This window comes from Acinetobacter sp. N1-1, from assembly GCF_056711485.1.
This window is the reverse complement of the sequence record NZ_JBWXUO010000012.1, coordinates 1,844,636-1,902,306: the sequence shown is the minus strand read 5'-3', so window position 1 is coordinate 1,902,306 and position 57,671 is coordinate 1,844,636. Positions and strand designations below refer to the sequence as shown.

Below are 57,671 nucleotides of genomic sequence, written 5' to 3'. Positions count from 1 at the left end.
GAACAGGCTGTCTAATAGTTTTTTGTACTGTGAGTGTAGGTGGCGACTCAATAGTTTGAGGTGTTAACTGTGTAGTTAGAGTCGATGTAATTGTAGGAATTTTTTTTGGTGTAGCAGTCTTAACTATCTGTTCAGAGCTACAGCCATTCAGGAGTAAAAAGCTTAAAAAAATACTAAAAGAGCCTAAAGATATAAATTTCATTGGACAATCGAGTCGATATATTTATCAATAATATGTTGGTTATACTATAACAATTTTTCAAATGTCGTTTATTTATGTTTAATTAAGTGATTATACGTTGCATTTTAACAGATGAAATTTTATATGAGTATATTTACGTAAGCCTTACCTTTGCAAAAGTATTTATTCTTTGGTCTCTAAGATTTTACTGTTGTCTAAAGAATATATAGTCAAACAATCTAATTACTCATACAGACATGAAAAAACATCTGAAAGAGTCGATCAATACAATCCTCTTGCCATTCTTTTCTCTTTTTCTTAATCCATGCCCATGTCTTTTCAATGGAATTCAAATCAGGACTATAAGGCGGTAACCATAAAATATGATGCCCATGATGTTCTAGTAACTCCTGTGTGTCTGCTCGTTTGTGAAACGTCGCATTATCCATCACAATGATGCTGTGTCTAGGTAATTCAGGAATAAGAAAATGCTCTACCCAGAAATGGAATACATCTGAATTAATTTTACAATTGAATAGCCCAACGCTAAACAACTTATTTTCATACAATGCACCAATGGCATTGGTCTGATTATTTAATTGCCAATTAAATAATCCATAACATGGTGCTCCTTTAGGAGAGTAACCATGAGGTCGATAATCGTGTGATTTAAACCCACTTTCATCAAGATAAACAATGGGATGCTTTTTTTGAAGATGATCTAAAGCTTTGGTGAATGCGGATCTGAGGGATTCTTTTGCTTGTGGATGGCGTAAGGTCTTTTTTTCACTGTGATTCCTAAACGTTTTAATGCATAACCAATAGATGCAGCTGAGCAGGAAAAGCGTACAGCACGCTCATATTGATAATCATCTGGATATTTCTCAACATCAGCACGTAGTGCATCATCCTCAATTTTAAAAGGTTTCCGTGGGCGAGTTCTTTTAACCTCAATTCTTTTTTTCCAACTCAAAATTGTATTTTTATCAATCTCAAATTGTGTCGATACCGCTCGTATGGAATGTCCTTCCTCAAGCTTCGCTATAACTTTTCGTCTAAAATGTTCTGAATAACTCATTTCCATATTGTCTTATATTTTTGATTGTTTGACTATAGTATAATTATTAAAAATAAAAAGATTTTTTAATTCATTGTCTTATATGTATTTTTCTACTTTCATTATTACCCAATCGACTGGAAATAGGTTAATTAATTTATGCCACCATCTAAAACCTTGAATACTAAATTTTTATATAAAACACATATACAGCGTCGTGCAACACGGCTTAGTTTTTTTAATCTAGGTTTTGCTATGGCATCGTGGGCACCGCTTATACCATTTGTGAAGCAACGTTTGGGGCTAGATCATGAAGATTTAGGTATGCTCATTCTATGTATTGGTATTGGTTCTATGCTTGCAATGCCTTTGGCGGGTATGCTTATTCAGCGAGTTGGGTGTCGTTTTATTATTTCGCTTGCATCAATTATTTTTGTATTGGCTTTGCCTTTAATTGGTAGTCTAAATAGTACTATTGCTATGGCTATTGTGCTTACAATGTTTGGTATGGCTTCTGGTGCAACGGGGGTGGCTATTAATTTACAAGCCGTGCTTGTCGAAAAGAAAAGTGTTAAACCTTTAATGTCGAACTTTCATGGTATGTGCAGTTTAGGTGGTTTGATTTCTGCGTTAATAATGACAGGTTTACTCTCAATTCATTTGAGTGCCTTGCATAGTGCTTATGTGCTTAGTGTACTTGTTGCAGTGATTGCATTATGTTCTGCACCTGCAGGCTTAACTCAAGTTGCAGACTCCAATACTCAAACAGATGAAACAACAGCCCCTAAGAAAAAAAAGATGGGATTTCCACATCCTATTATTTTAGTGTTAGGTATGATGTGTTTCATTACTTTTCTAACGGAAGGTGCAGCACTCGATTGGAGTGGCGTGTATTTAACAACAAATTATCAAGTACCGCTTTCAATAGCAGGCTTAGCATATGGTTTCTTTGCTACAACAATGACGCTAGGGCGTTTCTCAGGTCATTATATGATGAGAATTTTGGGCGAAAAAAATCTGATCTTATTTAGTTCAATTTGTGCTGCTGTAGGTATGGCAATGGTTGTGATTGCTCCTGTGTGGTATTTAGTATTACTTGGCTATGCTTTAGTTGGATTAGGTTCTTCAAATGTTGTACCTGTGCTGTTTTCTAGAGTGGGTCGTCAAAATTTTACCCCGAAAGCACAAGCATTATCATGTGTTTCTAGTATTGCCTATTCGGGGGTATTGTGTGGCCCTGCATTAATTGGTTTTGTAGGACAGCATGTTGGGCTTACAGTGGTCTTTACAGGTATAGCTGTATGTTTATTGCTTATTGCCATTTGTAATAAGTTTACAATGGTGGGAGAGGGCGAGCCTCATTAATAATGAAATATTTCTTGAATTAAAGTGTGTAGTATTTTGTTTTTATTACACAATCTGATAATTCTATGATTTTAGAGGAAGAATCGTTAAACTATGCGCAATAAATAATGTCTGTGCATGGTTTTCCATCACATTTTGATTTGAGATTGGTACATAATGAAAGAGTCGCTACGTCTACGATTAGAACAACTTTCTGATAGACACGAAGAGCTAACAGCACTATTGGCTGATGCTGAAGTGATTTCTGATAATAAACGCTTCCGTCAGTTATCACGTGAACATAGTGATTTAACAGAATTGACAGAAGTTTGGCATAGCTATTGTCAAGCTGAAGCAGATATTAAAACTGCTGAAGAGATGTTATCTGACCCTGATTTTAAGGAAATGGCACAAGAAGAGATCCGAGAAAATCAAGCGATTATTGCTGAGTTAGAAGATCGTTTAAATATTCTTATGATTCCTAAAGACCCAAACGATGCTAATGCAGCTTATTTGGAAATTCGTGCAGGGACAGGTGGTGATGAAGCTGCTATTTTCTCAGGTGATTTGTACCGTATGTATAGCAAGTATGCCGAAACTCAGGGTTGGAGAGTAGAAGTACTTTCTGAAAATGAGGGTGAGCATGGTGGCTATAAAGAGGTAATTTGCCGTGTAAATGGTGAAGGTGTTTACGGTCGCTTGAAATTTGAAAGTGGTGCGCACCGTGTTCAACGTGTTCCTGCGACTGAATCGCAAGGTCGTGTGCATACTTCTGCATGTACCGTTGCAATCTTACCTGAGGTAGATGTTGATACGACAGTAGACATTAATCCTTCAGATTTAAGAATTGATACATACCGTGCTTCAGGTGCAGGTGGGCAGCACATTAACAAAACTGACTCAGCAGTACGTATTACGCATATTCCAACAGGTGTGGTTGTTGAGTGTCAGGAAGAGCGTTCACAACATAAGAATAAGGCAAAGGCACTGGCTTTACTTGCGTCTCGTTTAGAAAATGCAAAACGTCAAGAGCAAGAAAATGCAACGTCTGAAATGCGCCGTGACTTGGTTGGTTCGGGCGACCGTTCAGAGCGTATTCGTACTTATAATTATCCTCAAGGACGTATGACAGATCATCGTATTAACTTGACTCTCTATAAGTTAGAGGCAATTGTTGAGGGTGATTTAAATGAGTTGCTTGATAGTTTGCATAGAGAGTATCAAGCAGATCAGCTTGCTTTACTTGCACAGCAAAATGGTGGCTAGTTGATGATGAAGATTGCACAAGCACTGAACCTTTATGGAGAAGTAGATAGTTATGAGCGCCAAGAAGCAGTTTGGTTGCTTGAGCATATCTTGAAAATAAATGCATTTGAGTTAAAAATGCGTTTAGATGAATTTTTGACAGAATCTCAAATACAAGAGTATCAAGCTGGATTAAAAAGATTATCTGCAGGTGAACCATTGGCTTATGTTATTGGTTCACAGCCTTTTTGGACACTTGATCTTAAAGTAACAAAAGATACTTTAGTGCCCCGTCCTGATACAGAAATTGTTGTTGAAACAATTCTAAATGATTTGAATCTACCAAATTATGCATCAGTTATTGATTTGGGAACAGGGTCTGGAGCAATTGCACTGTCTTTAGCAAAAGAAAAGCCCGATTGGTCTGTATTGGCTACAGATATTTATGCACCTACACTTGAAGTTGCAAAAGAAAATGCATACAAGCATGCACTTAAAAATGTGAAATTCTTATGTAGTGAGTGGTATGCTTCTATTCCAAAGCAGAAATTTGATTTAATTGTTTCAAATCCACCTTATATTGCAGAAAGTGATAGTCACTTATTGGCTTTAGAAACAGAGCCATATCGAGCATTGGTCAGTGCTAAAGATGGTTTGGCTGACTTAATACAGCTTATTCATGGTGCTGAATCTTGGCTTAAGCCTAATGGTTGGATTGTACTAGAGCATGGTTATGACCAAGCGGGATTGGTACAAACATATTGTAAAAATGCTAATTTTTCTCATGTGCGTACTGTAAAAGATTATGGTGGTAATGATCGTGTAACGCTTGCTCAATATCTTACTTAAAAGATAAATCTTATTTTTTTATAATTATATTTAAGTTTTTGTTTATAAATGGAATTAAAATAAAACAATTTACCTACAGGTTTTATTTTACATATTTATGATATACTTACATAAGTAATACATTTGCCGTTGAATGATCATTGAACGCTATGTAGAAGGAAAGAGCTGCGTTTTTGCAGCTTTTTTTGATATATGCCTTAATAATCATTTTGCCAAAATAGTGTTTATATTTTAGATGGCATCAATTTTGCTATGCAGTAAGCAAATTCGTTTCGTAACTGAAAGATATATTCGCAGTGAGAAACAAGTAAAACTTAACAGAGGCTTTTTATGGCGATTCCTCAATCTTCCGCCGGTTTATTTGAACGTCTGTTTAAACTGACAGAAAACAATACTTCTGTAAAAACAGAAGCTGTTGCAGGTTTAACAACGTTCCTAACCATGTGTTATATCATTATTGTGAACCCTCTTATTCTTTCCGCAACTGGTATGGATCATGGTGCTGTATTTGTTGCAACCTGTATTGCAGCAGCAACAGGTTGTCTTGTTATGGGCCTACTTGCAAATTATCCAATTGCGCTTGCACCAGGTATGGGATTGAATGCTTATTTTGCATATTCTGTCTGTCTAGGTATGCACATTCCATGGCAAACGGCTTTAGCTGCAGTATTTATGTCAGGTATTGTATTTATTGCAATTAGCTTAGTTCGTATTCGTGAAATTATTGTGAATGCAATTCCAATGTCATTAAAGTTTGCAATTGGCGGGGGAATAGGTTTATTTCTTGCGCTTGTTGCACTTAAAAATGCGGGGATTATTGTTGCGAATCAAGCAACAACTGTTGGATTAGGTGATGTAAAAGACCCTAAAGCATTACTTGCAATGTTAGGTTTATTTTTAATTGTAGCTATGCACCATTTCCGAGTGCGTGGGGCAATTATTATTAGCATTCTTGTTGTGACTGCAATTTCAACATTTATGGGACTAAATCAGTTTAAAGGTGTTGTTGGTGCAATACCATCTATTAGTCCAACCTTATTGCAAATGGATTTTTCAGGTTTATTCTCTGGAACATTAATTGGTGTTATCTTTGTCTTTTTCTTAGTTGATCTGTTCGATTCGACAGGTACATTGGTTGGTGTAGCACATCGTGCAGGTATTATTAAAGATGATGGTAAGATTCCACGTTTGAAAAAAGTACTTATGGCAGATTCAACAGCAATTGTTGCAGGTGCTGCTCTAGGTACATCATCAACAACGCCATATATTGAGTCTGCATCGGGTGTTGCAGCTGGTGGTCGTACGGGTTTAACTGCTGTTGTTGTAGCAATCTTATTTTTAGGCTGTTTATTTCTTTTTCCTCTTGCTCAGTCTGTACCTAGTTTTGCTACAGCGCCAGCATTACTGTTCGTTGCAGTACTTATGGTGCAAGGTATTACTAAAATTGATTGGAATGATATTACAGAAGCTGTACCTGCATTTCTAACAATAGTATTTATGCCTTTTGCATATTCAATTGCAGATGGTATTGCTGTTGGTTTTATCAGCTATGCAGTCATTAAACTCTTGACAGGAAAAGCTGCATCTGTACATTGGATGGCATGGATTATTGCTGGCTTATGGGTATTGAAGTTTACACTTTTTGGTGGCTAATATATCTGTAAGATAGGTAGTAGGGTGTAATGATGATTACACCCTTTTTTTATTATGAGGATTTTCAATGAATCAGCAAAAATTAATTCAATCATTACCGAAAGCTGAATTACATGTACATATTGAAGGGACTTTTGAACCTGAATTGATGTTCGAAATTGCGCAAAGAAATGCAGTAGATATTCCTTATAAAACTGTTGATGAAGTTAAGCAGGCATATAATTTTCATAACTTACAATCATTTTTAGATATTTATTATGCAGGTGCAAAAGCACTGATTCATGAAAAAGATTTTTATGATTTAACATGGGCTTATTTTAAAAAATGTAAAGAAGACCATGTGGTACATACAGAAATATTTTTTGACCCACAAACGCATACCGTGCGTGGAATTACATTTGAAACAATTTTTAATGGTATTTTTAAAGCATGCCAAGATGCAAAAGAAAAATTAGAAATTTCATCTGAACTAATTATGTGCTTCTTACGCCATTTGAGTGAGGAAGAAGCATTTGAGGTGCTGGAACAGGCGTTGCCATTTAAAGCGAATATTATTGGTGTTGGTTTAGATTCTAGTGAGTTGGGACATCCACCTGTAAAGTTTGAACGTGTATTTAGTAAAGCAAAAGAAGAAGGATTTCTCATTGTTGCACATGCAGGTGAGGAGGGACCAGCTGAGTATATCTGGCAAGCTTTAGATTTGCTTCAAGTTAACCGTATTGATCATGGAGTACGTTCTGAAGAAGATCCAAAGTTACTTAAACGTCTTATTAAAGAAAGAATGCCTTTGACAGTATGTCCACTAAGTAATTTAAAGTTACGCGTTATTGAAGATATGAAGGAACATAATATTAAGCGACTACTTGATTTAGGCTTATGTGTTATGGTGAATTCAGATGATCCAGCATATTTTGGTGGGTATATGAATGAAAACTTTTATGCAATTGATGATGCTTTAGATTTAGGTGAAGCTAGAATTAAACAATTGGCAATTAACTCTTTTGAAGCATCTTTCTTACCTGAGCAAGAAAAGAAAAAATGGATTGAAAAAGTCAAAGCTATGTAATGGAAAAAGGCACTTTTAGAAGTGCCTTTTTTATTTTAATCTTTTGCTTGAGATGTCATACTTTTAAGCACGTTGTCACGGTCAATAAAATGATGTTTTAATGCCGCAAAAATATGTCCGATAATGAGTAAACCTGCAAACCAAGATAGGTATACATGAATTGGCTTTAAGATTGCCATAATATGTGGATTAGGTGCGATTAGGGTTGGTAAGTTAAATAAGTAGAGTACAGGTACAGGATGACCAGCTGACCAACTAAAGAAACAGCCTGTAATTGGTAAAGCAACCAATATAATATAAAGAATCCAGTGAATAATATGTGCAATTTTTTTCATAGGTGCAGACATGCTTGCAGGGAGAGCTGGTGCTGGATGAGTATAACGCCAGAAAATGCGTATAACGATAAGAAAAAGAATAAGAGTAGCAATATTTTTATGTAGTGTAATGACTTCCCCTTTAAAAGCACCATCTGTGCTATAACTTAAAAAATTACCACTATAAAATCCAATAAGCCATGCAGTAATAAAAATTGTGGCCATAAGCCAATGTAAAATTTACGCCGTACGTGTGTAATATTGCGGTCTGGCAGACATTCTGAGTTCTCTAGAGAAAGGTAAGTAATTGTTTACATAAGATATAAACTAAAATATCAAATATCAACATACAAATTTACAACGGTGTGTTGCAGAATATGTAACGATAAAACGCATCTATTTGGCTTAAATATGGACGAATTAAATTGAAATCTATATTTTATTGGGTTGAATTTCGTCAAAATAGATAGTTCAATTTGGGATAAGCAATAATGAAAAATATATTATTATTTGTAGTGCCTATGGCACTGCTACTCAGTGCTTGTGTGACAACAGGTAATGGAACATCTGCTGGGTCAAGTACAGCAACAGCAGAAGGAATGACGCAACAGCTTGGCATGACTGCATTAAAAATAGCCATTGATGCTAAATGTGTGAGTGAAATGAATAAAATGCCTGCGTGGCAAGTGGCAAGTAAAGTTATGAGCAGTTCACAGCAGCAAAGTGTACAAAGTAGTACTTGTGGTTGTGTGAGTGATCAAGCACCTCAAAGTGTTACTGTAATGGATCTTGCAAATGCTGCTTTAGATCCAAATGCTCGTATAACACTTGCACACCAAGTTATTCAAAAAACAGTGACTTCATGTATGGCGCAAGCATTAAAATGATGAATATTGCAGGTGTAGATGAGGCGGGAAGAGGTCCTTTGGTTGGATCGGTAGTCGCTGCTGCTGTAATTTTAGATCCGAACAATCCGATTGTTGGTTTAAATGACTCTAAAAAGCTGAGCGAAAAAAAGAGAGAGAAACTCTTCATTGAAATTCAGGAAAAAGCACTTGCATGGTCAATTGCTGAAGCAACATGTGATGAAATAGATCAGCTAAATATTTTACAAGCAACGTTTTTAGCCATGCGTCGAGCTGTAAGTAATTTAAATACTAAGCCAGACCAAGTGCTTGTGGACGGTAATCACTGTATTAAGGGTTTAGATATTGAATGCCATGCGGTGGTTGGTGGTGATAGTTTGCATGCTGAAATTAGTGCTGCGAGTATTCTTGCAAAGGTAACAAGAGATCGTCAAATGGTTGAGCTTGATGCTATATATCCTCAATATGGATTTGCAAAGCATAAAGGTTATCCAACTAAAGCGCATTTATTGGCAATTACTGAACATGGCATTATAGAGGGATATCGAAAAAGTTATGGCCCTATAAAAAGGATAATAGAGCAGTAGCAACTATAATATTAAAAGCGACTTTAAATGTCGCTTTTAATATATTGACCCAATTGTTCAATCAAGATGCAAGCTTTAGCGGTTAAATTTATCTTGATTGTACTCATCAAAATATGATGGTTGATAATCTTGATCTATGTGCTGTAGATGTTCATGCATTGCTCTTTCATGTTGAATTCGTTGATATATTTCTTCACGATGAACTGATACTTCTTTTGGAGCATTGACACCTATACGTACTTGATTTCCTTTTACACCAAGCACTGTCACACTGACTTGATCCCCAATCATTAAAGTTTCTCCGACACGTCGAGTCAGAATCAGCATGTTTATCTCCTTGCTAAGCGCTAAACCTGCAGCTATTTTCACCTACTTAATAGGAAAAGAGAACTACAACCTCTAGGACATTATTTTGTCATTTAAATTTATAATGAATATTATAATATATGGCAAAATATTTCCAAAATATTTATCTAATATAGCAGAGCCGCTCCATATAAAATAGAGCGACTTTTTAGATTTATAAAAAATCTTAAGATAGGAAAATTAATAAATCTTTATAATTTACGCGCGAGCGCTACTTTCACCATGTTCACGGTCTAAACCAAAAGCAGTGTGTAAACAACGAACAGCAAGTTCTAAATAGTTTTCTTCAATAAGAACAGATACTTTAATTTCTGATGTAGAAATCATGAGAATATTAATTTGCTCATTTGCAAGTGCTTTAAACATTTTACTTGCAACACCAGCGTGTGAGCGCATGCCTACACCAACGATTGAAACTTTTACAATATTATCACGACCAGAAACTTCACGTGCTTTAATGTTTTTTGCAGTGGTTTCTAAGATATTTTTTGCTTTAGCATAGTCAACACGGTTTACGGTAAAGGTGAAATCTGTTGTTCCATCTTCTTCGATATTTTGAACAATCATATCTACTTCGATATTTGCATCACTAATTGGTGATAAAATTTTAGATGCAATACCTGGCTCATCAGGAACGCCCAAAATTGTTAATTTTGCTTCATCACGATTAAATGCAATACCTGAAATAATAGGTTGTTCCATGTTGTCTTCTGCCTCAGTTGTAATTAATGTACCTACGTTTTGTTTAAACTCATCGTCAAAAGCACCATCATTGTCATTATCAAAACTTGATAAAACACGTAAAGGAACTTGGTATTTTCCTGCAAATTCAACAGAGCGGATCTGTAAAACTTTTGAACCTAAAGATGCCATTTCAAGCATTTCTTCAAATGAAATACGATCAATTTTCTTTGCTTTAGGTGCAACGCGTGGGTCTGTTGTATAAACACCATCTACATCGGTATAAATTTGGCATTCATCTGCTTTTAAAGCAGCAGCAAGTGCAACACCTGTTGTATCTGAGCCGCCACGACCAAGTGTTGTTGTATTACCTTCAGAATCAATACCTTGGAATCCTGCAACAACGATTACACGACCTAAATCTAGGTCGGCAGCAGCAGCTTCTGTATCGATAGATTCAATACGTGCTTTTGTGAAAGAATTATCTGTTTTAATACCAACTTGGCGGCCTGTGTATGATTTAGCTTCAACACCAATAGAATTAAGTGCCATAGCTAACATGGAAATTGTCACCTGTTCGCCGGTAGAGACCATCTGATCTATTTCACGCGGATCAGGTGTTTCTGTAATGGCTTTCGCGAGTGAGAGGAGGCGATTTGTTTCACCACTCATTGCAGATACAACCACGGCTACTTTGTGCCCCTGATCGTGCCAACGCTTTACACGACGAGCAACATTTAAAATGCGCTCGGGCGTACCCATCGAAGTTCCACCATATTTTTGAACGATTAATGCCATAATGATTCCATATAAGCCATGACCCTGATAGGCATTCAGGGTCAGTTACACAAAAGTAAAGTCTTAACGCTGGTTAAACCATGCAGGTAAATCTGCAATAACCTGATTAAACTTCTCGTTCAGTGGCGCGCCACCTTGTGCTAAGTCAGGTTTACCACCACCTTTACCACCAAGTTCTGATGCCAAATGTTTGATGATATCACCTGCTTTTAAGTTAGCTGTGTATTGCTTTGCAACAGATGCAAGTAAGCTTACTTTATCATCTTGTGTACCTGCTAAAACAATAACTGCATTGTCTAACTTAGATTTTATGCTGTCATGTAAATGACGAAGTGATTTCGCATCCACATTGTCAAGTGAAGCAATTAAAGTTGGGCGATCTTGAATTCTCTGCACTTGTTGTAGAAGCTCTATAGCTTGTACATTTGCAAGTTTCTGATTGAGTTGTTCAATTTGTTTTTGCAAGCTTGTTGCATGTTCAACTGTGGTTTGAACTTTCTCAATAGTTTGATCTTTTTGTGCTTTGAGTAAGCCATTGATGTGGTGAATAGTGCTATCGGCTTTTTGCATATTTATAATAGCTTTATTGCCTGTAACTGCTTCGATACGTCGAACACCTGCTGCAACACCACCTTCAGATGTGATTTTGAATAAGCCAATTTGTCCTGTAGAACCTACATGGATACCACCACATAGTTCAATAGAGAAAGGTTTTTCATCTTGTACTGTACCCATCGTAAGTACACGTACCGTTTCACCATATTTCTCACCGAATAGCATCATTGCACCTTTAGTTTTAGCAGTTTCAATGTCTAAAACCTCAGTGACAACAGGGGTGTTGGCAATAATTTCTTGGTTTACAAGGCGCTCTATTTCTTGTAGTTGTTCAAATGTCACAGGCTGATCATTTGAAAAGTCAAAACGTAAAACATCAGATGCAACAAGAGAACCTTTTTGCTCTACATGTGTACCCAAAATTTTGCGTAGTGCTGCATGAAGTAAGTGTGTTGCAGAGTGATTACGTGATATTGCTTGACGTAGCTGAGCTTCTACATTTGCATTCACTTTCTGATTTACACGTAAATGACCGACAGTAATCACACCTTGGTGTATGAAAGCTGTACCCGATTTTTGTGTATCTAAAATCTCAAAGATACCTGTATCATTTTTAAAGATTCCTGTATCACCAACCTGACCGCCACTTTCTGCATAAAATGGTGTGTGATCTAAAATGATAAGTGCTTCATCACCTTCTTGTACTTCATCAACTTGTTGGCCATCTTTATAAATTGCAAGAATTTTTCCTTGACCTTGAGTGGCTTGATACCCTTCAAATTGGGTAGGGGTATCTACTTTAACGATATTGTTATAGTCTACCTTGAATTTACCAGCATCACGTGCACGTTGGCGTTGTGCTGCCATCTCAGTTTCAAAACCTGATTCATCAATTGTTAAATCGCGTTCACGTGCGATATCGGCAGTTAAGTCTGCTGGGAAGCCGTAAGTATCATAAAGTTTGAATACAACCTCACCCGGAATAATTTTTCCTTTTAATTGGGCAAGCTCGCTTTCAAGAACTTTAAGACCTTGTTCTAGTGTTTTAGCAAACTGTTCTTCTTCTTTAATTAATGCACTTTGGATACGATCATGGTTTTCAACCAATTGAGGATAGGCATCTCCCATAACATCAATCAGAGGTTGTAGCATTTTATAGAAGAATGTACCTGTTGCACCAAGTTTATGGCCGTGGCGGATTGCACGACGTATAATTCGACGTAATACGTAACCGCGTCCTTCATTGCCCGGTAAGACACCATCGGCAATAAGGAAGCTACAAGAACGAGCATGGTCTGCAATTACACGTAAAGATGGCTGTCCTTCATCTTTGATACCAACAATTTCAGCAGCAGCTTGAAGTAGGTGTTGGAATAGGTCAATTTCGTAGTTTGAATTGACATGCTGTAGTACAGCTGCAACACGTTCTAGCCCCATACCTGTATCGACTGATGGTGCAGGAAGAGAATGTAATTCGCCATCAGCAGTACGGTTGAACTGCATAAAAACAATATTCCAAATCTCAATAAAACGGTCGCCATCTTCTTCAGGTGTGCCCGGTAGACCACCCCAAATATGGTCGCCATGATCATAGAATATTTCAGAACAAGGACCACAAGGCCCTGTATCACCCATTGTCCAAAAGTTATCGGATGCATATTTCGCGCCTTTATTATCGCCAATGCGAATAATACGGTCGCTTTCTATACCAACTTCTTTATTCCAAATATCGAATGCTTCATCATCTGTATGATAGATGGTCACATAAAGTCTGTTTTTTTCTAATTTTAAAGTTGAAGTGAGGAACTCCCAAGCAAATTTAATGGCATCGCGCTTAAAATAGTCGCCAAATGAGAAGTTACCTAGCATTTCGAAGAATGTATGATGACGTGCCGTGTAACCGACATTGTCAAGGTCATTATGTTTTCCGCCTGCACGGACACATTTTTGTGCAGAAGTGGCGCGCGTGTAACCTCGATCTTCCAGCCCAAGTAAACAATCTTTAAATTGGTTCATTCCTGCATTGTTAAACAGTAATGTTGGGTCATTGGCGGGAACGAGAGAGCTCGATGCGACACGTGTATGACCTTTGGTTTCAAAGAAATGCAAAAAGGCTTCACGAATTTCAGCTGACGTCATACGTGTACTCACAACAAGTCACTCCATTTAGTTCTGTAGTATGGCTATATAGTGCGAGCAGATGAGCGAGCTACCATATAGTCGTTGAATTTTTTAAAGGCTTAAAAGTATAACGAAAAATACTTATATGACCAATGATTTTGCGGTGAAAGGGTTATAAATATGGCAATAAGTAAAATAACTTGATTCATTATTATAAAAGTTGCATTAACATAGGCTTGTTTTTAGATGGCTGAGTAATAAAAGGGTTAATCATGCAACGAATCGCAATTAATGGGTTTGGACGAATTGGACGTAATGTTGTGAGAGCATGGTTTGAAAATCCCAAGCAATTTACATTTGATATTGTTGCAGTAAATGATATTGCTGATGTTGAAACATTGGCACATCTATTTAAATACGATACGACGCATGGCACGTTTCAAGGTAGTATTACAATCATTAATGAAGCAGATGAAACTTTTTTAGCATTGGCATATTTAGGACAATCACTAAAGATTCGTTGTTTGAATATTAAAGATCCACAAAATCTACCTTGGGATAGCCTAAGTGTTGATGTTGTTTTGGAATGCACAGGCTTATTCCGCTCAAGAGAAGGGGCTGCAAAACATCTAAAAGCGGGTGCAAAACGTGTAATTATAGGAGCAGCACCATTTGATCATGTAGATGCTGCAATTGTATATGGTATAAACCATCATGATGTGAGGCATTCAGATCAGATTATTTCAAGTGTATCTTGTACGACTCAAGCACTTGTGCCACTTGTAAAAATTTTAGATGACCAATTTGGCATTGAAAGTGCCTTGATGACTGAGATCCATGCCGTGACAACAGATCAGGCGGTATTAGATCATGCACATCGCGATTTACGCCGTGCGCGTGCATCAGGACATAATATTATTCCAACAACATCGAGTGCATTGGGTGCATTAAAAAGGGTTTTACCAAAAATGGAAAATAGAATTGAAGGCTATTCAATTCGTGTGCCTACCTTAAATGTTGCTGCTATTGATTTAACATTTATTGCTCAGTCAGCAATTTCTATTGAGTCATTAAATAAAGCATTTAAAGATGCAGCATTAACGCAATATGCTGAAATTATGGCATGTACTGAAGAATATCTTGTATCCAGCGATTTTAACCATTTGCCTTATTCACTCGTTGTAGATTTAACGCAAACGATGGTTGTTGGGCGACAAGCAAAAGTATATGCGTGGTATGATAATGAATGGGGTTATGCAAATCGGTTATTAGATTTATGTGACTCTTTTAATAAGCATTAAACAAACGGGGCAAGTTGCCCCTTTTTTATTAATTAAACAAGTAATAGTCGAAGAAGTGCTGTTGAAACCATACTAATAACTACTGTTGGTAGTAGTGAAAAACGTGTTGCGGCAAATACTGTAATGACAATTGCAACTATATCTGAAACATGGCTACTTACAAAATAGGGTGCAATAACAGAAATAAGAACACATCCAGGTATAATATCTAATACTTTTTTTTGTCTTGGCGATAACTTACGGTTTTTTAAAAGTAAGTAACCGAGTATACGTGTTGCATAGGTCGTGAGTGCGATCAGGAGAATAGCAATAAGCGTTGTACTATGAATCATTTTTCATCTCCTGTTATAATGATTGCAGCAATGATTCCAGAAATTGCACCAATAGGAACATACCAACCTTGTGGTAAGTAAAGATAGGCGATGATCGCACCAATTAAACTCACAAGCCATGGTATGGAATTTCGTACACCTGTCCACATGCCTCGAAGAAGAACTAAGAATACAGCAGGGAATGCCATATCGAAGCCCCATCTTGTAATATCTCCAAGCACAGAGCCAATAACACCACCTAAGGTCGTGAACGCTACCCACATGATATACAATGAAAAGCATAGACCAGCATAAAAAGAAAAGTTAAAAGCATCTTCAATACGGCTTCGATGATTTCGTTTGGCATCGGCAATGCCTAAAGCCCAACTCTCATCACACATAAAGAATAATGCAGGTAAAACTTTCTTGTTAGGAAGATGTTTTAAATATGGAACTAGGCTTGCACCCATTAAAAGATGGCGACTATTTACAAGAAATGTAATAAAAATCAGCATCATCATTTGAGGAGGGTTAGTCCATAATTCTAGAATGGCGAACTCTGAACCACCTGCAAAGTTAAGACCTGTAAGTAGCGGAATTTCTAGTATGCTGAATCCTTTTTGAGTTGCTTGTGTACCCAAAACGAGTGCAAACGGAATGATCCCTAGTAAAACAGGGATAGACATTTTTATGCCTCTTTTAAATGAGGCAAAGTCAGAGGTTTCTTCATAAAGTGTTTGACTTGTATTTCTAGATGTAAGCATGGTCTTTGAGTGTGTGTGAAAATGACTTTTTAGCGCTATATTCTATGTTTTTATTATGAATATTTGTCGCTTAAATTAGCTTTAAAAAACTCTAAAATGGTATATTATTTTAAAATAAATGTATTTTTTGGCATTTTATGCTTAGAGGTGGTTGTGGATAAAACGGATATAAGGATTTTACGTGTTTTACAACAAGAAGGAAAGCTACAAAATAATGAGCTTGCAATAAGAGTAGGGCTTTCAGCATCACCTTGCTTACGCCGTGTTAAGCAGTTAGAAGATGATGGTGTAATACAGCGTTATGTGGCATTGGTTGAGCCATTACGAGTAAATTTAGGTTTGACTGTATTTGCAAGAATTTGGTTAAAGGGGCAAGATGAAAAAACGGTAGATCAGTTTGTAGATGCAGTAAAAAATTTGCCTGAAGTGGTGGAGTGTCAACTTATGTCTGGAGATTGTGATTTCTTTTTAAGAATTGTTGTTGCCGATCTAGATGCTTATCGTAAATTTCAGATTCAGCATTTGAATAAAATTTCAGGCATTCAAAATGTAAAAACTGAGATTCCATTACAAAAAATTAAGCATACAACTGCACTACCACTTTAGTTTGGGGTAAATTTGTAAAATTCTCAGGTGCATGGTCAAAAGTATCATGTTACACTTGAAAAAATCGGGTGCGTCCCGGTTTTTTTATGTGGATTCGTTCCGCCCTGCACAGAATTTAGGTTTGAAGCATGTCAATTTCAGAGACTTGGTTGCTACCAGATGGGGTAGCAGATGTATTACCAGAACAAGCACAAGTAATTGAGTCACTTCGTCGACATTCATTAGATTTCCTCGCAAGTCGCGGTTATCAATTGGTTTATACACCATTTATTGAATATATCGAATCGCTTTCATCTTTATCTGAAGCGAACCAAGACTTAGACCTTGTTAGTTTTAAAGTGATTGATCAACTCTCTGGACGTTTACTTGGTATACGGGCAGATATGACGCCACAAGTTGCACGTATAGATGCACATGTAAGACCTGCTGAAGGTGTTGCACGTTATTGCTATGCAGGAACTATTTTACATACAAAACCTCAAAATTTTAGTGCATCACGTACACCACTACAGCTTGGTGCAGAGCTCTATGGGCATCAAAGCATTGAAGCAGATGTTGAAATGATAGATGTGATGCTAGGCTTGTTAGAAACAACATGTGGCTTAGAAAAAAATCATCTAGATTTAGGTCATGTTGGGCTATTTAAAAGCTTGGTAAAATATGCTGAACTTGATAAAAATAATGAACGTCTGTTACATGATCTATATCAGCGTAAAGCTTTGCCTGAACTTGAAGAAGTAACGCAAACACTACCATATGGTCAAGATTTTTATAACTTGGGTAGGCACTCAGGAAATCTTACACTACTTGAACAAAATTTAAGTAAAGAAGTCTTGCAAGATGCTGCCTTTAAAGAAGCATTTGAAGGGCTAAAAACAACTGTTTCTGCAATACAACAGCGTTGGCCAAATTTATCTATTGGTTTAGATGTCGTTGAACTACGTAGTTACCATTATCATACTGGCTTAATGTATGCAGTATATGCACCGAATCATGCGGCACCATTAGCACAAGGTGGTCGATATGATGGTATCGGTGAACATTTTGGTCGTGCTCGTCCTGCAACAGGATTTAGCTGTGACCTATATGGACTATGTGAAGGTCAATTTAAAGAAATAGAAACGATAGTTGCTCCAAAAGGGTTGCAACCAGATTTAGTAAGCGCAATTGCTCAAGCACGTCAACAAGGGTTATGTGTTGTGCAATTGTTAGGTAATGATGATCTAAGTTCTGTTCCATCTGCAACGCATCAACTTGTATTGCAAAATGGAGTATGGGCAATTGAAAAAATTGAGTCTATTTCAAAATAGATTTGTGATTTTAACAGCATGATGTAATGAGGCTATTATGGGCAAGAATGTTGTGGTACTTGGTACCCAATGGGGCGACGAAGGTAAAGGTAAAATCGTCGACCTGCTCACTGATCAGGCGGCTGCGGTTGTACGTTATCAAGGCGGTCACAACGCAGGACATACTCTTGTAGTAGGTGGTAAAAAAACTGTATTACATCTCATTCCATCAGGGATTTTACGTGAAAACGTGTTATGCCTTATTGGAAATGGTGTTGTACTTTCACCTGCAGCTTTAATTGAAGAAATGGCAATTTTAGAAAAAGAAGGGGTTCCTGTAAAAGAGCGTCTACGTGTTTCTCCAAATTGCCCATTAATTTTACCAAACCACATTGCATTAGATCAGGCGCGTGAACACAAGCGTGGCAATGCAAAAATTGGTACAACAGGTCGTGGTATTGGCCCTGCTTATGAAGACAAAGTTGCACGTCGTTCTGTACGTGTTGCTGATGTTGTTCGTGGTGGCGAAGCACTTGAGCAATTGCTTAAAGAGATGCTTGATTTACATAACTTCCAATTAACACAATACTACGGTGTAGAAGCTGTTAAATTTGAAGATGTATTGGCACTTTGTAACGAGTGGAAAAAAGTACTTGAACCACTTGTAATTGATGTTACTGAAACATTGCACCAATTCCGTAAAGCGGGCAAACCAATTATGTTTGAGGGTGCGCAAGGTTCATTACTTGATATTGACCATGGTACATATCCGTATGTAACAAGCTCAAATACAACAGCAGGTGGTGTGAGTTCTGGTTCTGGTATGGGGCCTTTACATTTAGATTATGTGCTTGGTATTACAAAAGCATATACAACACGTGTAGGTAGTGGACCATTCCCAACTGAACTTGTTTATGATGCTGCAAATGATACAGGTGATACTGTAGGTAAACACCTCGGTGTTGTAGGGCATGAGTTTGGTGCGTCAACTGGTCGTCAACGCCGTTGTGGTTGGTTTGATGCAGAAATTTTACGCCGTTCAGTAGATGTAAACTCATTAACAGGTATTTGCCTAACTAAACTTGATGTTTTAGATGGTCTAAAAGAAATTAAGATCTGTGTAGGTTACGAAGCTGTTGATGGTGGCTGTATTGGTTCATCTGATGCGATTGCATTTGAACAATTGAAACCAATTTATGAAACTTTACCGGGTTGGGAAGGTTCAACTGTTGGTTTAACAAGTGTAGATCAGTTACCAGAAAATGCGCTTGCTTATGTAAAACGTATTGAAGAGCTTGTAGGTTGTCCAGTTGATATTATCTCAACGGGTCCAGATCGTGATGAAACAATTATTTTACGTCATCCATTCTCTGCATAAATAGATTTATAAAAAACCGTAGTATAAACTACGGTTTTTTATATATGGGGTTCAAATTAGTTAATGGTGTTTTTATCCCAATATGCATATCTTACTTGAGGCATATTGTTTAATACTTCTAAGATTTTAAACATATCTTGTTGTTCAATAGATGTAGAAATAAGTGTTGTTTCAATTTCAACATCTTGCTCACCAAAAGGTTCAATTTCTATATCTTTTGCAGGATAGTTATATTGTTTGAGCGCAACATTAATTTGCTCAATTACTTCTTTACTACGTAGTCGATCACAAACAACATAAATAACATTGAGCAGTTCAGTTTCAACATCAAGTGGACGTCGATCCATAAAGTGAACGATTGGTCTAAGCAATGTATTTGCTGCGAGAATAAATAAAGTCACAATAATTGACTCTAAAATAAGGTCTGAACCTGCCGCTGCACCAATTGCAGCAGAGCACCAAAGTGTCGCGGCAGTATTCAAACCTTGAATATTACCGCCTTCACGCATAATGACACCAGCACCTAAAAAACCAATTCCTGAAACAACATAAGAAATTACTCTGACTGCACCAGAACCATTATCTAATAGCATAGCAGTATCGACAAATGCTGCAGCACCAAGACAAACAAGTACGTTTGTTCTTAGTCCTGCTGTACGTTGACGATATTGTCGTTCAAAACCAATCAATCCACCTAACACAAATGCTGTTGTTAAACTAATAAGTGTACTAACTAAGTTTTCAGTGTGAAGGTAGTTTGAAGTTTGCATTTTAAATTACTGCCATCCATAACGTTTAACATATAGCTTTTTAAGAAGCTGAGTAAGTACCATATATGCCAACAGAATTATTGGTAAATAGATAAAGTATGTTAAAGGTAAAGCCTGTAAAGAGAAGTAGCTTGCTAGAGGTCCCATTGGTAGGAAAATACCAATCATAATAATAACTGTTGTCATAACAAGAAGTGGCAGAGCAGCACAGCTTTCAATAAATGGTATCTTCTTCGTACGAATCATATGAACGATGAGTGTTTGAGTGAGTAAGCCTTCAATGAACCAACCTGATTGGAATAAAGTTTGATGATCAGGTGTATTTGCTTTAAATACATACCACATAAGTAAGAATGTTGTAACATCAAAAATAGAACTGATTGGTCCAAAGAAGATCATGAAACGACCGATACCATTAGCTTCCCAACGTTGAGGTTTTTCAAGAGATTCTTCATCAACATTATCGAAAGGTACAGCAATTTGTGATACATCATATAGTAAGTTTTGTACTAATAGATGGATTGGTAGCATTGGTAGGAACGGAATAAATGCACTTGCAATAAGAACAGAGAATACATTACCAAAGTTAGAGCTTGCTGTGATCTTAATGTATTTTAGAATATTGGCAAATGTACGACGACCTTCAATTACACCTTGTTCAAGTACCATTAAGCTTTTTTCAAGTAGAATGAGATCAGCAGATTCTTTTGCAATATCTACAGCTGTATCTACAGATATACCAATATCTGCTGTACGTAATGCAGCAGCATCATTAATACCATCACCTAAGAAACCAACGACATGATCATTTTCTTTTAGTTGAGTAACAATACGCTCTTTATGCATAGGGTTTAGCTTTGCAAAGATCTGATATTTTTCAACAGCTTCTTTAAGTTCGTTAGCTGACATGCGATCAATATCTTCACCAAGTACAATGTGTTCACTTGGTAAACCAATTTCTTGGCAAACTTTTTGTGTAACAAACTCATTGTCACCTGTAAGTACTTTAACAGTGATGCCATGTTTATGTAATGCTTCAATTGCTTTAATAGAACTGTCTTTTGGTGGGTCTAAGAAAGTAAGGAATCCTGATAAGATAAGATCATGCTCATCTTTAATACTATAAGTCTTATCTTGTTCAACTTCACTATCACGATAACCAATTGCAATAACACGTAAACCATCTTTATTATAGTTTTGGCTATTGGTAATAATTGTTTTTGCAAGTTCAGGGGTTAAAGGAACAATTTCATGATTGATCTCAACATGGCTACAGATGTTGAGCATTTCTTCCACAGCGCCTTTAGTAATAATACGTGCTTGTTTTTTTGGTGTTTTTACAACTACAGACATGCGACGTCTATTAAAATCAAAAGGAATTTCGTCAAGCTTTGTGTAACTGAGCTTTTCCATTTTGATATCAGGACTTGCATGCTCTAAAATGGCAAGATCGAGTAAGTTTTTAAGACCTGTTTGATGATAGCTGTTGATATATCCGAGTAAAAGAACAGGCTCAGATACTTTACCCATCACATCGGTATGTTTGGAAAGAATGATTTTATCTTGTGTTAATGTACCTGTCTTATCTGTACATAAAATATCCATTGCACCGAAATTTTGAATTGCATCTAGACGTTTAACAATTACTTTTTTACGAGATAAAAACACTGCACCTTTCGCAAGAGTTGACGTGACGATCATTGGCAGCATTTCTGGTGTTAGGCCAACAGCTATCGCAAGGGAAAATAGGCAAGCATCTGTCCAATTGTGTGTTGTAAATCCGTTTAAAAGCAGAACGATAGGTGACATGATAAGCGTAAAGCGAATAAGCAACCAGCTTACGCTATTTACACCTTTTTGGAATGATGTTGTTACTTGATCATTGTCTGTGACACGCTTTGCTAAAGCACCGAAATAAGTTTGATTTCCTGTCGTAATTACAATAGCAGTTGCTGTACCAGAAATAACACTTGTACCCATGAATGCAATGTTATCAAGTGCCATGGTATCATTATTGTTTTCAGACTGATGTGTTGCAAACTTTTCTACAGGCATAGATTCGCCAGTCATAGCAGCTTGTGAAACAAATAAATCTTTTGTTTCAATCAGTCGACAATCGGCTGGGATGAGGTCACCTGCTGATAATTTAATAATATCGCCTGGTACTAGGTATTTTGTTGGGATATCAAATAAATCTTTGCTTTGTTGAGAAGCATTAATTACTTCTGCTTTTGTAAATTTTGAGCCAGTATTTCTTCTGAGAACAGAGGCGTCATTACTTACCATAGATTTAAGTGCATCAGCTGCTTTATTTGATTTTGCTTCTTGCCAGAATCTTAATACAGTCGAAATCACAACCATTGATGAAATAACAATTGTACCTCGTACATCGTCTGTAGATGCACAAATAATTGCTAAAATAGTTAATAAGATATTGAAAGGGTTTTTGTAGCAATACCAGAGATGTTGCCACCATGCCAGCGGCTTTTCAGATTGAAGCTCATTCAGCCCATATTCTTTTTGGCGTATCTCAACTTCTTGTTCATCAAGCCCATCAATATGAGAATTTTTTTCACAAATAAGTTGTTCGACAGTTGTTTCTGAGGCATGTTTTAAAGTCGTTGTAAGTTGTTCACTCACTTGTTGTGCATAGCTAGATTGTTGCAACTCATCAAATGAAGCAGATTTTGAGAAGTAACGTGTAAGGTGATATTTTTTTAAAAAGCGTGAAAATAGCTGTTCCCATAGATTACGAATCATGTGGGTTCTCCTTATTTTAGACAGCAACTGTCTGTAAGGCTTAGTTTTTATTTAAACCTTAGGATAATGTGAAAAGTATTACGTCTTAATTAAATTGCTAAACTTAAACCTAAACCAAACCAACGTGATGCTGATGATGCAAGGCTTTGGCCATAAGATAGATATAAACTTGTTTTTTCTGGAATGATATCAATACCCCAAACAGCTTGAAGTTTGGCTTTTTCGGGAGGTTGTTTATAATATTCAAGCCCAATTTGCTGTCTTTCAGTGATAGGTTTGATTGCAGCAATAGCCCATGATAAATGACCTTGGTTGTGTTCTTCTTGTACCCAGCCAAGATTCGCATTTATTTGTACATTGCCATACAGGTTATAAAAAGAGACTGGAAGGTAGATGCTCCATTGATTATCTAAACCATTTTGAGATGGCTGATAGAGTCCACTTAAAGCAACACCAAATTTTTTAGATGCATAAAAAGGGTGTTTTAGCTGAGCTGCATACGTTGTTTGATCACTATCTTTTGTGATAGGCATAGTAAGCTCTAGATTTTTAAATGTGCAGGCAGGACTTAAATTGAACTGCGGATTATGATTTGAAAAGTTTTGACCAATTTCTAATTGGCAATATTTTTCAGGTGTAATTTCTGCATCATCAGTATTGTATAGAGGTGTTGCTTGTGCTAAGCGAGTAGCAACAGCAATACAAATAATGCTGATATATAGTGACAGTGTGAAAATATAGTGAAACATGCTCCGTTCCTCATATCTGAGGCGGAATATAACCTGAGTGGTAAGTAGTAATATTATTTAAAACAGACATGAGAGCGCACAGAATCTATATCTATCGAATATAGCTGCTGTAGGTTCTACTTATTTAAATAAAATTTGATTTAGTAATATTTTGATAGTGCTATCTCATTGCAAGATAGCATTTTCCCAAAGAGGTGTTGTTGCTATGCTTACAAGATTAATTTATCAATGTGTAATAATTACACCTAAACCTCGAACAACTTCCCACAGAGGGTCTCCGCATCTCTAAAAATTGCCTAAAGTATACATTGTAAAAAAAATTATACAATAGAGTTTTTTACATTTTTACAAGCAGATCTTCGATTAATTTTTATTTTATAAATATTTTAATTTATTGACTTAATATTCTAATTTTATGAAATTTTTAATATTAATTTAAGAAAATTATAACTTCAATTTTTAATGATAATTAGTGCTGAAAATAAAAATAATATAATATTATGTGCCATTATTAATGAGAGATAGATATTGTAAATGAAGTTGTTATGATATGAGTTTATTAGAAATACTTCGATAGATGATAGAAATTAAAACTATAGTCAAACAATCTAATTACTCATACAGACATGAAAAAACATCTGAAAGAGTCGATCAATACAATCCTCTTGCCATTCTTTTCTCTTTTTCTTAATCCATGCCCATGTCTTTTCAATGGAATTCAAATCAGGACTATAAGGCGGTAACCATAAAATATGATGCCCATGATGTTCTAGTAACTCCTGTGTGTCTGCTCGTTTGTGAAACGTCGCATTATCCATCACAATGATGCTGTGTCTAGGTAATTCAGGAATAAGAAAATGCTCTACCCAGAAATGGAATACATCTGAATTAATTTTACAATTGAATAGCCCAACGCTAAACAACTTATTTTCATACAATGCACCAATGGCATTGGTCTGATTATTTAATTGCCAATTAAATAATCCATAACATGGTGCTCCTTTAGGAGAGTAACCATGAGGTCGATAATCGTGTGATTTAAACCCACTTTCATCAAGATAAACAATGGGATGCTTTTTTTGAAGATGATCTAAAGCTTTGGTGAATGCGGATCTGAGGGATTCTTTTGCTTGTGGATGGCGTAAGGTCTTTTTTTCACTGTGATTCCTAAACGTTTTAATGCATAACCAATAGATGCAGCTGAGCAGGAAAAGCGTACAGCACGCTCATATTGATAATCATCTGGATATTTCTCAACATCAGCACGTAGTGCATCATCCTCAATTTTAAAAGGTTTCCGTGGGCGAGTTCTTTTAACCTCAATTCTTTTTTTCCAACTCAAAATTGTATTTTTATCAATCTCAAATTGTGTCGATACCGCTCGTATGGAATGTCCTTCCTCAAGCTTCGCTATAACTTTTCGTCTAAAATGTTCTGAATAACTCATTTCCATATTGTCTTATATTTTTGATTGTTTGACTATATAAATATTTACCATTTATTTATAGTTTTAATAGGTGAGTTATTATATAAATTGGTTTAATTGAGTGGTAAGTGTAAGTGACTAATTTTAATATTTTAGAAGTTAGATGATTTATTTTATTCGAGTCATTCATTAAGTTTATATTTTATACTAAAATAAATAATTTATTTGCTACTTTTTTATTGAATATATCTCATATATTTTATTTTTTAAAAAAGCAAATCCTGAGATTTGCTTTTTTAAAATTTAACTTTCTTTAATCTCATCAGATGAGCTTTCTAATGCACTATCATAGATTAAGATTGCTTTACCTTCTGTTTCTATCATACCTTGATCTTCCAAGGTTTTTAGAACTCGTCCAACCATTTCACGAGAACATCCAACGATACGGCCAATTTCTTGGCGTGTAATTCGGATTTGACGACCATTAGGTAAGAGCATTGCAGCAGGCTGATGCGCTAGGTCAATTAAACAACGTGCAATACGACCTGTAACATCAATAAATGCAAGGTCTGTCATTTTTCGTGTTGTATTTTTTAAACGACGTGTTAGCTGAGCAAAGATAGCATAATTAAGGTCTGAATATTCCCTACTTAGTTTGGTAAAATTCTCGTAAGAGATTTCTGCAATTTCACATACTTCACGAGTGCGTACTTCAGCAGTACGATGTGGCTCATTATCAAAAAGACCCATTTCACCAAAAAAGTCTCCTGCATTTAAATATGCAATGACAATTTCACGTTCATCATCTTCACGTAAGACAACTGATACTGAACCTTTTAGAACAAGGTAAAGTGATTTTGATTCTTTACCAGCTTCAATAATAGTTGTACGTTTTGCATAACGATTAATATTAGCCAGTTTTAATAAGGCTTTGATTGACTCAGGAAGCTGGTTGGGAGAGAGTGCATCATTTGCAAAAGGGAAGAAGTTAGCTACCATGATTCTTTATTCCAATATTTAGTATAAGACATAACATGCCTTTCATTTATGACTGAATGTCTGGAAAATCCTTGTGAAAGAAAGGGCATTAGTGTACTTTTAAACGAATATGTAATCTATATTTTTTTTTAGGTACTTGCAATGCAGTCAACAGTTCAATGGCTTGGAAATGTTGCATTTGAAGCCAAATCAGACAGTGGTCATACAGTATTAATGGATGGTGCGCCGAGTTACGGTGGTGAAAACCGTGGTGCAAGACCAATGGAATTAATCTTAATGGGATTAGGGGGATGCGCATCATTTGATATTGTGACTATATTAAAAAAAGCGCGTCAGGATGTGACAGATGTGCAGTGTCAGTTAAAAGCAGATCGTGCAGAAACTATTCCTGCTGTATTTACAAAAATACACTTACATTTTGTTGTGAGTGGTCGAGCAGTGAAAGAAAAACAAGTTGCAAAAGCAGTTGAGTTATCTGCTGAAAAATATTGTTCGGCAAGTAAAATGCTTTCCGATGGTGGTGTTGAAATTACACATGACTTTAAAATTGTCGAACTCTAATAAAAAAGCAGCGTAAGCTGCTTTTTTTATGATTTATTTTAAGAATAATTGTGGGTCTACGCGCGCATCATTTAAACTCATTCCCCAATGTAGATGAGGGCCTGTAACACGTCCTGTTTTACCCACTTTAGCAATTTCTTCGCCCTGATGTACAACTTGTCCTTGATGTACTTCTATTTTACTCAAATGGCAAAACATACTAATGAGTCCTTGCCCGTGGTCAATTAAAATCGTATTGCCATTAAAAAAGTAATTTCCTATACCGACTACCGTACCATCTGCTGGTGCAATAACTTTTTGTCCAATAGGTGCAGGAATATCTAAACCTGAGTGTGGTGCACGTTCTTCATTATTAAAAAATCTTTTTCTACCAAAAGAGTTTGTAAATTTACCTTGTGTTGGTGCAATAAAGTTTGGAAAAGTATGCCATGTATTTGGGGTAAATGATGTGTAAATATTATTTTGTTCTTCAGCTTCTTTCTTATAACGTTTAAGTTGCTCAGTAGATGGCTCTACAAAGCTGGTATTTTTAAGTTGAATATGTTGCTCTGCATATGGGTAAGATTGAATCTGTATTTGAATATTCCCTTGATTTGTTTCAATATCTGAAATGCCGAGAGGTGTAGAAAGCGGAATACCGACAACAGCATATTTTTGCCCATTTTCTTCAGTCGTTAATACACGGTGTTTTTGGTAGTACACATCTTGTACATCATTTTGAATAGGCAAAACTGCAATACCACCAGGTCTTAATGAGTTTTGTGGTAGCGTTGCAAATAGCGACGTACTTGGAACTATTGCAAGCAATATACATATTTTTCTTAATTTTTTTTTATACATTCGTTATAAGTATCCATAATGATAGGTATTTATTATTTAACGATAAATTTTTAATTTTGTCTTATTGTTTTAGTTTTAAATTGTTATAAGAGTAAAAACAAATATTACGATGAGTTGAATCTATCGTAATATTTGCACATTAATTAAAATTCATAATTTATTCGCATAATAAAATTGCGAGGTGTTCCAGGCATTGTAATTGAACGCCAATAAGATCTATTAGTTATGTTGTTTACCGCTGCGGTGATACCCCAATGCTCATTTTTATAACCAACAGCAGCATCTAGGCGATTAAAACCTAAAATTTTAGTAACATTGGTGATTCCTTTATATTGTGATCCAACATAAGTTATGCCTGTTTCTAGGTAAATATTGTCTGTAGGTAAATAACGAATAAATAGGTTGCCTGTGTTTTTTGCAACTAATGGCAAAGTATTTCCAATATTTGTAGGTATCTCTTTATCCTTTTTTACTTTTGCATCGGTATAACCATAGCCACCACGGAATTTTTTTAAGCTAATTTTAATATTTATTTTTTCATTATTATAGGGTGTACTATATTTTATAGTTACGCTGGGTTAATGAACTTAAAAATCCTTACCTATATTGTGTAAGTGAACATATGTTTAATAGCTAGAATTTCATTTCAATGTACTTTTAAAGCTATGAATATCAAAGATGTAGTTATTTAGGTTGTGTGATCTTTAGTCTAACTGAGTGGAATAATAACTTTGGGCTCTTAATAGATTTTAAGGTATTGATATTTTTATTATTTACATCATTTTAATGGTTTTTCTATCATATTCGTATAAGTGTGACTGAAGCACCATATATTGATAATATCAGTCTAGAGATAAAAAATATTTTTCAAATTCTCAATATTTCTTTACGGTTTACAATAAGTTTTTTAAGTTAGTTTATGTATGCTTATTTTAACTAATTATTAGACTTATAATTTCTATAGATTGCTCATTAAATTTTGTCATTCCCTCTTGAAAAAATAGGGAATTGTACCTATATCTATATAAGTCCTTATTTTTATTAAGGGTAAAACTATTTAATTGAAATATAAAAATATATTATTGAAATATTGGATCAAGACCTTATATATAACCTAAATGAAAATTTGTGAGGATAAAAACAATGCAATTTGAAAAATTCACAAAAGGGCTAACCAATGCTTTAACGACAGCACAATCGTTAGCAACAGGTAAGGATCATACAGCAATAGATGCCATACATATTTTGGCAGTATTACTTGAAGACTCTGCAAATATTAGCCTTTTACAGCAGGCAGGTGCTCGATTACCTGAGCTGAAAGAAAAACTAACACATGCTTTAAATAATGCGCCAACAACTGCAACACCAACAGGTGATGTTAATTTAAATCCTGATGCGGTAAAAGTGCTTAACTTAGCAGATCGGCATGCGCAGAAAGCAGGTGATGGGTTTTTATCAACAGATTGGGTTTTACTAGCGATGACAGAAACAGCTTCTACAAAAGCAATTCTGTCAGAAGTGGGTGTAAAAACAGTAGATTTACGGCGTGTGATTGAGCACATTCGAGGAAATGAAAAAGTCATGAGTGACAACTATGAAGAACAACGTGACTCATTAAATAAATATACAATTGATTTAACAGAACGTGCATTGGCAGGGAAACTTGATCCTGTGATTGGCCGTGATGAAGAAATTCGTCGTACGGTACAGGTTCTTTCACGCCGTACAAAAAATAATCCAGTTTTAATTGGTGAACCTGGTGTGGGTAAAACAGCAATCGTTGAGGGCTTAGCTCAACGTATTGTGAATGGTGAAGTACCTGAAGGGCTAAAAGGTAAACGTGTACTGTCTTTAGATTTAGGAGCATTGCTTGCAGGTGCAAAATATCGTGGTGAATTTGAAGAACGCTTAAAAGCTGTTTTGAATGATCTTGCTAAACAAGATGGTCAAGTTATTTTGTTTATAGACGAATTACATACATTGGTTGGAGCAGGTAAAACAGATGGTGCAATGGATGCCGGCAATATGCTTAAACCTGCGCTTGCACGTGGTGAGCTTCGTTGTGTAGGAGCAACAACACTCGATGAATATCGTCAATTTATTGAGAAGGATGCTGCTTTAGAACGTCGTTTCCAAAAAGTGTTGGTAGATGAGCCCAGTGTAGAAGATACCATTGCGATTTTACGTGGTTTAAAAGAGCGTTATGAAGTCCACCATGGTGTAAAAATCTTGGACTCTGCAATTATTTCAGCAGCAAAAATGTCACATCGCTATATTACCGATCGTCAGTTACCAGATAAGGCGATTGACTTGATTGATGAAGCAGCATCACGCATTAAAATGGAAATTGATTCTAAGCCTGAATCTTTAGATCGGTTAGATCGCCGTATTATTCAGTTGAAAATGCAACTTGAAGCAGTCAAAAAAGATGAAGATGCGGGTAGCCAAGCAGAGGTAAAATTACTCACTACACAGATTGGTGATTTACAGCGTGAATATGATGATTTAGAAGAAATTTGGCGTAAAGAAAAAACACTCGTTGAAGGTACAAAGCAAGCACAAGTCAAACTGGATCAAGCACGTATTGCACTTGAAAAAGCACAACGTGAAGGAAATTGGGCTGAAGCTAGTCGTTTGCAGTACGGTGAAATTCCTGAACTTGAAAAAGCATTAGAGCAAGATGAAGTTATTGAGGAAAATGAAGAACCGAAACTCATTCGAACTAAAGTAACTGAAAATGAAATTGCAGAAGTTGTTAGTGCTGCGACAGGTATTCCTGTAGCTAAAATGCTTCAAGGAGAGCGAGAAAAGCTACTTCAAATGGAGTCATTCTTGCATAATCGTGTGGTAGGACAAGATGAAGCAGTACATGCTGTTTCAAATGCGGTACGCCGTTCTCGTGCAGGACTTTCAGACCCAAATAGACCAAGTGGTTCATTTTTGTTTTTAGGACCAACAGGTGTGGGTAAAACAGAATTGACTAAAGCATTGGCAAATTTCTTATTTGACAGTGATGATGCAATGATTCGTATAGACATGAGTGAATTTATGGAAAAACATTCTGTAAGTCGCTTGGTTGGTGCACCTCCGGGTTATGTAGGCTATGAGGAAGGGGGTATTTTAACAGAAGCTGTACGCCGTAAACCTTATAGTGTTATTTTGTTTGATGAGGTGGAAAAAGCGCATCCTGATGTTTTTAATATTCTTTTACAGGTATTAGACGATGGCCGCTTGACCGACTCGCAAGGTCGTATTATAGACTTTAAGAATACGGTTATTGTGATGACTTCTAATTTAGGTTCGCAAGATGTACGTGAGCTTGGTGATCATGCTTCTGAAGATGAAGTTCGTACTGTAGTTATGAATGCGGTTAGCCAACACTTCCGCCCTGAGTTTATTAATCGTATTGATGAGCTCGTGATTTTCCATGCACTGAAAAAGTCACAAATTCGTGGAATTGCAGATATTCAACTCTCTCGTTTGCGTTCACGTTTAGAAGAACGTGAGATTGGTTTAACGGTAGATGACAGTGCATTTGATGTATTGGTTGAGGCAGGTTTTGATCCAATTTACGGTGCACGTCCATTGAAACGTGCGATTCAACAGCAAATTGAAAATACCTTGGCGCAAAAGATATTAGGCGCAGACTTTCAAGCGGGTGACAATATTGTCATTCGTAGCGAAGATGGTCATCTTGTTTTCGATCGTGTGAAACTAAGTTAATTGTTTTTAAAATCCCACTTCATTGTAAGTGGGATTTTTTTATGGTTTCTCATTAACTAAAGAAAAAAACGTAATTATGATGATTGTGTTACACTAAAAAAATCAGAAAGCAGCAACAATAAGAGATGGACATGCAAAATATTTCATCTGAGGTTGACCGTTTTATAAAAATAAAAAACTTATTAAGTACGTTTATAGAAAAGCATGATTTTCGCAGTGTGAATCAGTATTATCTCGTCATTTATCAGAGTAATTTAAAATATATTGAAAAGTATGATCTTCCATTATATGAAGATGCAGTGTTACTTAGAAGTTTTGATATTTTATTTTCTAATACTAATTTAGACCAAGAGTCTTATGTACAGTTATTAAATACATGGTCAATGGCTGATAATGGTTTCCTAATTTGTGTTCTTTTGGGGGACTATTGGGCAGAAGCTGCAATACAGTATGGTCATGAAAATTCTGATTTTAGTGAAATAAGAAAACTTTTTGTTGAGGTAAGTACATATTGGTATTTAAAGGCTTTAGAACATAATATTTTTGCACCTGATGTTTATATTTCTTTAATGGATTTATATGAAAAAACATTAGAAGTTTGTGATTTAAAAAAAATATATAAAGATTATGTATTTAATGTTGATAAGTATTCAAGTCAGGCATTAAATATTTTTTATCAACAATCGGGCAGACTGCCTTGCATAGAACCACTGAATTTAGTGCTTAGAGAACCAGCGGATGATGAGTATAGTAATCCTAGTCTGTATTGGTTTAATCGAAGTATTGAACATAAAGTGTCAGTTATGGCTTTTTCTCATTACTGTTCTAATTTATTGAATAAATATAATGGTAACTATAGAGATATTGATCTTTTTTTATATCAAGATATTTGTCAAAAACAATCTCATTTATTATTACAACAAATTTATTACCTTCGTTATATGCATGAGTTTAAACAAATAATTTCCTCATCTGAAAAATTGCATGTAGAAGAAATAAAGAACGCTCAAGATTTAATCGAATATTTTAATACATTGATTTTGTCTAGACGACAAATCGTCGATTGCTATATTCAACAGATTTTATTTTATCAAGCTTATTTAAATAGTGAATATGTAGAAATATCAGAAAAAGGGCAGATAAAACAAAAAATATATCAATTGGCAAAAAGAATTATTTTGGATTATGCGCCAGAGTTTCAAAGTGATGTGCATTTACATCATACTTTTTTTAAACAGCTTGTTCTATTATTTGCAGATAAAGTACCATTTTTTATAGATGAATTTCATCTTCGAGGTCAAGCATTATCATTAATTTGTATGTGGCAATATAACATCACTTTTATGACATTAAGCCTTGCCCTAATAGATATACCAGAGTGGGGGGTAAGTCAAGACCTTCAAATTAGTTTTGAAAAAATTTGGCAAAGGAGAACGCACCATCAATTTAATGCACAACTAGAAGAAGCATGGCAATATTTATTATTAAGTAGTGAGTATGACGCTTTAATAAAACAGCTTATACAGTTTGCAAATGCAGGACATACACCAAGTATGATGCATTTATTTAATATATATTCAGGAATAATTTTTCATTTTAACTTACCTCAATATATTAATTTAAAGCATGCCGAGGATTGGTTGGAAACAGCACTTTTATGTAAGGATATAAATGCTTTAATGATTCAAGGACAAAGACTCTTAGAAAAGAGTCTAGATGACGTATTAAATGAAGAGTTAAAAAGCCAGTTTGCACAAGAGGCATTGAAATACTTAGAAAAAGCAATTGACCATAACTTAGTTCAAGCTGAGGTAAGTTATGGTCACGCAAAATTTATATTGCAAGATGAGCATGAAAAAATACGATTACTTAAAATTTATTTTCCAACATTATTAGAAAAATATAATTTTAATAAAGTTATACTTGCGCAAATAGCATATATTTATGCATATGCGGCATATTATGGGTTAGGAATCGAAAGAAATCTTTATTTGGCTTATTATTGGGGTAAGAATGCAGTTTCTCTAAACTCAACGAATGAGCATTATCAAATATTGTATTCAAAGTTAACTCAACCAACTGGTTGGTTTATCAAAAAAATACAGTATAAGAAAAGAATAAAAGTTTCTAGAGATAAGCTACCACTATGGATGAAACAAACGATTCCAATTTTTGAGAGACATTTGGTGTTTTAAAGTAACTTAGTGAAAATTCACCAATGAAAATCAATTGAAATTTTTAATTATTTTGCGTGGCATACGAGAAAAATGGTTTTTTATTGTCTTGTTCTTATTAAGTTTATTATTGGCTTTTTCATTGTTATTGTTCACTTGAATATTTCAGGGAAAACACAACTTTCTCAAATGACACCAGTCGATTTTATTGGGAACTTTGTATTGGGGGGAATTATTGGTGGTGTTATTTATACGCAGGAAATTCCTTTGTATGAATATATTCTTGTGCTTTTAATAGGTGTTTTTTTAATTTCTATTCTAAATTATATTTCTAAGCATGTTTATTTATTAAGAAATTTTACTATTGGCGAGCCTATACCGATTATAAAAAATAGTAATTTTCTGATGAATAATATTCTGAAAAAGAAAAATAAGATTGATATTATTAATATCATTTCACAATTACATTCACAGGGAATATATTCTTTTGAAGAGGTCTATTATGCACAAATTGAGCCGAATGGTCAGCTTACAGTAATTTGTGATCCATCAAAAATGCCTTCAGTTATTCTTATTAAAGAAGGTACTTTAAGAACCAATGAGCTAGAGCATATTAAAAAAAATGAAGAGTGGCTGATGATGCAAATGGCTCAGTTTAACTTAGATTTAGAAGATATATTTATTGCGGAGTTCTGGAATAAGAAGTTACGTTTTATTTTAAATGATGGTTCTGTGCATGAAAAAATGATCTAACTGTGGATTAGCATTCTTTAGAGTTATAAAAAAGCCGAATCAGTTGATTCGGCTTTTTTATTATTTATACAGAGAAATGTCTAATTTTCCATGAGCGATGGATCTTTTGGTTGCGTTTGAAATCTTGCCCAATTGTTTCATTGGTAATTTCAACAACATCGAACATGCCTTCGATTTCTTCATCCATCTCAAAGCCACGGTAGTTATTTGAGAAATATAGCGTACCATCTGTCGTTAAACGATTCATCGCACGTTTAAGTAAAGACAAATGGTCACGTTGTATGTCGAATGTGCCATAGAACTTCTTAGAGTTAGAGAAGGTTGGTGGATCAATAAAGATTAGATCATATTGCTCATGACCTTCTTTGAGCCAATCGAAGCAATCGCTAGCAAAGAACATATGTTGTTCATCTGCATGGTCTACAGTCAAACCATTTAAAACAAAGTTCTCTTTAGACCAGTTTAAATACGTGTTTGAAAGGTCAACACTGGTTGTACTCGCAGCACCACCTAAAGCAGCATGTAAGCTTGCGGTTGAGGTGTAGCTATATAGGTTAAGGAAGTGTTTTCCTTTTGCTTCTTTTGCGATACGTAAACGCATTTGACGATGGTCTAAGAACAAACCTGTATCTAGATAGTCTGTTAAGTTGACTAAAAGGTTGGCACGACCTTCTTTAACTACAAAGCGTTTAGATGCTGTACTTTGTTTTTCATATTGCGTTTTACCCGATTGGCGCGCACGTGTCTTAATAAAGATTGCATCACGGTTAAGCCCTGTGACAGCGCGAATGGCTGCTAGCGCAAGGTTGAAACGTTTTTTTGCTTTTTCAGGGTCAATCTGTTTCGGAGGCGCATACTCTTGAACATGTAAGCGGTCGCCGTATAGGTCAATTGCAACATTGAAGTCAGGCAAGTCTGCATCATATAAACGTAGACAATAGATATTTTCATTCACAGCCCACTTTTTCAAAGCTGTCATGTTCTTTTGTAAACGGTTGGCAAAGTCCTGCGCACCTTCAATTTCAACAGGTTGACTAGACCATTTAGCAAGGAATGGCTGACTGTTTAGCAGCGGTTTGATTTGCCCAAAACGTGTATAAATTGGTAATTTACCATTCATTAAACGTAATGTTTGTGTTTCTTCAAATGCTAGTACATCGGCCTGTTCAATTTGCGCTGCAATAACCGCAGCATGTTGGTTAGGGAATGTTTTTTGAAGTAAAGCAGAAATACCTAAATATAATGCGCGATTTGATGCTTTGTCACCTAAACGTTCACCGTAAGGTGGATTGGTAACAATAAACGCTTTTTCATCGGTTTCTAAATCAAAAGTAGGCCAGTCCGCAAGTGTACGTTCTTCAATTTTGATGTTGTCTAGAATACTTTCAAAACCTGCTGCAATAAGGTTTTGTCGAGTTGCTTTTACGGCATCCCAATCGGCGTCATATGCATAGAATTTTGGTAATGGTTTTTCAAGAGCATCTTGATGTCTTTGAGCAGCTTCTGCTTTTAAGTTCATCCAAAGCTCGTGGTCATGACCATGCCAACCATTGAAACCAAATCGTCTTACCAAGCCTGGTGCACGGTCGGTCAGAATCATGAGTGATTCGATAATAAATGTACCTGAGCCACACATTGGGTCGAGTACAAGGTTTGGTTGAAGATCTTTTAATTTTGCCTTGTGTAAAATTGCAGCAGCTAAGTTTTCTTTAATTGGTGCATCTGTCATAACCTGACGATAGCCACGTTTATGTAGAGAGTCACCCGATAAATCTAAGCAATAATAGTGTTTTGTTTTTCCTGCAAGAATGTAGAGTGTGATTTCAGGTTGTTTAATGTCGATGCTTGGGCGGCGTCCTACAGTTTCCATAAAACTATCGACCACACCATCTTTGACACGTAGGGTTGCAAACTGTGTATTTACCTTAATTTCACGTTCTACGTGAAGGCGAATTGCAAATGTACTTTGTGGTGCAAAAATTAAAGACCAATCAAAGTTCACAGCACCTTCAAATAGCTCTTCTGCTACATCACGTACGTCATGTGAATGTTCAATTGCATGCTCATAAATTGGCATGACAACGCGAGATGCAAGGCGTGACCACATGCAAATACGATAAGCAGTCTCTAACGTTCCTTTGAAAATTAAACGACCAGCTTTACGTTCTACATCGGTCGCACCTAATTGAGCAATTTCTTCTTCTAATAACAGCTCTAAGCCATCGGCACAAGTAACCCAATAAGTAGATAAACGTTGCGGTGAATTCATGCAAACTTCCAAACCAAAACAAGCAAACAAAGATTTTAACGCATTTTGCCCTACTTTGGCTTGTGTTATTTGTGGCTTTTTTACATAGAGGTGACTGCGAATTATTCTTATTTTCCGATACAATATGTCAACTTAGCGCAAGACAAAGGAATCATTGATGCATTTCGCAAAATTGCATACTCCAAGTCAGATTCAACTTAACCAATATGGTCATTTGAAACACTTCGTAACTATCGAAGGGCTATCGAAAGAAACCTTGACTAAAATATTGGATACAGCCGAAACTTTTATTAATGATAATAACCAATTAATTACATCTCCCGTTTTAGACGGTAAAACGGTGATGAACCTTTTCTTTGAAAACTCCACGAGAACAAGAACCACTTTTGAAGCTGCTGCAAAGCGCCTTTCTGCTAATGTTTTAAATATTGATATTGCCCGATCAAGTACGTCTAAGGGGGAAACATTACGAGATACCCTCTGGAATTTACAAGCCATGGCGGCTGATATTTTTGTCGTGCGCCACTCCTCATCGGGAGCGGCGCATTTTATTGCCAAAGATGTTTGTCCGAATGTTGCAATTATTAATGCAGGGGATGGTCGTCATGCGCATCCAACACAAGCCATGCTTGATATGCTCACGATTCGTCGAGAAACAAAAAAGCCTTTTGAAGAGTTAAGTGTTGCAATTATTGGTGACATTAAGCACTCACGTGTCGCACGTTCGGATGTGGCTGCATTACAAACGCTTGGATGTCGTGATATTCGTGTGATTGCACCGAATACATTACTTCCTTATGGTTTTGAAGAATATGGTCCAGAAGTACGGCTATTTAAAGATATGAATGAAGGTGTGAAAGACTGTGATGTGATTATGACTTTACGCATTCAAAATGAACGTATTGACTCGCCCGCACTTGCTTCTCAACTTGAGTTTCACAAGATGTATGGTTTGAATGATGCACGATTGGAACTAGCAAAACCTGATTGTATTGTAATGCATCCGGGACCAATGAATAGAGGTGTGGAAATTACTTCTAAAATTGCCGATGGGTCACAAGCAGTGATTTTAAATCAGGTAACTAATGGTATTGCTGTGCGTATGGCTGTGCTTGCATTGTCTATGCAAGGACAGCTTCAAGAGCAAGGTCTAATCGATTCAATTGCACTTTAAGGAATAAAACATGACAACTGTAAAAATTGAAAATGTACGCGTTCTTGATCCTGTTACACAGACAGATGCAATTGAAACGGTATATCTGAAGAGTGGTAAGCGAGTTTCGCATTTAAAAGAAGTTGAACATCTAGTTGATGGGCAGGGCAAGTGGCTCATGCCAACTATGGTCGATTTATGCGCGCGTTTAAGAGAACCAGGGCAGCAACAGCATGGAACACTCGCTTCTGAAGGCAAGGCAGCACGTTCTACTGGTATTTTACATATTTTAACGCCACCAGATTCACAGCCGATTGTGCAAGATAATGGTGCATTGATTCATGGTTTAGTTGAAAAAGCATGGAATGATGGAAAAATTCATCTTGCAATTATTGGGGCACAGACTCAAGGTTTACAAGGAAAGCAGCCTTCAAATATGGCAGGGCTTAAAAAAGGCGGTTGTTGCTTTGTATCGAATGCAAATGCACCTTTTGCTGATGATGATGTGGTTTTACGTACGCTTGAATATGCAGCAGGATTAGATTTAACAGTTGTATTTTATGCAGAAGAGCCACAGATTGCGAAAGATGGTTGTGTGCATGAAAGCTTTGTTGCATCGCGTCAGGGTTTACCCATGATTTCGCCATTGGCTGAAACAGTTGCTGTTACAAAATATCTATTAATGATTGAAGCAACAGGTGTAAAGGCACATTTTAGTTTGTTGTCTTGTGGTGCATCTGTAGACTTAATTCAAGCTGCAAAAGAAAAAGGGTTACCTGTGACCGCTGATGTAGCCATGCATCAATTACATCTGACAGATGACCTGATTGATGGATTTAATGCATTAGCACATGTACGACCACCTTTACGCTCGTTAAATGATCGTGAAAAGCTTAGAGAGGCAGTGAAAATGGGTGTTATTGATGCGATTTGTACACATCATGAACCTTTAAGTGGGGCAGCTAAACTTGCACCATTTGCAGAAACTGAAGCAGGTATGAGCACTTTTGATAGTTATTTACCATTAGGTATTCAACTGATTAAAGAAAATGTGCTTACGCCACTAGAGTGGGTGGAAAAAGTTACCCTCGCACCTGCAATGATTTCTAATATGCTTGAACAATGGCAAGCGACTGCAGGTTGGATATTGCTTGATCCAGAATTATCTTGGGAATTAAATGAAGATTCAATTATTTCTCAAGGGAAGAACACGCCGTTACTTGGTCAAACTATGACGGGTCGTGTGGTTGAAACTTTCTATCCGTAAATGATAGATAAGCCCATAGATCTTATAAGAAATATGGGCTTAACTGATTAAGTTGCTTCGGGTAATGTTATGAGTGGAGTAATAGAGTTTTAGGAATTAGTCGTTATCGTTTTAGAAAAATATTGTTTAGTTTTTCAATCAAGATCATCAACTGCAACTACTATTGAAGTCATATAATTTCTAGGCATTAGAAATGTAAGAAAAAGAAATTGAATTCAAATGCAGTCAGAGTAATGTAAAAATCAATTTCAATTCTATCTATTGTTTGTAATGCTTTTATTGAGAATAAGTAGTATCACAGATTCATAAGGACATCGCTACAAAACCAATGTCCTTATGACTTAAAAATTATTTCTTTTTACGTTTTATGCGTTTGAAAAGGGCTGAATTTTCAGTTACAGCAGCTTCTTTCGTCTTTTTTTCTTTTTTCTTCTTTTTAGGCTTTTCTTCCTCTTCTTCAATTTCACCATCTTCAATGGCCTGCCAATAATTCAATTGATCCATTACTGCTGCATAAATTGAACCCTTGGTGTATTCGCCTTTTTTATCCAATTGACCAACAGGCTGTGCCATTAAAATTTCTAGTGCCTGGTCAATGGTTTCTATGGCATGTACATGAAATTTACCTGCTTTCACATCATCAATAATATCTTGACGTAGCATGAGGTGTTGCATATTTTGCCAAGGAATAATAACTCCTTGTTTTCCTGTAAATCCTTGTAGACGGCAGGCATCATAAAAGCCTTCAATTTTTGCATTCACACCGCCAATCGGCTGAACTTGCCCAAGTTGGTTCATAGAGCCTGTAATTGCCCACGATTGATCAATAGGTAATTGGCTGATTGCAGAAATGAGAGCTGAAAGCTCCGCAACAGTAGCGCTGTCACCATCGACTTGTCCATAGCTTTGTTCAAATGCTAAAGCAGCAGAGAAGTGTAATATTTGTTCACGTCCAAAATGTGCCTTTAGGAAGCTAGACATGAGGAGAACACCTTTAGCATGCAATGAGCCACCTAGCTCGACACTACGCTCGATGTCTAGAATATCGCCGCCACCTTGATATACTGAAGCTGTCAATCTTGATGGTAGACCAAACTCAACATCTGCATAGTGAATAACAGAAAGTGCATTGATTTGACCTAACCGATGCCCTTGAGTTTCTATGAGTTGTGTACCACGTGTTAAATCTTGCCAGTAGAGTTCTCGTAAGTAGCCTAAACGATATTGGCGATGTTGTAATGCCATATTAATATGTTCGCTACTTACCGTCTTTTCATTGGCTTGTAAGGCATGATGATGTGATTCACGAATCAGATCGCCTAACGTAGATGCGTGTAGAGAAAGAGAGCTTTGATCTTCTGCTTGTCGACTTGAATCTGTGAGTAATGCTGAGAGTGCAGAGCGGTCAAAAGGGAGAAGCTTGTCGACCTGTACGTAATCTGCAATGAGCTGCATATACGCTTTTTCGTTTTCTTCATTACGTTCAAGTGTATCTGTGAAGTCAGCACGTATTTTAAAAACACTACCTAATTCAGGTTCGGCTTCTAAAATTTCATAGTAAATTTCAGGTTCTGCAAGTAGAACAACTTTAAGCTGTAGTGGAACAGACTCTGGTTCAATAGATATACTACCTGTTAGGGTAAGCATATGTTCTAATGAGGACAGTTTGAGCTGTCCTGACTTCAATGCGCGTTTAAGACCTTGCCATGCATAAGGTTGTTCGAGTAAATGCTCCGCTTCTAGAATGAGAAAGCCACCATTTGCACGGTGTAATGCACCGGGACGAATGAGTGTAAAGTCGGTGGTAATCGTTCCATTTTGTGTGAGCTGCTCTACATGACCAAGCAAGTTGTAATGTGTTGGAAAATCTTCAAAAATAACAGGTGCACCGCTATTTGGTGTATTGCTTACAATGACATTGGCTTGATAACGTGAAGGAATTCTGCTGAATTGAGCAGGTGAGAAGTCATCTTCATTCTGTTCTAAAATAAGCTCGACATGATCGATGATATCATTTGCATAATGTTCTAAGTAGTGATGTAAACCTTCTACATGTTTATATTTTTTAAATATTTGCTCAATTTTAGGAATAACAATTTCTTGAGCAACTTCTTTATTTAAGTCTGAAACACGATCTCGTGCATCATCTTCAAGATCACCTAAGTGTAAGCCAAGTCTTTCGAGTTTTTTGTCCATATAACGGAGATTTGTTGAAATTTCTGCACGCTCTTCATGGCTAAGTGCATCAATTTCTTTTTGGGTCATTTCATGGATTGCATTATCTTTAATATGAACCGGTACAAAGCAATTTTGTTCATTGCGTGAAACAAGCTTCATACCCATTGTTTCACCTTCTTTCGTGAGTTCTATGAGTGCTTCTTGTTGTTCTTTTCCTGTTTGTTGGCGAATTTTATCAATACATTCACGATAATTTTCAGAGCTAAAACGACGCTCTAAATGCTTCAACATGGTTTGCCATGTTTCTTCTAGTTGTTTTTGAAATTTAATGGCTTGACCTGCAGGAAAACGTAGAACAATAGGTTGTCTAGCATTTTCAAAGTTATTTAAATATACCCAGTCATCAGGTGTAGGCATTGTTTTGGCATGCTGTTTGAGTAAGCGTTTAATCATTGTGCGCTTGCCTAAACCTGCTGTACCTACAGCAAAAATATTATAGCCTGAGTATGGTAAAGCGATGCCTGCTTCAACGGAAGCACGGGCACGGTCTTGCCCTAGAAAATTATTTAGAGGTTTAATGCGCCGTGTAGAGGCAGGTATTTTATTTAATTTTGGTATATGTGTGAGTTGTTCTGGTTTTAAAGCCGTCTTTTTTAGTGTTTTTTGAATACTTGATTGATCAAAAGCGGATTTCAAAGGATGTTGGAGTTCTGAGTTTTTTGTCACGGTGTTGTTTACGGGTAATACTGAATTCATCTGATCACATCTATGAGTAAGTAAGAAATCCAAAACTAAACATGAATTGGTTATGTTAAAGGTATACAGATTTTATATTAAAGATCAAGAAAACGAAGTGAAAAAAATAAATTTAACAATTGTACGGTTGCAACACTTCAGAGAAAAGTTTTGAATATCAGCTTTATATATTAAATATTACTGATAGATAAGATGAAAACTTCTAGCCAAGACTGGGCTCAGGCCTTTCGGGCATTTTTGGATCGCCGTGCTTTGATTATGCTTTTTCTCGGATTTTCAGCAGGCGTTCCAATTTTACTTATTTTTTCGAGCTTATCGTTGTGGTTGGGAGAGGCAGGGGTAGATAAAAGTGCAGTCACTTTTTTTAGCTGGGCTGCATTGGGCTATTCATTTAAATTTGTTTGGGCACCACTAATTGATGAGCTTCCTGTACCCATTTTAACAAGAATATTGGGGAGGCGTAGAGCATGGTTACTTATCGCGCAATTATTAATCATTGCATCAATTGCAATTATGGCATGCTCAGATCCTTCTTTAGGAAGTAGTTATCTCGTTCAGATGGCTGTGGGTGCTGTTTTACTTGGATTTTCAGCAGCAACGCAAGATATCGTTATTGATGCCTACCGAATAGAGCTTGGTGATGCACAAATGCAAACTGTGCTTGCATCAACCTATAATGCAGGTTATCGAATAGGAATGATTGTTGCAGGAGCAGGGGCTTTATTTCTTGCGGGATGGTTAGGTACATCAAAGGGTAATTATATTTATAGTGCTTGGAAATATACTTATTTAGTGATGGCAGGAGTCATGCTGATTGGTGTGCTCACAACATTATTTATTCGTGAGCCAAATGTACAGAGAAATCATAAAAATTATCAAACCACCGATTATTTACGTCTCGTTATCGTATTTTTTATTGCAGTTTCTAGCTTTGTTGTAGGTTATATTTATTTTGGACAACTTGTCGAATCATTAAATAAATTATGGTCTATTCATGATGGTGCATTATTATTTTTAATTGAAATGATCCGCTTTATTCTTTCAGTAGTAGTTGCACTTTCTATAGGCACATGCCTTGTTAAATTTGGTGTAGTAAAGAAGAAAATGGCGATAGATACATGGATTACGCCAGTACAAGACTTCTTTCAGCGTTACGGTATTAAACTCGCATTATTTTTACTTTTACTTATCGGGTTTTATCGTATATCAGATATTATTGCGGGTGTAATTTCAAATGTATTTTATCAAGATTTAAACTTTACCAAAGAGCAGATTGCAGAAGCAGTGAAAGTTTATGGTGTTATTTTCTCGTTATTGGGTGGTTTTTTAGGTGGACTACTTGCTCAACGTTTTAACATTATGAAATTGATGTTCATTGGTGCTATTTTTGCAAGCTCAACAAATTTAATGTTTATTGGTCTTGTAAAGTCGGGGCAACCTCTCAGTGATGTACATATTCAACTTGGACAGCGATCTTTTACAGCACAACCTGATGACGTTGGATATTGGCATGTAGATATTCCAAGTCCTAGCTTTAAGAATGAGGATGCAATATCTGTCGAGGCTGCTTATCAAGCAAAGCCTGAAAGTATGATAAAAGTATCACTTCCATTTTTGGTAAGTGGAGATTCGCAAAAACAAATACAATTATTGCCACTTCCACATCAGAATGTTTTAAACCAAAAAGAAACTGCCAAAGAGATTGTGATTAAAGGGCAATATAATATTTACTCTTCAGACCACAATGAAGGTAGTCATATTAATATTTATATTGGCGAAGGTAACTTTCCTGCAAAGTTAGATAATCATGGTGGTTTTTCTGTGGTAGTTGATGGGCAATATTTAGTATCAAAGAATAGTAATGTTATAGAAGCGGTTTTATACAATCGAGAAAATCAAGCGGTTGCAAAAACACAATTAAACTATCAAGTATCTTCGCTAACAAGTTCTGATCTTGATATAGATGTTAAGCCATTAAGTATCGTGAATGTAGATCAATTACAGCCTATTCGAGTTGAAGGTAAGGTTGTTAAATCGTATAGCTCTATATGGCTTTATTTTGCCATTATGATTGATAATTTGGCTTCAGGACTGGCGGGCGCTGCTTTTATTGCATTTTTGTCAAGTTTAACCAGTGTATCTTTTACTGCTGTACAATATGCAATATTCAGCTCATTAATGACTTTGACACCCAAAATTTTAGGTGGCTATTCAGGAACAATAGTGACTTATATTGGTTATCCTAAATTTTTCTTAATGACAGCAATGCTAGGAGTTCCTATTTTAGTATTGGTTTTATGGGTTGCCAAATTATTAAAAGAGCATGAGATGATGAAAACTGAAAAAGGATAAGTAATTATGCGAATGTTACATACTATGCTACGTGTAGGCAATTTAGAGCGTTCATTGGCTTTCTATACTGAAGTACTTGGTATGAAACTGCTGCGTCAGCGTGATTATGAAGAAGGGCGTTTTACTTTAGCATTTGTTGGCTATGGTAATGAAGATTCACATACAGTATTAGAACTGACATATAACTGGGACCAAAGTGAGTATACGCTAGGTGATGCATATGGTCATATTGCAATAGGTGTTGATGATGCATATGTTGCATGTGATAAAATTAAAGAAAAAGGTGGTCGTATTGTACGTGAAGCAGGGCCAATGAAAGGCGGTGTAACAGTAATCGCCTTTGTTGAAGATCCTGATGGTTATAAAGTTGAATTAATTCAGCAAGATCATAATGCACGAAATAATTAGCTTCTCATATAAGAAACTAAAAAATAAAGTTCGCTAAAGCATATAAAAGCGCGTATAATAGTCGCACTTGTTGAGCCTTGCCCTAACCAAATGTGTTTCGGTGGGCCCAAAAGAATGGTCTGTTATGGTGTTGGCCTGTATTCTTTAGAATACCTTTTCCTCTAATATTAGAGAGTGGTCAATTGCGATGACAGCGTAGCCTTTCTTAACTTAGGAGTAATCGACCATGCGCGCCGGTATTCACCCAAAATATGAAAAACTAGTTGCAACTTGTTCATGCGGTAACGTTATCGAAACTAAATCGTCAGTAGGTAAAGATACACTTTACTTAGACGTATGTTCAGCATGTCACCCATTCTACACTGGTAAGCAGAAGAGTGTTGACACTGGTGGTCGTATTGACAAATTCAAACAACGTTTCTCTGGTATGTCTCGCTCTATCAAGCGTTAATATCTTAGAAATTAAGTTAAAAAAAACGGGCATATTGCCCGTTTTTTTTATTCGTCTTGTTTATCTAATAGTCTGTCTAGTTTCTTTTGGAAGTAACTTCCTTGTAAGAAACGAGCATCTACATTCCAAGCATTAGCAAAAGTATTCATATTATTCAGCTGATTTAGAACAAAGTTAGTTCGTTCACTTCGTTCTGCGTAATAAACCAAATGCTCTTGTAGTTTTACTAAGTCTTCCTCATTTTCGAGTGCAAGAGTAAGCTGATCATCTAAGTAGCATAAGCTTGGTTGTAATTGTTCAAGTAGTTGACCATGTGCTTGAATATTTGTGCCAAATTGACGAAGCGCAATTTCAATTCCCATGCTTTTTAGTGTTTGCCATATTGAATGTGATGCTAGATCTGCTGCAATAATGTCTGGTGCACTAAATTTAAGAATGAGAGAATTACTACTAGCATGGCTAAGCATAGAAAGTATTTTCTTCAATAATGGAATAAGTTGGTCACCACCAGATAAAATTTGTGTATTTAGGTTGATAATAAGCTTTGTTTCAGGATGTTGAACGGAGTAGTTACCGAGTTGTTTACATGCTTCTACAATAACCCAACGGTCTAAGATAACAGAAAGTGCTTGAGACTCACGTAACTCACTTAAAGTAATTAAGTCTAACCAATCATTTTTATGAATAATTCCACTAAATACTTCATAAGTATACAGTTGAACATCAAGTTTGTCATAGAGCTGCTGATATTTTAGATGAATGTTTCCATCAGCTAATGATTGTTTAATATTATCAATAATCTTTTCTTCAACGACGAATGCTGAAGATGCAGCTTCGCTAATTTCAGATATTTCTATGTCCGCATTAAATTTAATCTCAGACGTAATTTCTGTATTTTCTTTAAATGACAGCGGAGTGGTGAATGCTTGAATATAATATTGATTGAATTGATCTTGTGATTCAATAGGTTTTGTAAGAGTAGCAGTTCCAATATTAAATGAAATCGTGTAATTATTTTTATTAATTTCAATTAGATTTTCTTTGCTTAGGTGTTCAATATTCATCAGCTTAGAGTGAAGTTGACTTTCGTTGTTTGCTTGTACTAAGCCAATATAAGTAGATGGTGTAAGCTTGATGACCACATTTTGAATTTGTTCATGCAGAAAAGTATTTATTGCAGTAATGTATTTTTCAGCATCATTTTTTGGAAGCTGAGAAAGGTGTGTTTTTTCATCAGAAGATATATTTAAACAAAAAAGAACCAGTGTACTAAATGCTAAACTTTCATTTTTAATTTTATGGTTGATAGACTCATAGCTAATCGCTGATGAGTTACTTCTTTGAGTTATATCTTCTTGGTTGATAATTAAGCGTAAACCATCATCTTCATTATTTGGAATGAAGTTCAAATGAAGTTCGCGATTTTCTAATGCATTATTCTTTGATTGAACAATAAAGTTTTCTGCGGATGGATTCGGTTGATTTACTTTTTTAAAGCTTTGTTTGAAACTTTGAATGTCTTCGGGTTGTATTAAATCTAATAGTGGAAGACCAATAATTTCATCTTCAGTATTAATGTTGAAAATCTTCAAATATTCCTCATTTGCTTCTATATGAATGCCTTCTTGTATGAGTGCAATTGCATTTGAGTTTTCTCTTGCAGTGGTTTTAATTTGAGCATTAAATCGCTCTAATTCATTTTCTAATTGGTGCTGAGATTGTGTGGTTTTACTAAATGAAAAAGTTCGTAATAATCCAACATAGAACTGATTTGGATCATCTAGACTAAATAGATCATAAACCCCCTTATTAATATATGAAATATATTGTTCTGAATTATAATTTTCTGGATTTAAAAGAAGAAGAGGGAGTTGAGGTTGTTTTGATGCCTGTATGAGTGTAATTGCTTGCTCAACTTTAAAGTCATATGCACGACCAAAAAGAATAATATCCCATGACAAATTCAGTTGTTTTTCGAAACTATTAAGATCATCTAGTAGGATTGCTTTGACTGAATGTTTTTTATCTAAAAGTAATTGAGTAATTTGATTATACCGGATTTGGTTATCATCAATAATGAGTAATCGTATTTCAGTATGTTTTAACTTGTTTGGTAAAAAAGAATTTCTCATTTAAGGCTATCCCATAAATCCAATTTCTTAATAGATTCAGCATGCCACTGAATAAAGGAGTTTAATTTAGTTGTATCAAGATCATCGAGTAAATCAAAGTCTAAAAGTGTGAAACTTTGATTGATTAGCTTTGCATTTGTTAGGTAGATTTTAATTTCATCTGTTCCTAGGAGTAAAGTAATACTTTGCTGTTCTTTAAAAAGTTGTGAGCCAGGAACAATGATTGATAAAGAAGTTTCATTTAAAACATCTTTTTTTACAAGGAGTGCAGGGTGATAAGATGTAGATAATTTATTTACAAATAATTGAACAGCACATGGGGTAATATCCTGTGAGAGTATTTCAACACCAAACTCAATATGCTGATTATCAACTTGCTTTAACCAGCGAATAACACCAGCACGACATGGACTCTGTTTATTTTCTTGAACAAGTATAAGTTCCCCAGTTCGGAGTTGTTTAGGAGTATTTCCTGACCATTTCATGCGGTAACCATTCACACTAATATCAATAATGGTACAGCTATAAATTTGTCGCTTGTTTTCATCCTCTAAAATAGGTCTTCTCAATTTAGAGTTAGAGTTTTTTGTCGCTGTTACTTTATCTGGTTGTGATTCAATTTCCCATGAAGATTGTATATCTGCCTGTAAAGAGGAAAAAAAATCATATTCTGAATTTGTCTTACAATCTCCTTTTTTTTGTAATGTGTCTTCAAATTTGGTTGCATCAGAAAGATAGTAGTGAGCTGATTGTATACTAAAGGTAACTTGAATTTTTGATGTGAAGTTATAGCGTTCAAAGCGTCTTTCAGATGAGTTATTTAGTATATTCAGTATGTGAAATACTAGTGATGGTGTAAGGTTGTCTTTTTCTAGTTTTGACAGCGAATTATGGCCAGGTAGATTAACTAGATTGATGTGTTCGTAGAGCGCTTGAGTTTCTAAAAATAATCTTTGATGATCAATTTCATTTTGAAAGTTATTAATAAGAGGAGGAAAGTCCTTATTTAAATTAATAACATACCTAGATAGTGAATTTTCTTTTACCGTAGCTTTAATGAGTTTAACCCATTGAAAACTACATTGATAAAGCTCATGAATTTCAACAGGACGTAGCTGGTGGGTATTTAACAAATCAAGTAGATTGATCTGTTTATATAAGTCGAGAATTGTATTGAATGATGTAATACTAGATATAAAATCATTTGTTTCTTTAATTTCTTGGGTATCAATGCCATGTTGTTTAGCTAGATTATATAGTTGATGGGCACAACGCCATTGACCAATTTTTGAATTTTTATAAAGAATAAGTTGTTGATATTTTAGTAAGTTTAATTGTTCAAGTGCTAAATATAAGCTAATTAAGCGAATTTGCTGTAGTTTTTTTCTTTTAAAAATTGAAAAAATTGAAAAATTGGTATTTTCTAATATATCACTAAGCTCAAAAGTAATATGGTTATATATTTTTGCTAAATAGCTTCTAAAAAGCTGTGTAAGGTCAGTTACATTTTCTTGATAGCTAGAGTTTACTATGTAATCGGATATAAATTTTTTCTCTAAAAAGCCAATGGTTTGCTCTAATAGTGGGTGTAAAATTTGCGTAAGCTGATACTTAGTATCAGCTTCGCATTGTAGTTCAGAGATTTCAATAAGTGCATTCAGTAATGCTTTAGATGAGTCTCCAAGTTGTGATGAGTTAAGTCGCTCAGCCCATTGTTGGAGGCTTTTTACATTTGTATCACAGAAGCTTAGAGTTTCGCGATTTATTGTAGCTGCTGATATCGCAAAAAAATCCGGAGATAAATGTTGAGTGTCCATACTTCACCAATTTATGCTATTGAATTCCCATATACCCATATATAGGAGTTTTATTTCGTTCCCCCGCAACCTCACGAACTAATTTAGGAACTAAGTAGCCCGGTAAATTTGCAAGTACTTCAGTATAAATACTTTCAATATATTCAGAATCTAGATCGAAGTGATGTGCACCTTTAACTTTATCTAGTACATGAAGATAATAGGGACTAATATGAGCATCAAAAAGACGATAACTTAAATTTACCAATGTTTGGGCTGAGTCATTTACACCTTTCAATATGACGGCTTGATTAAGCATCATAATATTAGGATGTATAAGGGGTTTTAATTGATTAACTGTAAAGTCATCTAACTCATTTTCGTGGTTACAGTGTAACACGAGTATAATACGTAGCCTACTGTTTTTTAGTAAATATGTGAACTCGTTATCAATTCTTGATGGAAGAACAATGGGGGTACGTGAATGTATTCTTAATATTTTAATTTGCTGAATAGATTCAATACGTTCTAACCATACCGATAATTTTTGATTTGTGAGTGTTAAGGGATCTCCACCACTTAAAATAATTTCATTAACCTCAGGATGAGCTTCTATATATTGTTTAATGTTTTCCCAGTCTTGCGTTTTAGGTAAATTCTCTTGATAAGGAAAATGACGGCGAAAGCAGTATCTACAATGGACAGCGCAAGCACCAGTAAGTGTTAGAAGAAATCGGGATTTATATTTGTGTAAAACACCTGGGAGTTGATTTGCATCTTCTTCACCAAGAGGATCTACAACGTAGCCTATATGTTCTTCTAGCTCTAAATGATGAGGTAAAATTTGGAGTAGTAAAGGGTCATATGCATCACCTTTTTTCATTTTTTTAACAAAAGATCGAGGTACTCGAAGCTTAAATGCTTTTGAAGCGAGAATGGAACCTGACAATAATTGATCTTTCGAGAGCGACAAAGTGTCTAGTAGCTCATTTGGGTCTGTAATTAAGTTACTTAGTTCAGTTTTCCAGTTTTGCTCTTGGTACAAATAGTTTATCATGCCACTTGCTGAAAAAAATGCTAGTCTAGCATTAATTTATTTAAGTTAGTAAGTTTGGAGTGAGCCAGTCATGGCCAATTATTCTACAAATGAGTTTAAGCAAGGCTTAAAAGTCATGCTTGATGGTAATCCATGTTCAATTATGGAAAATGAATACGTTAAACCTGGTAAAGGTCAGGCATTTAACCGTGTGAAATTACGTAATTTGAAAACAGGAAAAGTATTAGAAAAAACATTTAAATCTAATGAATCCTTAGAGTCTGCAGATATTGTAGAAGTAGAAATGGAATACTTATACAATGATGGTGAAATGTGGCATTTTATGGACCCTGCATCTTTTGAGCAAATTGCTGCAGATAAAACTGCAATGGGTGATGCTGCGAAATGGTTGAAAGACGATTCAAATGAAAAGTGCACTATTATGTTATTTAATGGTGTTCCATTAACAGTTAATGCCCCTAATTTTGTTATTCTACAAATTGTTGAAACAGATCCAGGTGTGAAAGGTGACACAGCAGGTACAGGTGGTAAGCCAGCGAAACTAGAAACTGGTGCTGTTGTACGTGTTCCATTATTTGTTCAACAGGAAGAAAAAATTCGTGTTGATACAAGAACAGGTGACTATTTAGAACGTGCATAATTCACATTTCTATTAGAACTGAGAAAAGGTGCTTAATGCACCTTTTTTCTTATATCGATTTGAATAATTGAGATAAGAAAATTTTAATACCTTTCACATTATTTTTTACAGCAAGTACCGCAAATGCAGTATATAGAGAAATTAAAAAAGGGCTTACAAGTCATTGAAATTGCTTGTAAACCCTTGTTTTATATTGGTAGGCATATCCAGATTTGAACTGGAGACCTCTACGATGTCAACGTAGCGCTCTAACCAACTGAGCTATACGCCTATATTCTAGTAATAATAGCGACAAGAAAAATGAAAGACAAGAGGAATCATTTTATAATAAATTATATGGATAATATTTAATCTAATTATGGAGTGAATTGTCATTCAATATCATTACATTATAATAATTTTCTATCACTTACAACTTATATAAATTATAAAATATTAGACCTTTTGAGAAATATAAATTTCAGTTATTATTTTCTTTCGCAGTGTATTATAGTTTGCGATAGATTGTTTTTTGACTCTCGCAAGACATCTATTATATGACTAATTATGTATCTGAAATTTTGCAAATACTTCCAAATAAATAGCTTTATATAGTTGGAAGCTGTCTCATAGTACATTAAGAATAAGCTATCAGGTATTTATAGATAGATCTATAAAAGGAAGATAGTGTAAAATAATTCTAGTAGCATTTTCTGATGTGTTTAATGTATTACATATATATCTTTTATGCCATTTTATAGAAAGAATTTTTAATACAAAAAATATCATTTAAAAAATGAAGAATATTCGATTCATCGATTTTAAATATGATTAAAAAACTTTTTTTGCTAAACTGAGCAGATTGCAACTAATCTTAAAGTATATGAAGAAAAGCCTATTGTTGAATGGTCTTCAATCTGTCGCCCGTATAAGTGAAACAACATTTATGGCCGCGAAGGCTGGAATTAAATATGCAACTGAAAAACCAAGTACAGCAAAATTAATGCGAGAAACGTTTGAAGAGCTAGGCTCAACGTATATTAAACTTGGGCAGTTTATTGCAAGTACACCATCACTATTTCCTAGAGAATTTGTAGAGGAATTTCAAGGTTGTTTGGATCAGACACCTAAACTTCCATATAGTTATATTGAATCTGTTCTGAAAGAAGAATTCCCTAATCAACCACTAAATCAAATTTTTTCATTTATTGATGAAAGCCCTCTTGCTTCTGCTTCTATTGCGCAAGTTCATGCAGCTAAGCTTGTAACAGGTGAAGATGTTGTTATTAAGGTGCAAAAGCCTGGGGTTGAAAATATTTTATACACAGATCTCAGTGTTTTACATTGGTCGACTAAAATTTTAGAGCGGTTTATACCAAAACTAAAATTTGCATCTTTAGCAGATATTGTTGAAGAAATAAAAAATCGCATGGTACGTGAAGTTGATTTTTTAGAGGAAGCCAATAATTTAGATGATTTTGTGCAATATCTTCATGCAACAGAAAACAAAGATGTTGTTGCACCGAAAGTATACAAACAATATTCAACACGCCGTGTTTTAACCATGCAACGTTTATATGGTGTCCCTCTGACAGACTTTAAACTTGTTGAAAAATACAGTAAAGATGCTTCACAAACTTTAATTACCATTATGAACACATGGTTTGGTAGTCTGATGATGTGTAAGAGCTTTCATGCTGACTTACATGCAGGCAACCTTATGTTGCTTGAAGATGGACGCGTTGGATTTATTGATTTTGGTATCGTTGGTGTATTAAAGCCTACAGTATGGCAAGCTTGTATTTCATTTATGGATGCATTACAGCATACAAAATATATGGATATGGCAGAAAGTATGCTACAAATGGGCATGACAAACCAAGAAGTAAACATTCAACAACTTGCACAAGATATTGAACGACTTTTTAATGGGGTGGCTTTGACCGATCCTCAAAAAATTCTTGCAAGTAATCCTGCAGATTTAAATGAAATTATGTTAGATATCGTGGGTGTGGGTGAAAAGCATGGTATTCACTTTCCAAGAGATTTTGCATTGTTATTTAAGCAAATATTATATTTTGATCGGTTTATGAAAGTCCTTGCACCATATGCAGATATTTATGCAGATGAGCGTCTGAAAATGCTCCAATTATCGTAGGTTGATACTCAATATGGATGTAATTTTAGTTGAAGGTCTAAGAGTGGATACAGTGGTTGGGTGCTTTGCTTGGGAAAGACAAATTCATCAGCCACTTATGTTAGATTTAACGATTTATCACGACTTATCGAATGCAGCGATCTCTGATGATTTAAATGACACAATTAATTATGCTCAAATTTGTGATTTGAGTGCGGAGGTTATACAGAAAACTAAGCCCAAACTGATTGAACATGCTGCACAGATTGTGTTAGAAAAGCTATTTCAAACATTTAATGGTATTGAAAAAATTACTATTACAATTCGTAAGCCTGCGATTATCGCGCAAGCAAATTCAGTAGGAATTCGCCTTGAACGCCAACGAAATGAATTTTGTACTCGCACTTGCGAGTAATTTGAATGCTCAAAATAATTTGACTTGGGCTTTAGAACAGTTAGAGAAATATGGGAATTTGAAACTTTCTAGCGTATTTCAAATTCCATGTAGGGATGGTGTTGGAGAGGATTATCTTAATTGTGCCTGTTTATTGAATACATCTGAACTGAGTTTGGAGTCTTTAAAGATATTGATTAAAGAGTTTGAGCATATTTCAGGGCGCATAAGACCATCTCATCAAATTTCCTTAGATATTGATTTAATTGCATGGAAAAATCTTAGTCATGATGGTGATTGGATCTTTAATGCTAAAAAAATGCCATTTGCGTTAGATGTTAAAATTCCAGCCTCCGAGCTTATTCAACATCCAGCGCTTATTTTTAAAAGTGAATCTGCATATCCTACAATATACTTACCATTTCATAAAAATATGAAAAGTTAGTCTAAACATAATAGCTTGTTTTTGTCATTAATTTAGATATTGCAGTCATAATGACACAGATAGGTGGTGGTAGTACAACACCGCCTGCTTCAAGTGCAGTATCACGATGATGCAGCTCATCTTCATTCATCTGTTCTAAAATTTTTCTAGATCTGATGTCTTGGGAGGGAAGTTGTTGTATATGGTCTTCTAAATGTAAACTAACTTGACGTTCAGTTTCTGCAACAAAGCCTAAGCTATATTTATCGCCAGCAACGCCAGCAACAGCACCCATCGTAAATGACAGTCCATACCAAATTGGATTGAGAAAGCTTGGTAGACTTTCTAGCTCATTTAAGCGATCTTCACACCATGCGAGGTGATCTTGCTCTTCAATAGCAGCTTGTTCCATTTCTTTTTTTACGTTCGGAAGTTTTGCTGTGAGTGCTTGCCCGTGGTAGAGTGCTTGGGCACAAACTTCACCACTATGGTTGACGCGCATAAGTCCTGCAACATGTCTAGCTTCTCGTATAGAAAGAGAAGATACATGGTCTTCGGCAGGATTTTTTCGGTGTGCGCTGGTTGCACCAGGAACAAGGCTGCGTAGACCCTGATCAAATGATTGAATGATTTTATCAATGCCTGAATAATGACGCATTAGTTTTAATCCTCTAAAGCATTTGTTTCTTTTAGTAGTGGTCGAACTTTTTTAAGTAGCCAAAGGCTAAATATAGCACTGAGTATTGCTGTAATACAGAACAAAAATTTCATGTCTATTTTTAAAACACTTAAAATGAGTATCGAAAATATTGCCGATGCAACCATAAATATTGCATTATAAATATTGTTTGCTGCAACAATACGTGCGCGATGCGATTGTGGTGAATAAGCCTGCATGAGTGCATATAAAGGAACGATATAAAAGCCACCACTAATACCTAGTAAAATAATTGCGAGCATGACATGGTAGTAAATAAGACCATGTGTAAATATATCAGTCAATTGTAATGTGATTGCTTGTTTAGGCACGAAGTATAGTGCAGCAGCAAGGTAAAAAGCGAATACAGTTAATCCTATAGCACCGATTGGAACCATTTTAATATTTACTTCTGAGCCGCCAATTTTTCTACAAAGTAAAGAGCCTATTCCTATACCAACGGAAAAAAATGTAAGGAGTAAGCTTACAACATTTTCAGAGGCGTTAAGATATCTGTGAGTTAATTCAGGAATTTGTGTTAAATAAGATGCACCGTAAAACCAATACCATGAGTTACCGAGAAGAATAAGATAGATGACAGGAATGCTTTTGGCATAAGACATGGTTTGCCAGCTCGTACGAAAAAAATTCCAATCAATATTAATCTGATGGTCATTAATTGGTTGTTTTACAATGAAACGACTAGAGAGATAACCTAAAAGAGCAATACTTAATACTGTAAGACACACCCATATGAGGTGATTATGTGAAAAAGAAATAACTGCACCGCCTAAAATCATACCAAACAAGATAGCAAGTGATGTACCCGTTTGGAAAAGTGCATTTCCTGTCATGAGTTCATTTGGTTTTAAAATTTCAGGCAGAATGGCATATTTAATAGGTCCAAAGAAAGTTGAATGTATACCCATTAAAAACAATGAAAATAGTAAGAGTGAAATATGACCAAGTAAGAAGCCACAAGATCCGATAATCATAATACCAATTTCAAACAGTTTGATATAACGAATAAGTTTGGATCGTTCAAATTTATCTGCAATCTGTCCAGCAGTAGCAGAGAAAATGAAATAAGGTAAAATAAATAGTAATGCAGCTAAGTTGTTTAAAATACTAATATTATTGGTAGTTTTTTGAATGAGCCCATAAGTAATGACAAGCAGTAAAGATTGTTTATACACATTGTCATTCAATGCACCAAAAAATTGTGTTAAAAACATTGGAAGAAAGCGCCGAGATGTCAGTAACGTTTGTTTTTTTTTCATATTGTAGATACGCTCAAAAAAAACTGTAGAATTATAGATAGATGGTGGATTATCTCATTATTAAAATGATGTATGATAGGTCAAACTTGATGAAACTGCCTCGTTGTGGCATGAATTGTTACAGATGCAGCATCATTCCGACAATAAAAAAATTGGTTGTTGCTTCTATGCTACTAAAGAAACATTTTAAAAAGCTGGTACTTGTTCAGCATGTACAAACTATATTAAAGGTGAATGGTCTTCAGCGCTTAATATGTACGAGTTTGTTGTTTGGTTTCTGTTCATATAGTTCTGCACAGACAACAGATGCGAATATAAATCAAAATGTACTATCTAGATCTTCAAATGACAATGTTTCTAATTTAAGTACAATAAAAAAAACATCAAATCTTGATAGCGTAGAGCTTTTACAGCAACAACAACAAAATCCTGCACTTACAGACTTTAAGAAAATTGATTTAAAAGACCTAGATGACATTCCTAGTTCACCTGTAGATGGGGGTATGGTACAAGAGATATTGAAAGATGCAGATCAGGCTAAAGAGCAAGCACAATTAAATAGAAGCCAGAGCTTACCTGTAAATACCAAAATTTCACCACAAACAGAACAGCAGTTGAATCAAATTCAAGATAGTACAGTCAATGTAAATGAGGTTATGCATTCTATTGAAAGTGCACATAAAGAAGATCTTACACAAGCACAAAAAAATGCAGGGCAGAATAAAGGTGCAATTTTTGATGATGCAACTTTTGAAGTGCAGCCAAAAGAAGAAGAGAAAGGATTTTTTAAGCGTTGGTTCTATCGTTTAAAACCACATAGTGATATGAATGCTGTATCTATTCCTAAGATATCTGCACAAGTAGAAGGTGCACCAACGCTTCTTGAAACGAATATTAAAAATAAACTATCAACTTTTACACAAGAGGCTTTTGAGGACTATAGCTCTGCATTGCCACAATTAAGAACACAGACGATGCAAGCAGCACAAGCTGTAGGTTATTATAATGCTCAGTTTAAGTTTCAGAAAATAAGTAATAATAAAGTGCGTGTCATTGTTACACCAAATAATCCAGTGAAAGTTGCTGAGGAAAATATTGATTTTACAGGGCAAGGTGCGGCAAAACCACAGTTTCAAATTATTCGACTTATTCCAGATCTTGATGTTGGTGATATCTTAAATCAAGGAAAATATGAGAAAACAAAATCAAGAATTGTGGAAGCAGCAAGTGATAATGGTTATTTCGATGCGTATTGGCGTTTACATGATTTAAAAATTGAGTTACCTGAGAATAAAGCGGATATCAATTTACGCTATGAAACGGGACAACGCTATAAATTAGCAAATGTCGAATTTCGTATGAGTGATTCTACAAAACCATTTCCTTTAAATATGAATGTATTAAAAAGTATGGTGCCTTGGGAAAATGGAGATGACTATACATTTTGGCGTGTGAATACTTTAGCAAATAACTTAACCAATAGTCGGTACTTTAACTCTAGTTTGGTTGAAACAGTGAAGCCAGATCCTATTGTAAAACCACTTGATCTCCCACCTGATATTCAATCTTTGGTTGACCAGCAGAAAATTACATTAAGTGAAGCGCTTTCAGAAAACACTTCAACCAAGAAGGAAGCCACCAATACGACTAGACCAACAGTAGACTCTTCTTCAAATGATTCAAAACAGCATGTTGTGGATGAACAGCAATTTGCAGGTACAGAAAAAAATAAAAAATTAGATGTTCAAGCTGACTCACAAGAAGTGCAAGACAATGAAAAAGAGCAATTAAAAAAACAGGCACGTGAAACGAAAGAAGTTCCTGTCATTGTCACATTAAATGCAGATAAGTTGAATAGCGCAGAAGCAGGTATTGGTTATGGGACGGATACTGGGGTGCGTGTGCGTACTCAATATCGCCGTGCAATTGTTAATCGCTATGGACATTCTTTTGATGCCAATATGGAGGTTTCGCAAGTTCGTCAGGCAATAGATGCACATTATACTATTCCATATAAACATCCATTGAATGACTATTTTAATCTAGTTTCTGGTTATGAACGTAATAAATTTGATGGTGTTGGGCCAAATATGAGTCTAACCACAGAAACGGCAATTGCAGGTGCAGAACGCATTATTCGTAATCCTTTTGGTGGCTGGCAACAATCATTTGGTTTTCGTTATCGCTTAGATAAAATTCATCAAATTGGGCAAG

48 protein-coding genes, 1 tRNA gene and 1 pseudogene (2 of these 50 running past the window's edge) are annotated in these 57,671 nt (G+C 35.6%); 25 read left to right on the top strand and 25 right to left on the bottom strand.

Going from position 1 to position 57,671, the window contains the following annotated elements; translation table 11 throughout:
* From AC1MPL_RS09405 to AC1MPL_RS09395, 3 genes are all read right to left on the bottom strand, one after another.
* A protein-coding gene (locus tag AC1MPL_RS09405) for a D-Ala-D-Ala carboxypeptidase family metallohydrolase (RefSeq protein WP_479765583.1) crosses the window boundary here: on the bottom strand, positions 1 to 202 show its start. The gene continues 560 nt to the left of window position 1, outside the view; the window shows 202 of its 762 coding nt (coding positions 1–202); the start codon lies at positions 200 to 202; its stop codon lies off the left edge, out of view.
* A 218-nt stretch (positions 203 to 420) separates the two neighbouring features.
* Positions 421 to 993: an IS630 family transposase gene (locus tag AC1MPL_RS09400; protein ID WP_479766126.1), complete on the bottom strand. Its 573-nt coding sequence runs from the start codon at positions 991 to 993 to the stop codon at positions 421 to 423.
* The gene (locus AC1MPL_RS09395; RefSeq protein WP_479763665.1) at positions 903 to 1,259 is read right to left on the bottom strand and encodes an IS630 transposase-related protein; all 357 of its coding nucleotides are present in this window, start codon (positions 1,257 to 1,259) and stop codon (positions 903 to 905) included. The genes AC1MPL_RS09400 and AC1MPL_RS09395 overlap by 91 nt, the downstream gene beginning before the upstream one ends.
* 138 nt (positions 1,260 to 1,397) lie before the next feature.
* On the opposite strand from AC1MPL_RS09395, the gene AC1MPL_RS09390 reads away from it, so the two are divergent.
* From AC1MPL_RS09390 to AC1MPL_RS09370, 5 genes are all read left to right on the top strand, one after another.
* Entirely contained in the window at positions 1,398 to 2,603 is a 1,206-nt protein-coding gene (locus AC1MPL_RS09390) for an MFS transporter (RefSeq protein WP_479765581.1), read from the top strand.
* 156 nt (positions 2,604 to 2,759) lie between these two features.
* On the top strand, positions 2,760 to 3,848 hold the full coding sequence (gene prfA, locus AC1MPL_RS09385; RefSeq protein ID WP_237411766.1) for a peptide chain release factor 1: 1,089 nt from the start codon (positions 2,760 to 2,762) through the stop codon (positions 3,846 to 3,848).
* A gap of 6 nt (positions 3,849 to 3,854) precedes the next feature.
* Complete coding sequence (prmC, locus tag AC1MPL_RS09380) at positions 3,855 to 4,676, top strand: peptide chain release factor N(5)-glutamine methyltransferase (RefSeq protein WP_479766213.1); 822 nt, start codon at positions 3,855 to 3,857, stop codon at positions 4,674 to 4,676.
* Positions 4,677 to 5,006: 330 nt separating this feature from the next.
* Positions 5,007 to 6,329, top strand: a complete 1,323-nt coding sequence (locus AC1MPL_RS09375) for an NCS2 family permease (RefSeq protein WP_479765579.1) — start codon at positions 5,007 to 5,009, stop codon at positions 6,327 to 6,329.
* Positions 6,330 to 6,396: 67 nt separating this feature from the next.
* Positions 6,397 to 7,395: an adenosine deaminase gene (locus AC1MPL_RS09370; protein WP_479765578.1), complete on the top strand. Its 999-nt coding sequence runs from the start codon at positions 6,397 to 6,399 to the stop codon at positions 7,393 to 7,395.
* A gap of 35 nt (positions 7,396 to 7,430) precedes the next feature.
* Here AC1MPL_RS09370 and AC1MPL_RS09365 read toward each other — a convergent pair whose 3' ends face one another.
* Positions 7,431 to 7,949: a cytochrome b gene (locus tag AC1MPL_RS09365; protein WP_479766212.1), complete on the bottom strand. Its 519-nt coding sequence runs from the start codon at positions 7,947 to 7,949 to the stop codon at positions 7,431 to 7,433.
* Positions 7,950 to 8,200: 251 nt separating this feature from the next.
* Between AC1MPL_RS09365 and AC1MPL_RS09360 the strand changes: the two genes are divergently transcribed.
* Together AC1MPL_RS09360 and rnhB are read left to right on the top strand one after the other, a co-directional pair.
* The gene (locus tag AC1MPL_RS09360; RefSeq protein ID WP_479765577.1) at positions 8,201 to 8,596 is read left to right on the top strand and encodes a hypothetical protein; all 396 of its coding nucleotides are present in this window, start codon (positions 8,201 to 8,203) and stop codon (positions 8,594 to 8,596) included.
* Positions 8,596 to 9,162 carry a ribonuclease HII gene (rnhB, locus tag AC1MPL_RS09355; protein ID WP_479766210.1) on the top strand — a complete coding sequence of 189 codons (567 nt, stop codon included), beginning with the start codon at positions 8,596 to 8,598 and terminating at the stop codon, positions 9,160 to 9,162. Before AC1MPL_RS09360 ends, rnhB begins: the two co-directional genes overlap by 1 nt.
* A 75-nt stretch (positions 9,163 to 9,237) precedes the next feature.
* Here rnhB and csrA read toward each other — a convergent pair whose 3' ends face one another.
* The 3 genes from csrA to alaS all read right to left on the bottom strand — a co-directional run bounded on the left by csrA (position 9,238) and on the right by alaS (position 13,701).
* A complete protein-coding gene (gene csrA, locus AC1MPL_RS09350) occupies positions 9,238 to 9,489 on the bottom strand; it encodes a carbon storage regulator CsrA (protein ID WP_195772170.1) in 252 nt (83 codons plus the stop codon).
* A 237-nt stretch (positions 9,490 to 9,726) separates the two neighbouring features.
* On the bottom strand, positions 9,727 to 11,007 hold the full coding sequence (locus AC1MPL_RS09345) for an aspartate kinase (protein ID WP_479765576.1): 1,281 nt from the start codon (positions 11,005 to 11,007) through the stop codon (positions 9,727 to 9,729).
* A gap of 63 nt (positions 11,008 to 11,070) precedes the next feature.
* Positions 11,071 to 13,701, bottom strand: coding sequence for an alanine--tRNA ligase (gene alaS, locus AC1MPL_RS09340; protein ID WP_479766209.1), 2,631 nt, complete (start codon positions 13,699 to 13,701; stop codon positions 11,071 to 11,073).
* A gap of 254 nt (positions 13,702 to 13,955) precedes the next feature.
* On the opposite strand from alaS, the gene AC1MPL_RS09335 reads away from it, so the two are divergent.
* Positions 13,956 to 14,984 carry a type I glyceraldehyde-3-phosphate dehydrogenase gene (locus AC1MPL_RS09335; protein ID WP_479765575.1) on the top strand — a complete coding sequence of 343 codons (1,029 nt, stop codon included), beginning with the start codon at positions 13,956 to 13,958 and terminating at the stop codon, positions 14,982 to 14,984.
* A gap of 32 nt (positions 14,985 to 15,016) precedes the next feature.
* On the opposite strand, the gene AC1MPL_RS09330 is transcribed toward AC1MPL_RS09335, so the two are convergent.
* Both AC1MPL_RS09330 and AC1MPL_RS09325 read right to left on the bottom strand, forming a co-directional pair.
* A complete protein-coding gene (locus AC1MPL_RS09330; RefSeq protein ID WP_479765574.1) occupies positions 15,017 to 15,316 on the bottom strand; it encodes an AzlD family protein in 300 nt (99 codons plus the stop codon).
* On the bottom strand, positions 15,313 to 16,059 hold the full coding sequence (locus AC1MPL_RS09325; RefSeq protein WP_479765573.1) for an AzlC family ABC transporter permease: 747 nt from the start codon (positions 16,057 to 16,059) through the stop codon (positions 15,313 to 15,315). The genes AC1MPL_RS09330 and AC1MPL_RS09325 overlap by 4 nt, the downstream gene beginning before the upstream one ends.
* A gap of 153 nt (positions 16,060 to 16,212) precedes the next feature.
* Here AC1MPL_RS09325 and AC1MPL_RS09320 point away from each other — a divergent pair, with 153 nt between their 5' ends.
* The 3 genes from AC1MPL_RS09320 (at position 16,213) to AC1MPL_RS09310 (ending at position 19,332) form a co-directional block, all read left to right on the top strand.
* Positions 16,213 to 16,665 carry an Lrp/AsnC family transcriptional regulator gene (locus tag AC1MPL_RS09320; protein WP_479765572.1) on the top strand — a complete coding sequence of 151 codons (453 nt, stop codon included), beginning with the start codon at positions 16,213 to 16,215 and terminating at the stop codon, positions 16,663 to 16,665.
* A gap of 128 nt (positions 16,666 to 16,793) precedes the next feature.
* Entirely contained in the window at positions 16,794 to 17,975 is a 1,182-nt protein-coding gene (locus tag AC1MPL_RS09315) for an ATP phosphoribosyltransferase regulatory subunit (RefSeq protein WP_479765571.1), read from the top strand.
* A gap of 37 nt (positions 17,976 to 18,012) precedes the next feature.
* The gene (locus tag AC1MPL_RS09310; RefSeq protein ID WP_479765570.1) at positions 18,013 to 19,332 is read left to right on the top strand and encodes an adenylosuccinate synthase; all 1,320 of its coding nucleotides are present in this window, start codon (positions 18,013 to 18,015) and stop codon (positions 19,330 to 19,332) included.
* A 56-nt stretch (positions 19,333 to 19,388) separates the two neighbouring features.
* On the opposite strand, the gene AC1MPL_RS09305 is transcribed toward AC1MPL_RS09310, so the two are convergent.
* The 6 genes from AC1MPL_RS09305 to crp all read right to left on the bottom strand — a co-directional run bounded on the left by AC1MPL_RS09305 (position 19,389) and on the right by crp (position 26,036).
* On the bottom strand, positions 19,389 to 20,102 hold the full coding sequence (locus AC1MPL_RS09305) for an MgtC/SapB family protein (RefSeq protein ID WP_023271790.1): 714 nt from the start codon (positions 20,100 to 20,102) through the stop codon (positions 19,389 to 19,391).
* A gap of 6 nt (positions 20,103 to 20,108) precedes the next feature.
* Entirely contained in the window at positions 20,109 to 22,862 is a 2,754-nt protein-coding gene (gene mgtA / locus AC1MPL_RS09300) for a magnesium-translocating P-type ATPase (RefSeq protein ID WP_479765568.1), read from the bottom strand.
* A gap of 89 nt (positions 22,863 to 22,951) precedes the next feature.
* Positions 22,952 to 23,611, bottom strand: coding sequence for a hypothetical protein (locus AC1MPL_RS09295; RefSeq protein ID WP_479765567.1), 660 nt, complete (start codon positions 23,609 to 23,611; stop codon positions 22,952 to 22,954).
* A gap of 608 nt (positions 23,612 to 24,219) precedes the next feature.
* Entirely contained in the window at positions 24,220 to 24,792 is a 573-nt protein-coding gene (locus tag AC1MPL_RS09290) for an IS630 family transposase (protein WP_479766126.1), read from the bottom strand.
* On the bottom strand, positions 24,702 to 25,058 hold the full coding sequence (locus AC1MPL_RS09285) for an IS630 transposase-related protein (protein WP_479763665.1): 357 nt from the start codon (positions 25,056 to 25,058) through the stop codon (positions 24,702 to 24,704). Before AC1MPL_RS09285 ends, AC1MPL_RS09290 begins: the two co-directional genes overlap by 91 nt.
* A gap of 282 nt (positions 25,059 to 25,340) precedes the next feature.
* A complete protein-coding gene (gene crp, locus AC1MPL_RS09280; protein ID WP_479765565.1) occupies positions 25,341 to 26,036 on the bottom strand; it encodes a cAMP-activated global transcriptional regulator CRP in 696 nt (231 codons plus the stop codon).
* A 141-nt stretch (positions 26,037 to 26,177) separates the two neighbouring features.
* On the opposite strand from crp, the gene AC1MPL_RS09275 reads away from it, so the two are divergent.
* Positions 26,178 to 26,597 (top strand): OsmC family protein, encoded by a 420-nt coding sequence (locus tag AC1MPL_RS09275; RefSeq protein ID WP_479765564.1) that lies wholly within the window; start codon positions 26,178 to 26,180, stop codon positions 26,595 to 26,597.
* 33 nt (positions 26,598 to 26,630) lie between these two features.
* Here AC1MPL_RS09275 and AC1MPL_RS09270 read toward each other — a convergent pair whose 3' ends face one another.
* Together AC1MPL_RS09270 and AC1MPL_RS09265 are read right to left on the bottom strand one after the other, a co-directional pair.
* On the bottom strand, positions 26,631 to 27,437 hold the full coding sequence (locus tag AC1MPL_RS09270; protein WP_479765563.1) for a peptidoglycan DD-metalloendopeptidase family protein: 807 nt from the start codon (positions 27,435 to 27,437) through the stop codon (positions 26,631 to 26,633).
* Between the two features lie 143 nt (positions 27,438 to 27,580).
* Positions 27,581 to 27,940: pseudogene (locus AC1MPL_RS09265) on the bottom strand (TonB-dependent receptor domain-containing protein); the annotation flags it as partial.
* Positions 27,941 to 28,580: 640 nt separating this feature from the next.
* Between AC1MPL_RS09265 and clpB the strand changes: the two are divergent.
* The 3 genes from clpB to AC1MPL_RS09250 all read left to right on the top strand — a co-directional run bounded on the left by clpB (position 28,581) and on the right by AC1MPL_RS09250 (position 34,087).
* Positions 28,581 to 31,160, top strand: a complete 2,580-nt coding sequence (clpB, locus tag AC1MPL_RS09260; protein WP_479765562.1) for an ATP-dependent chaperone ClpB — start codon at positions 28,581 to 28,583, stop codon at positions 31,158 to 31,160.
* 131 nt (positions 31,161 to 31,291) lie between these two features.
* Positions 31,292 to 33,355, top strand: a complete 2,064-nt coding sequence (locus AC1MPL_RS09255) for a hypothetical protein (RefSeq protein WP_479765561.1) — start codon at positions 31,292 to 31,294, stop codon at positions 33,353 to 33,355.
* Between the two features lie 72 nt (positions 33,356 to 33,427).
* A complete protein-coding gene (locus AC1MPL_RS09250; RefSeq protein ID WP_479765560.1) occupies positions 33,428 to 34,087 on the top strand; it encodes a DUF421 domain-containing protein in 660 nt (219 codons plus the stop codon).
* 64 nt (positions 34,088 to 34,151) lie between these two features.
* Here AC1MPL_RS09250 and rlmKL read toward each other — a convergent pair whose 3' ends face one another.
* Positions 34,152 to 36,356: a bifunctional 23S rRNA (guanine(2069)-N(7))-methyltransferase RlmK/23S rRNA (guanine(2445)-N(2))-methyltransferase RlmL gene (gene rlmKL / locus AC1MPL_RS09245; RefSeq protein ID WP_479765559.1), complete on the bottom strand. Its 2,205-nt coding sequence runs from the start codon at positions 36,354 to 36,356 to the stop codon at positions 34,152 to 34,154.
* 157 nt (positions 36,357 to 36,513) lie between these two features.
* Here rlmKL and AC1MPL_RS09240 point away from each other — a divergent pair, with 157 nt between their 5' ends.
* Positions 36,514 to 37,530 carry an aspartate carbamoyltransferase catalytic subunit gene (locus tag AC1MPL_RS09240; RefSeq protein WP_479765558.1) on the top strand — a complete coding sequence of 339 codons (1,017 nt, stop codon included), beginning with the start codon at positions 36,514 to 36,516 and terminating at the stop codon, positions 37,528 to 37,530.
* Positions 37,531 to 37,540: 10 nt separating this feature from the next.
* Positions 37,541 to 38,776 carry a dihydroorotase gene (locus AC1MPL_RS09235; RefSeq protein WP_479765557.1) on the top strand — a complete coding sequence of 412 codons (1,236 nt, stop codon included), beginning with the start codon at positions 37,541 to 37,543 and terminating at the stop codon, positions 38,774 to 38,776.
* A 348-nt stretch (positions 38,777 to 39,124) separates the two neighbouring features.
* Here AC1MPL_RS09235 and AC1MPL_RS09230 read toward each other — a convergent pair whose 3' ends face one another.
* Positions 39,125 to 41,710 carry a Lon protease family protein gene (locus AC1MPL_RS09230; protein WP_479765556.1) on the bottom strand — a complete coding sequence of 862 codons (2,586 nt, stop codon included), beginning with the start codon at positions 41,708 to 41,710 and terminating at the stop codon, positions 39,125 to 39,127.
* Positions 41,711 to 41,902: 192 nt separating this feature from the next.
* Here AC1MPL_RS09230 and AC1MPL_RS09225 point away from each other — a divergent pair, with 192 nt between their 5' ends.
* From AC1MPL_RS09225 to rpmE, 3 genes are all read left to right on the top strand, one after another.
* Positions 41,903 to 44,062, top strand: a complete 2,160-nt coding sequence (locus AC1MPL_RS09225) for an AmpG family muropeptide MFS transporter (RefSeq protein ID WP_479765555.1) — start codon at positions 41,903 to 41,905, stop codon at positions 44,060 to 44,062.
* Between the two features lie 6 nt (positions 44,063 to 44,068).
* Positions 44,069 to 44,470, top strand: a complete 402-nt coding sequence (gene gloA / locus AC1MPL_RS09220) for a lactoylglutathione lyase (protein ID WP_479765554.1) — start codon at positions 44,069 to 44,071, stop codon at positions 44,468 to 44,470.
* Positions 44,471 to 44,696: 226 nt separating this feature from the next.
* Positions 44,697 to 44,921, top strand: a complete 225-nt coding sequence (rpmE, locus tag AC1MPL_RS09215; RefSeq protein ID WP_023271811.1) for a 50S ribosomal protein L31 — start codon at positions 44,697 to 44,699, stop codon at positions 44,919 to 44,921.
* Positions 44,922 to 44,968: 47 nt separating this feature from the next.
* Here rpmE and AC1MPL_RS09210 read toward each other — a convergent pair whose 3' ends face one another.
* The 3 genes from AC1MPL_RS09210 to epmB are packed head-to-tail and all read right to left on the bottom strand — an operon-like array spanning position 44,969 to position 49,906.
* Positions 44,969 to 47,053 (bottom strand): EAL domain-containing protein, encoded by a 2,085-nt coding sequence (locus AC1MPL_RS09210; RefSeq protein ID WP_479765553.1) that lies wholly within the window; start codon positions 47,051 to 47,053, stop codon positions 44,969 to 44,971.
* The gene (locus AC1MPL_RS09205) at positions 47,050 to 48,870 is read right to left on the bottom strand and encodes a GTPase (RefSeq protein ID WP_479765552.1); all 1,821 of its coding nucleotides are present in this window, start codon (positions 48,868 to 48,870) and stop codon (positions 47,050 to 47,052) included. The genes AC1MPL_RS09210 and AC1MPL_RS09205 overlap by 4 nt, the downstream gene beginning before the upstream one ends.
* Positions 48,871 to 48,886: 16 nt before the next feature.
* The gene (gene epmB, locus AC1MPL_RS09200) at positions 48,887 to 49,906 is read right to left on the bottom strand and encodes an EF-P beta-lysylation protein EpmB (protein ID WP_479765551.1); all 1,020 of its coding nucleotides are present in this window, start codon (positions 49,904 to 49,906) and stop codon (positions 48,887 to 48,889) included.
* Between the two features lie 70 nt (positions 49,907 to 49,976).
* On the opposite strand from epmB, the gene efp reads away from it, so the two are divergent.
* Positions 49,977 to 50,546 (top strand): elongation factor P, encoded by a 570-nt coding sequence (gene efp / locus AC1MPL_RS09195; protein WP_023271815.1) that lies wholly within the window; start codon positions 49,977 to 49,979, stop codon positions 50,544 to 50,546.
* Positions 50,547 to 50,740: 194 nt separating this feature from the next.
* Here the strand turns inward: efp and AC1MPL_RS09190 are convergent.
* Positions 50,741 to 50,817 (bottom strand) — tRNA-Val (locus AC1MPL_RS09190).
* A gap of 591 nt (positions 50,818 to 51,408) precedes the next feature.
* Between AC1MPL_RS09190 and AC1MPL_RS09185 the strand changes: the two genes are divergently transcribed.
* From AC1MPL_RS09185 to AC1MPL_RS09175, 3 genes are read left to right on the top strand one after another with little or no spacing between them, the layout of a single operon-like run.
* Positions 51,409 to 52,683 (top strand): ABC1 kinase family protein, encoded by a 1,275-nt coding sequence (locus tag AC1MPL_RS09185; protein WP_479765550.1) that lies wholly within the window; start codon positions 51,409 to 51,411, stop codon positions 52,681 to 52,683.
* A gap of 13 nt (positions 52,684 to 52,696) precedes the next feature.
* On the top strand, positions 52,697 to 53,077 hold the full coding sequence (gene folB, locus AC1MPL_RS09180) for a dihydroneopterin aldolase (RefSeq protein ID WP_479765549.1): 381 nt from the start codon (positions 52,697 to 52,699) through the stop codon (positions 53,075 to 53,077).
* A complete protein-coding gene (locus AC1MPL_RS09175) occupies positions 53,034 to 53,501 on the top strand; it encodes a 2-amino-4-hydroxy-6-hydroxymethyldihydropteridine diphosphokinase (protein ID WP_479765548.1) in 468 nt (155 codons plus the stop codon). Before folB ends, AC1MPL_RS09175 begins: the two co-directional genes overlap by 44 nt.
* Before the next feature lies 1 nt (position 53,502).
* Here AC1MPL_RS09175 and coq7 read toward each other — a convergent pair whose 3' ends face one another.
* Together coq7 and AC1MPL_RS09165 are read right to left on the bottom strand one after the other, a co-directional pair.
* Positions 53,503 to 54,138, bottom strand: a complete 636-nt coding sequence (gene coq7 / locus AC1MPL_RS09170; protein WP_479765547.1) for a 2-polyprenyl-3-methyl-6-methoxy-1,4-benzoquinone monooxygenase — start codon at positions 54,136 to 54,138, stop codon at positions 53,503 to 53,505.
* A 5-nt stretch (positions 54,139 to 54,143) separates the two neighbouring features.
* A complete protein-coding gene (locus AC1MPL_RS09165; RefSeq protein WP_479765546.1) occupies positions 54,144 to 55,457 on the bottom strand; it encodes an MFS transporter in 1,314 nt (437 codons plus the stop codon).
* Between the two features lie 167 nt (positions 55,458 to 55,624).
* Between AC1MPL_RS09165 and AC1MPL_RS09160 the strand changes: the two genes are divergently transcribed.
* On the top strand, positions 55,625 to 57,671 hold the 5' portion of the coding sequence (locus tag AC1MPL_RS09160) for an autotransporter assembly complex protein TamA (protein WP_479766208.1). The gene runs 641 nt beyond the window's last position; 2,047 of the gene's 2,688 nt are visible here — the first part of the coding sequence; its start codon is at positions 55,625 to 55,627; its stop codon lies beyond the right edge, outside the window.

Bases quoted from the DNA above. Each gene is read 5' to 3' on its own strand.
- AC1MPL_RS09395 (WP_479763665.1), bottom strand. From the start codon at position 1,259: ATGAGTTATTCAGAACATTTTAGACGAAAAGTTATAGCGAAGCTTGAG.
- AC1MPL_RS09390 (WP_479765581.1), top strand. From the start codon at position 1,398: ATGCCACCATCTAAAACCTTGAATACTAAATTTTTATATAAAACACAT.
- prfA (WP_237411766.1), top strand. From the start codon at position 2,760: ATGAAAGAGTCGCTACGTCTACGATTAGAACAACTTTCTGATAGACAC.
- prmC (WP_479766213.1), top strand. From the start codon at position 3,855: ATGAAGATTGCACAAGCACTGAACCTTTATGGAGAAGTAGATAGTTAT.
- AC1MPL_RS09375 (WP_479765579.1), top strand. From the start codon at position 5,007: ATGGCGATTCCTCAATCTTCCGCCGGTTTATTTGAACGTCTGTTTAAA.
- AC1MPL_RS09370 (WP_479765578.1), top strand. From the start codon at position 6,397: ATGAATCAGCAAAAATTAATTCAATCATTACCGAAAGCTGAATTACAT.
- AC1MPL_RS09360 (WP_479765577.1), top strand. From the start codon at position 8,201: ATGAAAAATATATTATTATTTGTAGTGCCTATGGCACTGCTACTCAGT.
- rnhB (WP_479766210.1), top strand. From the start codon at position 8,596: ATGAATATTGCAGGTGTAGATGAGGCGGGAAGAGGTCCTTTGGTTGGA.
- csrA (WP_195772170.1), bottom strand. From the start codon at position 9,489: ATGCTGATTCTGACTCGACGTGTCGGAGAAACTTTAATGATTGGGGAT.
- AC1MPL_RS09345 (WP_479765576.1), bottom strand. From the start codon at position 11,007: ATGGCATTAATCGTTCAAAAATATGGTGGAACTTCGATGGGTACGCCC.
- alaS (WP_479766209.1), bottom strand. From the start codon at position 13,701: ATGACGTCAGCTGAAATTCGTGAAGCCTTTTTGCATTTCTTTGAAACC.
- AC1MPL_RS09335 (WP_479765575.1), top strand. From the start codon at position 13,956: ATGCAACGAATCGCAATTAATGGGTTTGGACGAATTGGACGTAATGTT.
- AC1MPL_RS09330 (WP_479765574.1), bottom strand. From the start codon at position 15,316: ATGATTCATAGTACAACGCTTATTGCTATTCTCCTGATCGCACTCACG.
- AC1MPL_RS09325 (WP_479765573.1), bottom strand. From the start codon at position 16,059: ATGCTTACATCTAGAAATACAAGTCAAACACTTTATGAAGAAACCTCT.
- AC1MPL_RS09315 (WP_479765571.1), top strand. From the start codon at position 16,794: ATGTCAATTTCAGAGACTTGGTTGCTACCAGATGGGGTAGCAGATGTA.
- AC1MPL_RS09310 (WP_479765570.1), top strand. From the start codon at position 18,013: ATGGGCAAGAATGTTGTGGTACTTGGTACCCAATGGGGCGACGAAGGT.
- AC1MPL_RS09305 (WP_023271790.1), bottom strand. From the start codon at position 20,102: ATGCAAACTTCAAACTACCTTCACACTGAAAACTTAGTTAGTACACTT.
- mgtA (WP_479765568.1), bottom strand. From the start codon at position 22,862: ATGATTCGTAATCTATGGGAACAGCTATTTTCACGCTTTTTAAAAAAA.
- AC1MPL_RS09295 (WP_479765567.1), bottom strand. From the start codon at position 23,611: ATGTTTCACTATATTTTCACACTGTCACTATATATCAGCATTATTTGT.
- AC1MPL_RS09285 (WP_479763665.1), bottom strand. From the start codon at position 25,058: ATGAGTTATTCAGAACATTTTAGACGAAAAGTTATAGCGAAGCTTGAG.
- crp (WP_479765565.1), bottom strand. From the start codon at position 26,036: ATGGTAGCTAACTTCTTCCCTTTTGCAAATGATGCACTCTCTCCCAAC.
- AC1MPL_RS09275 (WP_479765564.1), top strand. From the start codon at position 26,178: ATGCAGTCAACAGTTCAATGGCTTGGAAATGTTGCATTTGAAGCCAAA.
- AC1MPL_RS09270 (WP_479765563.1), bottom strand. From the start codon at position 27,437: ATGTATAAAAAAAAATTAAGAAAAATATGTATATTGCTTGCAATAGTT.
- clpB (WP_479765562.1), top strand. From the start codon at position 28,581: ATGCAATTTGAAAAATTCACAAAAGGGCTAACCAATGCTTTAACGACA.
- AC1MPL_RS09255 (WP_479765561.1), top strand. From the start codon at position 31,292: ATGCAAAATATTTCATCTGAGGTTGACCGTTTTATAAAAATAAAAAAC.
- AC1MPL_RS09250 (WP_479765560.1), top strand. From the start codon at position 33,428: ATGGTTTTTTATTGTCTTGTTCTTATTAAGTTTATTATTGGCTTTTTC.
- rlmKL (WP_479765559.1), bottom strand. From the start codon at position 36,356: ATGAATTCACCGCAACGTTTATCTACTTATTGGGTTACTTGTGCCGAT.
- AC1MPL_RS09240 (WP_479765558.1), top strand. From the start codon at position 36,514: ATGCATTTCGCAAAATTGCATACTCCAAGTCAGATTCAACTTAACCAA.
- AC1MPL_RS09235 (WP_479765557.1), top strand. From the start codon at position 37,541: ATGACAACTGTAAAAATTGAAAATGTACGCGTTCTTGATCCTGTTACA.
- AC1MPL_RS09230 (WP_479765556.1), bottom strand. From the start codon at position 41,710: ATGAATTCAGTATTACCCGTAAACAACACCGTGACAAAAAACTCAGAA.
- AC1MPL_RS09225 (WP_479765555.1), top strand. From the start codon at position 41,903: ATGAAAACTTCTAGCCAAGACTGGGCTCAGGCCTTTCGGGCATTTTTG.
- gloA (WP_479765554.1), top strand. From the start codon at position 44,069: ATGCGAATGTTACATACTATGCTACGTGTAGGCAATTTAGAGCGTTCA.
- rpmE (WP_023271811.1), top strand. From the start codon at position 44,697: ATGCGCGCCGGTATTCACCCAAAATATGAAAAACTAGTTGCAACTTGT.
- AC1MPL_RS09210 (WP_479765553.1), bottom strand. From the start codon at position 47,053: ATGAGAAATTCTTTTTTACCAAACAAGTTAAAACATACTGAAATACGA.
- AC1MPL_RS09205 (WP_479765552.1), bottom strand. From the start codon at position 48,870: ATGGACACTCAACATTTATCTCCGGATTTTTTTGCGATATCAGCAGCT.
- epmB (WP_479765551.1), bottom strand. From the start codon at position 49,906: ATGATAAACTATTTGTACCAAGAGCAAAACTGGAAAACTGAACTAAGT.
- efp (WP_023271815.1), top strand. From the start codon at position 49,977: ATGGCCAATTATTCTACAAATGAGTTTAAGCAAGGCTTAAAAGTCATG.
- AC1MPL_RS09185 (WP_479765550.1), top strand. From the start codon at position 51,409: ATGAAGAAAAGCCTATTGTTGAATGGTCTTCAATCTGTCGCCCGTATA.
- folB (WP_479765549.1), top strand. From the start codon at position 52,697: ATGGATGTAATTTTAGTTGAAGGTCTAAGAGTGGATACAGTGGTTGGG.
- coq7 (WP_479765547.1), bottom strand. From the start codon at position 54,138: ATGCGTCATTATTCAGGCATTGATAAAATCATTCAATCATTTGATCAG.
- AC1MPL_RS09165 (WP_479765546.1), bottom strand. From the start codon at position 55,457: ATGAAAAAAAAACAAACGTTACTGACATCTCGGCGCTTTCTTCCAATG.